56 protein-coding genes and 1 pseudogene (2 of these 57 running past the window's edge) are annotated in these 56,097 nt (G+C 63.4%); 33 read left to right on the forward strand and 24 right to left on the reverse strand.

The features are described 5' to 3' along the window. From CR105_RS03045 to CR105_RS29435, 9 genes are all read left to right on the forward strand, one after another. A protein-coding gene (locus tag CR105_RS03045) for a DEAD/DEAH box helicase (protein ID WP_218968648.1) crosses the window boundary here: on the forward strand, positions 1–1,225 show its 3' portion. The gene continues 407 nt to the left of window position 1, outside the view; 1,225 of the gene's 1,632 nt are visible here — the last part of the coding sequence; the start codon falls outside the window, past its left edge; its stop codon occupies positions 1,223–1,225. Continuing rightward, entirely contained in the window at positions 1,212–2,123 is a 912-nt protein-coding gene (locus tag CR105_RS03050; protein ID WP_180288072.1) for a DUF7146 domain-containing protein, read from the forward strand. Before CR105_RS03045 ends, CR105_RS03050 begins: the two co-directional genes overlap by 14 nt. A 297-nt stretch (positions 2,124–2,420) precedes the next feature. Next, positions 2,421–2,723 (forward strand): hypothetical protein, encoded by a 303-nt coding sequence (locus CR105_RS03055; protein ID WP_099786972.1) that lies wholly within the window; start codon positions 2,421–2,423, stop codon positions 2,721–2,723. Between the two features lie 23 nt (positions 2,724–2,746). Continuing rightward, positions 2,747–3,088 carry a hypothetical protein gene (locus tag CR105_RS03060; protein ID WP_099786973.1) on the forward strand — a complete coding sequence of 114 codons (342 nt, stop codon included), beginning with the start codon at positions 2,747–2,749 and terminating at the stop codon, positions 3,086–3,088. Between the two features lie 44 nt (positions 3,089–3,132). After that, a complete protein-coding gene (locus CR105_RS28180; RefSeq protein WP_099786974.1) occupies positions 3,133–5,208 on the forward strand; it encodes a hypothetical protein in 2,076 nt (691 codons plus the stop codon). Between the two features lie 9 nt (positions 5,209–5,217). Next, positions 5,218–6,771, forward strand: a complete 1,554-nt coding sequence (locus tag CR105_RS03070) for a hypothetical protein (RefSeq protein WP_099786975.1) — start codon at positions 5,218–5,220, stop codon at positions 6,769–6,771. Continuing rightward, on the forward strand, positions 6,771–8,876 hold the full coding sequence (locus CR105_RS03075) for a hypothetical protein (protein WP_099786976.1): 2,106 nt from the start codon (positions 6,771–6,773) through the stop codon (positions 8,874–8,876). The genes CR105_RS03070 and CR105_RS03075 overlap by 1 nt, the downstream gene beginning before the upstream one ends. Before the next feature lie 137 nt (positions 8,877–9,013). Further along, a complete protein-coding gene (locus CR105_RS27695; RefSeq protein ID WP_131021611.1) occupies positions 9,014–9,682 on the forward strand; it encodes a hypothetical protein in 669 nt (222 codons plus the stop codon). Positions 9,683–9,790: 108 nt separating this feature from the next. After that, positions 9,791–10,084 (forward strand): terminase small subunit, encoded by a 294-nt coding sequence (locus CR105_RS29435; RefSeq protein WP_099786979.1) that lies wholly within the window; start codon positions 9,791–9,793, stop codon positions 10,082–10,084. An 85-nt stretch (positions 10,085–10,169) separates the two neighbouring features. On the opposite strand, the gene CR105_RS03095 is transcribed toward CR105_RS29435, so the two are convergent. Both CR105_RS03095 and CR105_RS03100 read right to left on the reverse strand, forming a co-directional pair. After that, a complete protein-coding gene (locus tag CR105_RS03095; RefSeq protein WP_131021610.1) occupies positions 10,170–10,748 on the reverse strand; it encodes a hypothetical protein in 579 nt (192 codons plus the stop codon). Then, a complete protein-coding gene (locus CR105_RS03100) occupies positions 10,727–10,939 on the reverse strand; it encodes a helix-turn-helix transcriptional regulator (RefSeq protein ID WP_099786981.1) in 213 nt (70 codons plus the stop codon). The genes CR105_RS03095 and CR105_RS03100 overlap by 22 nt, the downstream gene beginning before the upstream one ends. Positions 10,940–11,284: 345 nt before the next feature. Here CR105_RS03100 and CR105_RS03105 point away from each other — a divergent pair, with 345 nt between their 5' ends. Genes CR105_RS03105 through CR105_RS03115 form a run of 3 tightly spaced genes read left to right on the forward strand, consistent with a single transcriptional unit; the run spans position 11,285 to position 12,266 of the window. After that, positions 11,285–11,617, forward strand: coding sequence for a hypothetical protein (locus CR105_RS03105; RefSeq protein ID WP_099786982.1), 333 nt, complete (start codon positions 11,285–11,287; stop codon positions 11,615–11,617). Further along, positions 11,614–12,006 carry a hypothetical protein gene (locus CR105_RS03110; protein ID WP_099786983.1) on the forward strand — a complete coding sequence of 131 codons (393 nt, stop codon included), beginning with the start codon at positions 11,614–11,616 and terminating at the stop codon, positions 12,004–12,006. Before CR105_RS03105 ends, CR105_RS03110 begins: the two co-directional genes overlap by 4 nt. Further along, entirely contained in the window at positions 12,003–12,266 is a 264-nt protein-coding gene (locus tag CR105_RS03115; protein ID WP_099786984.1) for a hypothetical protein, read from the forward strand. Before CR105_RS03110 ends, CR105_RS03115 begins: the two co-directional genes overlap by 4 nt. Before the next feature lie 660 nt (positions 12,267–12,926). Here the strand turns inward: CR105_RS03115 and CR105_RS03130 are convergent. Further along, positions 12,927–13,340, reverse strand: a complete 414-nt coding sequence (locus tag CR105_RS03130) for a hypothetical protein (protein ID WP_099786987.1) — start codon at positions 13,338–13,340, stop codon at positions 12,927–12,929. Between the two features lie 1,488 nt (positions 13,341–14,828). Here CR105_RS03130 and CR105_RS29625 point away from each other — a divergent pair. The 3 genes from CR105_RS29625 to CR105_RS03145 all read left to right on the forward strand — a co-directional run bounded on the left by CR105_RS29625 (position 14,829) and on the right by CR105_RS03145 (position 16,780). Beyond that, positions 14,829–15,002, forward strand: a complete 174-nt coding sequence (locus CR105_RS29625; protein WP_099786988.1) for a helix-turn-helix transcriptional regulator — start codon at positions 14,829–14,831, stop codon at positions 15,000–15,002. Between the two features lie 102 nt (positions 15,003–15,104). Beyond that, complete coding sequence (locus CR105_RS03140; protein WP_099786989.1) at positions 15,105–15,899, forward strand: HipA family kinase; 795 nt, start codon at positions 15,105–15,107, stop codon at positions 15,897–15,899. Then, positions 15,896–16,780 (forward strand): DUF3037 domain-containing protein, encoded by an 885-nt coding sequence (locus CR105_RS03145; protein ID WP_099786990.1) that lies wholly within the window; start codon positions 15,896–15,898, stop codon positions 16,778–16,780. The genes CR105_RS03140 and CR105_RS03145 overlap by 4 nt, the downstream gene beginning before the upstream one ends. Before the next feature lie 301 nt (positions 16,781–17,081). Here the strand turns inward: CR105_RS03145 and CR105_RS03150 are convergent, their stop codons facing one another. Both CR105_RS03150 and CR105_RS29440 read right to left on the reverse strand, forming a co-directional pair. Next, positions 17,082–17,480 carry an STY0301 family protein gene (locus CR105_RS03150; protein ID WP_099786991.1) on the reverse strand — a complete coding sequence of 133 codons (399 nt, stop codon included), beginning with the start codon at positions 17,478–17,480 and terminating at the stop codon, positions 17,082–17,084. Between the two features lie 5 nt (positions 17,481–17,485). Then, positions 17,486–17,680 (reverse strand): annotated as a pseudogene (locus tag CR105_RS29440) (BPSL0067 family protein); the annotation flags it as partial. Positions 17,681–18,124: 444 nt separating this feature from the next. Here CR105_RS29440 and CR105_RS27705 point away from each other — a divergent pair. Further along, positions 18,125–18,538 (forward strand): hypothetical protein, encoded by a 414-nt coding sequence (locus tag CR105_RS27705; protein WP_131021608.1) that lies wholly within the window; start codon positions 18,125–18,127, stop codon positions 18,536–18,538. A 197-nt stretch (positions 18,539–18,735) separates the two neighbouring features. Here the strand turns inward: CR105_RS27705 and CR105_RS03160 are convergent, their stop codons facing one another. Continuing rightward, positions 18,736–19,443: a hypothetical protein gene (locus CR105_RS03160; RefSeq protein WP_099786993.1), complete on the reverse strand. Its 708-nt coding sequence runs from the start codon at positions 19,441–19,443 to the stop codon at positions 18,736–18,738. Between the two features lie 174 nt (positions 19,444–19,617). Then, positions 19,618–20,685: a substrate-binding domain-containing protein gene (locus tag CR105_RS03165; RefSeq protein ID WP_099786994.1), complete on the reverse strand. Its 1,068-nt coding sequence runs from the start codon at positions 20,683–20,685 to the stop codon at positions 19,618–19,620. Positions 20,686–20,806: 121 nt separating this feature from the next. On the opposite strand from CR105_RS03165, the gene CR105_RS03170 reads away from it, so the two are divergent. The 6 genes from CR105_RS03170 (at position 20,807) to CR105_RS03195 (ending at position 29,289) form a co-directional block, all read left to right on the forward strand. Beyond that, a complete protein-coding gene (locus CR105_RS03170; protein ID WP_099786995.1) occupies positions 20,807–22,456 on the forward strand; it encodes an OFA family MFS transporter in 1,650 nt (549 codons plus the stop codon). A 107-nt stretch (positions 22,457–22,563) separates the two neighbouring features. Further along, entirely contained in the window at positions 22,564–24,267 is a 1,704-nt protein-coding gene (locus tag CR105_RS03175; RefSeq protein WP_099786996.1) for an NAD(P)H-dependent oxidoreductase subunit E, read from the forward strand. After that, a complete protein-coding gene (fdhF, locus tag CR105_RS03180; protein ID WP_099786997.1) occupies positions 24,264–27,083 on the forward strand; it encodes a formate dehydrogenase subunit alpha in 2,820 nt (939 codons plus the stop codon). Before CR105_RS03175 ends, fdhF begins: the two co-directional genes overlap by 4 nt. A gap of 22 nt (positions 27,084–27,105) precedes the next feature. Continuing rightward, positions 27,106–27,813, forward strand: a complete 708-nt coding sequence (locus CR105_RS03185) for an ABC transporter permease (RefSeq protein ID WP_099786998.1) — start codon at positions 27,106–27,108, stop codon at positions 27,811–27,813. Further along, positions 27,810–28,469: an energy-coupling factor ABC transporter ATP-binding protein gene (locus tag CR105_RS03190; RefSeq protein WP_099786999.1), complete on the forward strand. Its 660-nt coding sequence runs from the start codon at positions 27,810–27,812 to the stop codon at positions 28,467–28,469. Before CR105_RS03185 ends, CR105_RS03190 begins: the two co-directional genes overlap by 4 nt. A 10-nt stretch (positions 28,470–28,479) precedes the next feature. Next, positions 28,480–29,289 (forward strand): ABC transporter substrate-binding protein, encoded by an 810-nt coding sequence (locus CR105_RS03195; protein ID WP_099787000.1) that lies wholly within the window; start codon positions 28,480–28,482, stop codon positions 29,287–29,289. A 12-nt stretch (positions 29,290–29,301) separates the two neighbouring features. Here the strand turns inward: CR105_RS03195 and CR105_RS03200 are convergent, their stop codons facing one another. The 5 genes from CR105_RS03200 to hmpA all read right to left on the reverse strand — a co-directional run bounded on the left by CR105_RS03200 (position 29,302) and on the right by hmpA (position 35,171). Beyond that, positions 29,302–29,790: a pyridoxamine 5'-phosphate oxidase family protein gene (locus CR105_RS03200; RefSeq protein ID WP_099787001.1), complete on the reverse strand. Its 489-nt coding sequence runs from the start codon at positions 29,788–29,790 to the stop codon at positions 29,302–29,304. A gap of 21 nt (positions 29,791–29,811) precedes the next feature. Beyond that, positions 29,812–32,199: a phosphoketolase family protein gene (locus CR105_RS03205; RefSeq protein ID WP_099787002.1), complete on the reverse strand. Its 2,388-nt coding sequence runs from the start codon at positions 32,197–32,199 to the stop codon at positions 29,812–29,814. Then, entirely contained in the window at positions 32,192–33,421 is a 1,230-nt protein-coding gene (locus CR105_RS03210) for an acetate/propionate family kinase (RefSeq protein ID WP_099787003.1), read from the reverse strand. Before CR105_RS03210 ends, CR105_RS03205 begins: the two co-directional genes overlap by 8 nt. A gap of 167 nt (positions 33,422–33,588) precedes the next feature. After that, positions 33,589–33,957: a group III truncated hemoglobin gene (locus CR105_RS03215; protein WP_099787004.1), complete on the reverse strand. Its 369-nt coding sequence runs from the start codon at positions 33,955–33,957 to the stop codon at positions 33,589–33,591. Between the two features lie 14 nt (positions 33,958–33,971). After that, on the reverse strand, positions 33,972–35,171 hold the full coding sequence (gene hmpA / locus CR105_RS03220; RefSeq protein WP_099787005.1) for an NO-inducible flavohemoprotein: 1,200 nt from the start codon (positions 35,169–35,171) through the stop codon (positions 33,972–33,974). Between the two features lie 198 nt (positions 35,172–35,369). Between hmpA and CR105_RS03225 the strand changes: the two genes are divergently transcribed. Both CR105_RS03225 and CR105_RS03230 read left to right on the forward strand, forming a co-directional pair. Continuing rightward, a complete protein-coding gene (locus CR105_RS03225; protein WP_099787426.1) occupies positions 35,370–36,605 on the forward strand; it encodes a YbfB/YjiJ family MFS transporter in 1,236 nt (411 codons plus the stop codon). After that, positions 36,602–37,327 carry a hypothetical protein gene (locus CR105_RS03230; protein WP_099787006.1) on the forward strand — a complete coding sequence of 242 codons (726 nt, stop codon included), beginning with the start codon at positions 36,602–36,604 and terminating at the stop codon, positions 37,325–37,327. Before CR105_RS03225 ends, CR105_RS03230 begins: the two co-directional genes overlap by 4 nt. Here CR105_RS03230 and CR105_RS03235 read toward each other — a convergent pair whose 3' ends face one another. Beyond that, complete coding sequence (locus tag CR105_RS03235; protein ID WP_099787007.1) at positions 37,328–37,726, reverse strand: cupin domain-containing protein; 399 nt, start codon at positions 37,724–37,726, stop codon at positions 37,328–37,330. 46 nt (positions 37,727–37,772) lie between these two features. Continuing rightward, on the reverse strand, positions 37,773–38,195 hold the full coding sequence (locus CR105_RS03240) for a hypothetical protein (protein WP_099787008.1): 423 nt from the start codon (positions 38,193–38,195) through the stop codon (positions 37,773–37,775). Positions 38,196–38,285: 90 nt separating this feature from the next. On the opposite strand from CR105_RS03240, the gene CR105_RS03245 reads away from it, so the two are divergent. Beyond that, positions 38,286–38,636, forward strand: coding sequence for a MerR family transcriptional regulator (locus tag CR105_RS03245; RefSeq protein WP_099787009.1), 351 nt, complete (start codon positions 38,286–38,288; stop codon positions 38,634–38,636). A 31-nt stretch (positions 38,637–38,667) separates the two neighbouring features. Here the strand turns inward: CR105_RS03245 and CR105_RS03250 are convergent, their stop codons facing one another. The 5 genes from CR105_RS03250 to CR105_RS03270 are packed head-to-tail and all read right to left on the reverse strand — an operon-like array spanning position 38,668 to position 43,848. Continuing rightward, positions 38,668–39,948 carry a DUF445 domain-containing protein gene (locus tag CR105_RS03250; RefSeq protein WP_099787427.1) on the reverse strand — a complete coding sequence of 427 codons (1,281 nt, stop codon included), beginning with the start codon at positions 39,946–39,948 and terminating at the stop codon, positions 38,668–38,670. Between the two features lie 14 nt (positions 39,949–39,962). After that, entirely contained in the window at positions 39,963–40,292 is a 330-nt protein-coding gene (locus CR105_RS03255; protein ID WP_099787010.1) for a hypothetical protein, read from the reverse strand. Between the two features lie 56 nt (positions 40,293–40,348). Then, on the reverse strand, positions 40,349–41,500 hold the full coding sequence (locus CR105_RS03260; RefSeq protein ID WP_099787011.1) for a CaiB/BaiF CoA transferase family protein: 1,152 nt from the start codon (positions 41,498–41,500) through the stop codon (positions 40,349–40,351). 12 nt (positions 41,501–41,512) lie between these two features. Further along, positions 41,513–42,655 (reverse strand): acyl-CoA dehydrogenase family protein, encoded by a 1,143-nt coding sequence (locus CR105_RS03265; protein WP_229413600.1) that lies wholly within the window; start codon positions 42,653–42,655, stop codon positions 41,513–41,515. An 8-nt stretch (positions 42,656–42,663) separates the two neighbouring features. Continuing rightward, positions 42,664–43,848, reverse strand: coding sequence for a lipid-transfer protein (locus CR105_RS03270; protein ID WP_099787013.1), 1,185 nt, complete (start codon positions 43,846–43,848; stop codon positions 42,664–42,666). Positions 43,849–43,931: 83 nt separating this feature from the next. On the opposite strand from CR105_RS03270, the gene CR105_RS03275 reads away from it, so the two are divergent. Continuing rightward, positions 43,932–44,567 (forward strand): TetR/AcrR family transcriptional regulator, encoded by a 636-nt coding sequence (locus CR105_RS03275; RefSeq protein WP_099787014.1) that lies wholly within the window; start codon positions 43,932–43,934, stop codon positions 44,565–44,567. 76 nt (positions 44,568–44,643) lie between these two features. Here CR105_RS03275 and CR105_RS03280 read toward each other — a convergent pair whose 3' ends face one another. Further along, a complete protein-coding gene (locus tag CR105_RS03280) occupies positions 44,644–46,596 on the reverse strand; it encodes an AAA family ATPase (protein ID WP_099787015.1) in 1,953 nt (650 codons plus the stop codon). A gap of 493 nt (positions 46,597–47,089) precedes the next feature. Here CR105_RS03280 and CR105_RS03285 point away from each other — a divergent pair, with 493 nt between their 5' ends. Beyond that, on the forward strand, positions 47,090–47,374 hold the full coding sequence (locus tag CR105_RS03285; RefSeq protein ID WP_099787016.1) for a hypothetical protein: 285 nt from the start codon (positions 47,090–47,092) through the stop codon (positions 47,372–47,374). Positions 47,375–47,415: 41 nt separating this feature from the next. Here CR105_RS03285 and CR105_RS03290 read toward each other — a convergent pair whose 3' ends face one another. The 3 genes from CR105_RS03290 to CR105_RS03300 form a co-directional block, all read right to left on the reverse strand. Further along, positions 47,416–47,964 carry a DUF1697 domain-containing protein gene (locus CR105_RS03290; RefSeq protein WP_099787017.1) on the reverse strand — a complete coding sequence of 183 codons (549 nt, stop codon included), beginning with the start codon at positions 47,962–47,964 and terminating at the stop codon, positions 47,416–47,418. Positions 47,965–48,003: 39 nt separating this feature from the next. Further along, positions 48,004–48,612, reverse strand: a complete 609-nt coding sequence (gstA, locus tag CR105_RS03295; protein ID WP_099787018.1) for a glutathione transferase GstA — start codon at positions 48,610–48,612, stop codon at positions 48,004–48,006. A 134-nt stretch (positions 48,613–48,746) separates the two neighbouring features. After that, positions 48,747–50,339, reverse strand: a complete 1,593-nt coding sequence (locus CR105_RS03300) for a sensor histidine kinase (RefSeq protein WP_099787019.1) — start codon at positions 50,337–50,339, stop codon at positions 48,747–48,749. A 135-nt stretch (positions 50,340–50,474) separates the two neighbouring features. On the opposite strand from CR105_RS03300, the gene CR105_RS03305 reads away from it, so the two are divergent. Next, positions 50,475–50,813: a hypothetical protein gene (locus CR105_RS03305; RefSeq protein WP_099787020.1), complete on the forward strand. Its 339-nt coding sequence runs from the start codon at positions 50,475–50,477 to the stop codon at positions 50,811–50,813. Beyond that, positions 50,810–51,652, forward strand: a complete 843-nt coding sequence (locus CR105_RS03310; RefSeq protein ID WP_099787021.1) for an HDOD domain-containing protein — start codon at positions 50,810–50,812, stop codon at positions 51,650–51,652. Before CR105_RS03305 ends, CR105_RS03310 begins: the two co-directional genes overlap by 4 nt. A gap of 145 nt (positions 51,653–51,797) precedes the next feature. Here the strand turns inward: CR105_RS03310 and CR105_RS03315 are convergent, their stop codons facing one another. After that, the gene (locus CR105_RS03315) at positions 51,798–52,142 is read right to left on the reverse strand and encodes a hypothetical protein (protein ID WP_099787022.1); all 345 of its coding nucleotides are present in this window, start codon (positions 52,140–52,142) and stop codon (positions 51,798–51,800) included. Positions 52,143–52,766: 624 nt separating this feature from the next. Here CR105_RS03315 and miaB point away from each other — a divergent pair. From miaB to CR105_RS03335, 4 genes are all read left to right on the forward strand, one after another. Then, positions 52,767–54,143, forward strand: a complete 1,377-nt coding sequence (gene miaB, locus CR105_RS03320) for a tRNA (N6-isopentenyl adenosine(37)-C2)-methylthiotransferase MiaB (protein ID WP_099787023.1) — start codon at positions 52,767–52,769, stop codon at positions 54,141–54,143. Next, complete coding sequence (locus CR105_RS03325) at positions 54,140–55,186, forward strand: PhoH family protein (RefSeq protein WP_099787024.1); 1,047 nt, start codon at positions 54,140–54,142, stop codon at positions 55,184–55,186. The genes miaB and CR105_RS03325 overlap by 4 nt, the downstream gene beginning before the upstream one ends. Beyond that, positions 55,170–55,643, forward strand: a complete 474-nt coding sequence (ybeY, locus tag CR105_RS03330) for an rRNA maturation RNase YbeY (RefSeq protein ID WP_099787025.1) — start codon at positions 55,170–55,172, stop codon at positions 55,641–55,643. The genes CR105_RS03325 and ybeY overlap by 17 nt, the downstream gene beginning before the upstream one ends. 174 nt (positions 55,644–55,817) lie before the next feature. Next, on the forward strand, positions 55,818–56,097 hold the 5' portion of the coding sequence (locus CR105_RS03335) for an NAD(P)/FAD-dependent oxidoreductase (protein WP_229413602.1). Its footprint extends 956 nt past the window's final position; the window shows 280 of its 1,236 coding nt (coding positions 1–280); the start codon lies at positions 55,818–55,820; its stop codon lies off the right edge, out of view.

Below are 56,097 nucleotides of genomic sequence, written 5' to 3' on the forward strand. Positions count from 1 at the left end.
AAATGTGCTGGTGGCCAGTATCCAGACGGTCGCCAAACGCGGCTTGCCCGACGTCGACTTAATCATCATCGACGAGGCGCACACGGTCGCCGGGTCGCGCGAATACCGCGCCGTGATCGCCGCGGCCAAGGGTGTACCCGTGATCGGTCTGTCCGCCACCCCGTACGCAAAGGGACTGGGGAAGCACTACGACGACCTGGGCGGCGCCCTGTTCCAGCAAATGGTCATTGCAGCGTCGATCCCTGAACTGATCGCCGACGGCTACTTGGTCGACGCCGATGTCTACGCGCCATCCGAGCCGGATATGACCGGCATTAAGCAGAGCCGAAACGCATTTGGCGACATTGACTTCACGGATGCCGACGTCGGCCGCGCGACCGACAAGCCGGAGCTGGTCGGCGACATCGTCACCCACTGGCTCAAGCTCGCCAAGGACACGCCGACGGTCTGCTTCGCGTCGAATATCGCCCACAGCAAGCACATCGTCGAGCGGTTCCTGTCCGCGGGCGTCGCGGCAGAACACATCGACTGCTACACGGACGAAGCCGAACGGCAGGCGATCTTGCAGCGGATCGAAACGGGCGAAACGATGGTGATCTCGAACGTCGGCATCCTCGCCGAAGGCTGGGATTTTCCGGCTTGCCGCACATTGATCCTGGCGCGCCCGACACGTTCCCTGATTCGTTACATCCAGATGGCTGGCCGGGTGCTGCGCCCACATCATTCCAAGCTGCGCGCGCTGATCTTGGACCACTCGGGTTCAGTGTGCCGACTCGGGTTCCCCACTGATGAGTTCCCACTCAGCCTCGATGACGGCGCACCACGCGCTGCCGGCGCCATGCAGGAGCGAGAGGCGCCGCTACCGAAGCCGTGCACTTCCTGCAGCTACGTCAAGGTGACCCACAAGTGCCCTGTGTGCGGGTTCGCCGCGGAGCGGAAAGCCAATGTCGACGTGATCGACGGCGAGCTGGTGTTGCTGACGAAGGGAAAACCGAAAGCCACGAAGCTGGACAAGCAAGCTTTCTATTCCCAGTTGATCGCGATCGCCGAGAGCAAGGGTTACCGTGAAGGCTGGATCGCTCACAAGTACCGCGAATACTTTGCGGTATGGCCGCGCGGTCTGGAAGACGTCGCCGCGGAGCCAACCAAGGAGGTGCGGGACTTCCTCAAGCACCTGCAGATCCGCGAAGCGAAATCGAGGGGGGGCGACCGTGCAGCAGCTTAAGACGCGGACGACCGACGAGGCGATCGGGCGCTGGCCCGGCATCCTGCAAACGCTGGGAGTCGACCAGCGCTTCCTGATAAACCAGCACGGGCCATGCCCGTCCTGTGATGGGAAAGACCGGTATCGGTTTGACGACAAGGGCGGCCGCGGCACCTGGATTTGCTCGCACTGCGGTTCGGGCGACGGCTTCGGTCTGCTGCAGCGCCTTTTCGGCTGGGACTTCAAACATGCCGCCAAGGAGGTCGACCGGGTCGTCGGCACGGTCCAGGCCGGCGCTGTGGTGCAGGCGCGCACCGAGGAGAGCAAGGTTGAAGCGCTGCGCGCGGTATGGAGGGCAAGCAAGGCGGTCACGCACGGCGACCCTGTGTGGCTCTACCTGAACCGCCGCCTCGGCGTCGAACAGGTGCCGGCCGACCTGCGCTTCCACTCAAATCTGCGACACAGCGAGGGCCGCAGCTATCCGGCGATGCTGGCGATGATGCGATACCCGAATGGTGTGGGCGCCTCGATCCATCGAACCTATCTCACGGCGGACGGAGAAAAAGCCCCGGTCGACGATGCAAAGAAGTTCATGCAAGGAAAACCGCTGCAAACGGCCTCAGTTCGACTCGGTGAGGCGCGGACGACAATCGGCATTGCCGAGGGCATCGAAACGGCGCTGGCGGCCTCTCAGCGGTTCCTGATGCCGGTATGGGCTGCTACGAACGCCGCATTGCTGGAAGCGTGGGTGCCGCCAGCCGGTGTCGACAGAGTTCTGATCGCCGGCGACAACGACGCAAGCTACACCGGTCAGTCGGCTGCCTTCGTACTCGCACGCCGGCTAGTTCGGGATGGGTTCGCCGTCGAGATCCAGATCCCCGGCGCTGTTGGAAAGGACTGGGCAGATGAAGGTGTCTAGACAGTTCCTCCGAGACTTCGCTTATCTCGCGAATTTCTACGAATGGACGGCGGCCGACATCGAGGACGTCAAAACGCAGACTCGAGCGTCGGTTGATCTGCGCGACTACTGGACGAGACTCGCCTGCGCTCATCGCGCTGGGTACAAGCAGACCGAAAAAAACGGCTATATACGGCTTGGTGCGTGGCGACCCTCCACGGCGGACTCAGAAGCAACCAAGGCCGTGCAGAAGGCTCCGGAACAATATGCGCGCGCTTGGGGAGTGCGCCGTGGCCAGCCTCCAGAAAGAGGATCGCCATGAGCATCGCTGATGGTTTCACGACCTTGCTACAGGAATTGGAAGAGCTCGATCAACCAGACGACGCGAAAGCAGCTTTCCGGGAATTGGTCATAGCGCGAATGGAGGCAGCACTGACCGTGCCGGAGCAGCGCGTACTGTTTGCGCGCCATCTGCTTGACAGGAAGGAGCCCCGGCATCTCGTAAGCGAGCGCTTAAAGGCGCGCTACGGAATCGAGCACGCGCAAAGCCATCGAGACATTTCGAAGGCATTGCAATCGTATCTTCCGGATGATAGGCGGCTGCGGTTCAATGGAAGCTAGTAAAACGAATTAGGAGAAACCGCATGCAAGTTGTCTATTTTTCGCAAGAACTTCAAGCGCGGGCGCCAGGTGTCCTCGGATGCCTTTTCAACGAAGACACGAAAGGCTGGGTCAGCTTGATTGACGTGGCCGCAGCGATCGAGCGGCGTGAGAATGTCACCGTCCGGCCTGCGACCGAAACCGAGATGAAGCGCGCCGAAGCTGTCGCGGCCCTATTCGACATCGGGGTCCAACTCGGCCAGAAGGTTGAGGCGCTGCTCGACCAAGAAACGCCGGAAGTGGTCAGGGGGACCATCACAGCGATTCGCGAAGCGATGGAATCTGTGGAGGCCGGCCCTGCCGATCTACTCGATCGGAAAGCCTGACGATCGCTTTTTCATCAACGACACGGAGTATTTAAGGAGAACGTATGGCCGCCCTCACCCAAGGACAAATCGACGCGATGGCGCAATTGCTGCGTGCCAAAGGCATGACCGCCGCGGACTACACCGCCAACTCGCCGCAAAACATGGCGTACAGCGACTCTCAGCTGCAGCAGATGATGTCTTCGTCGGAGGGCGCTTACGACCCGGCACAGTTTAAGAAGATTTTCGATCAGCGCATGCAGGCGTCGAGCACGCCGGGCGGTATGGCGCAGCTCGCCGAGCAGGATCGAGCGGGTGGCATCACCGGCGCGCAGAATAGTGTCGACTGGTGGAACGAAAATCCGAACGGCGTTGAGAGCAATCTTGACAAGTTCATGGGCTTCGCCATCCCGGCAGTCGCCGGCGGCATCTTCGGGGGCGGCCTGCTGAACGCATTCGGCGGCGCCGGCGCAGCCGCTTCGAGCGCGGGATCGTCGGGCGCCGCGGCGGGGTACGGCAGCGCAGGCAATCTGTTGTCGGCCGCCGAACTCGGCAGTTTGTCGATTCCGTCAGCAATTGGTGAGCTGGGCTTTCTCGGCGGCGTGCAGAGTGGTGGCGCGCTGGCGGCAGCCGGTGCTGGCACTGCCGGACTGGCAGCAGCCTCTGGGGCGGGCGCAACGGGCGCAGGCACGGCTGGCGCGACTGCAGCGGGCGTTGGCGGCACCGGGGCTGCAGGTGCGACTGCAGGCGGTACGGCGGCAACCGGCGGCGGCCTTCTGAGCGGTCTTGGCACTGCCAAAAACATCGTCGGCATCGGCAGCGCAGTGGGTGGTTTGCTGGGCGCATCTGGCGCCGGCGGCAGCAGCAGCGCAGGCAACCAGACAATTACGACAAAAAGCGAGATGGACCCGCGCATCGCAGGCATGCTGTTCGGTGAAAACGGCCAGCAGGGCCTGCTGTCGCAATACCAAGCGCTCGGCCAACAGCCGCAGAACCCGTTGCTTAAGCAGTACGGCGATGCCAACCTGGGCTACCTGGGCAACGCCGGCGCCGACATGGGCGCAATGCGCAACGCAGCCACCGGCCTACTCGGCGGTCAGCAGGCACCACAAGCGCAGGCAGCGCAATCTCTCGGAGCGCAGGGCCAGGCCGCGCAGCAGTCGAGCATGGCCTACAACGTCGGCAACATGGTCAACGCCCCGTCGCAGAACGGCATGAACCTGTCCGGCAGCTATGACAAGTTCATCAACGGCGACGCCGGCGCCAATCCGTATCTGAACAAGGCGCTGCAGGGTTCGATGGACCAGTCGCGCAATGTGTTCAATCAGATGCAGGGCGATGCCCGATCAGGTCTTGACAGCGCGCTCGGCAGCATTCGAAGCAACTCGGTGCTATCGGGCCAGTACGGCGGCTCGCGTCAAGGCATCGCGGAAGGCAACGCAATCGGCGACTTCGCCAAGGCGCAGCAGCAGACAATCAACCAGTTCGGCCAGAACAATACGAACGCCGCTGTCGGCGCGCAGGCATCAGCATTCAACCAAGGGCAGGACCGCGCACTGGCGGCAACGCAGGGACTGGGCGCCCAGCAGTACGGCGTCGCTTCGCAGAACGCGGCCACCAAAAACGCGGCCGAGTTTGCCAACGTCGGCGCGACGAACAACATGTACGCGCAGAACACAGCGAACCAACAGCAGATGGGACTCGCCAACCTGGCCACGCAGCAGCAGACGAACCAGAACAACGCCGGTTTCCAGCAGCAGACCAATCTGGCGAATCTAGGCGCGACGCAGAACCAGAGCCAACTGAACATGTCCGGCATCAGTCAAGGCAGCGGCATCCTCGGCGGCTTGCTCGGCACCGCGGCCGGCGCAGGCCAGAATCAAGACAGCTACGCGCTTAACCAGGCCGGCAAGGTGAACGGCTTGCTCTCGCCGTATCTTGGCCAAGTGCCGGGATCTCGCACTGAGAGCTCGCCTCTCTACGAGAACAAGGCGGGGAACATTTTGGGCGGGATCGCCGGCGGCGCGGCGCTGGCCAAACAATTCGGCGGGCTGCTCGACAGCTGGAACAAGCCGGGCGGCAGTGCCGGCGGTGGCATGACTAGTGCACTGCAAGACAACCCGTTCGGCTACGGCACTTAAGGAGCAATTATGGCTGGATTACTCGATCAGTTTTCAAACCTCAGCGATGACCAGACGCAGGGGTTGCTCGCCGCGGCGGCGCATATGCTGCAGCAATCCGGGCCGTCGACGCGACCGAGCGGCCTCGGTCAGATCCTTGGCGGAGCACACACAGCCTATCAGGACAGCACGCTAGCGGCACGCAAGCGCAAGCTCGACGAGCAGCAGGCCAAGCAGATGGCTGAAATGCGCGGGCTGCAGATGCAGGAGATGCAGGGTGGGCTGGCTGACCGCGGCCGCGCGCGCGAGCAGGCGGATGGGTTGCGCCAGTTCTACGTCGACCAGCGCCTCAAGCAGGTTCCAACTACGCCCGGCGGCGCGCCACAGGCAGCATCCGCCATGCCGGGCGGCCCGATGTCGCCGAAGGTCGGCGGCCCTGATTGGATGCAGGCATTCCAAGCTGACCAGCCAGCGCCGGCCGCTCGCGCGCCGCAACAGGCCGCGCTGGGCGACCCGTACAGTCAGCGGATGGTGCTTGCCCAAGAGCTGCGCGGCGCCGGCCACCATGCCGAAGCTGACGCACAGGAAGCAGCGGCGCTTAAGTTCAAGCCGAAGTACGAAACTAAGCCGCAGGTCGTGCGCGGGCCAGACGGTAGCCCGATGTTGGTGCAGACGGCCGATGACGGCACCGTGCGCCCGATCAGCGGCGGCTACGGGGTGGCTGAGAAACTCGACTTCCGCGACATGGGTGGCACGGTGGATGGCCTCGATCCTTACAGCGGCAAGAGACTGCAGAGCTTCACCAAGACAAAGAGCTTTGCAGATCGCAACGCAGGCGCCCGCCTGCAATTCGACAAAGAGCAGGCGGTTGGCACCGGCCCCGACGCATCCGAGGCGATGATCGACGCCATCGGCATGGGCAAGATGGCGCCACCATCCGGCTACGCGCTGCGCAACCCGAAGATGCTGCAGATGATGGAGCGCGTCGCGCAGAAATACCCTGAGTTCGACGCGACCGAATACGACGGCAAGAAGCGAGCCATGCGGGATTTCACCACCGGCAGGCAGGGCGATTCGATCCGATCCTTCGCAGTGGCAACCGACCACCTCACGCAGTTGAAGGGGCTGATTGGCGCGCTCGACAACAAGGATATCCCGCTGGTCAATAAGTACGCCAACATCATTGCGCAGCAAACAGGCAGCACTGCGCCGACCAACTTCGACGCCGCGAAGGGCATCGTTGCCAAGGAGGTGCTGAAGTCGATCGTGGCCGGCGGCGGCGGCGTGGAGGAGCGGCAAGAGCTGGCGCACCTGCTCGACAACGCAAAGACCACAAAGCAGCTCAACGGTGTGGTCGACACCTATCTGCATTTGATGGGCGCGCAGAAGCAAGGCTTGGAGCGGCAATATGAATTGTCGACCGGGCGGAAGGATGCGGCAACGCGGTTTAACTACAAATCCGACGCCGATCCTCATCCGCCTACTGCAGCCCAGCACTCCATCGTCGCACCGAATGGGAAAACGTACAGCTTCCCCGACGCCAAGGCGCTGGCCAACTTCAAACTCTCCGCGGGGCTTAAATAATGCCTGATTACGACAAACTGGCTGCGCAATACGGGGCGTCCGACGACGACAAATACGACCGCCTGGCTGCGAAGTTTAGCGCCGCGCCGAAGACCAAGCCGTTCGGCCAGCAGCTCAACGACTCGATCGCCGACGTCCCGCGCCAGCTCGGCCTGACCGCACGCTACGGCCTGGAGGGCCTGGGCGACACGTTCGACGCCTTCGTCGGCAACCCGCTGCGCACGCTGGCCAGCCCGGTGCTGGGCAACAAACCGACCGCACGGACCGGCGCCGCGCTCGCCGACATAGCGGGCCTGCCGCAGCCGAGAACCGCCGGTGAGCGCGTCGTTGGTGACGCTGCCCGCATGGTGGCCGGTGGCGGCGGCATGCTGGGCGCCGCGTCGAAGGTGGCCGGCGCTACCACTGGCATGGCGCAAGGTGTCGGCCGCATGCTGGCATCGAACCCGGCGCAGCAGCTGACATCGGCCGGCGCCGCGGGCGCGGCCGGCGGCTACACGCGCGAGACTGGCGGCAACGACACTTCGCAGATGGTGGCGTCGCTGGCCGCTGGCGTGGCTACCCCGTTTGCCGTCAACGGTGCGATGCGCGCCGGGCAGTCGGCCGCCGGCGCCGCCCGCAACATGGTATCGCCGCGCGCGCCCTCCCCGGTGCAGATCGACATCACCATCAACAACGCGATCGAGCGCAGCGGCATGAACCTGTCGCAACTGCCGGCCGAAGTGGCGCAGGGCATCCGCGCCGACGTGTCCAAGGCTATGCAGATCGGCGACGACATTTCGCCTGCCGCCGTGAGCCGGCTGGTCGACTACCGGCTGACGGGCGCCACGCCGAACCGGGCAGGCCTGACGCTAGATCCGGCAGTCGTCACGCAGCAGCGCAACCTGGCCAAGCTGGGCATCAATAGCAAGGATGTCGCCGCGCAGCAGCTGGGCCAGATGCAGAACGCGAACGATCGCCAGCTGACGGCCGGCCTGAACACGTTGGGCGCCAATACCGCTGACCACGCGATCGCCGGCGGCGGTAAGGTGATGGACGCGCTCGGCCAGCGCAACGACCGCGCAAAGGACATCATCGGCAACCTGTACCAGCGCGCGCGCGACACTGGCGGCCGGAGTGCGGCACTCGATCCGCACGCATTCACCAACCGCGCCAACAACCTGCTCGACGACGCGCTGCTGGGCGGGAAGTTGCCGGCCGACGTGCGCAACCTGCTCAACAAGGCCGCCGCCGGCGAGATGCCGCTGACGGTCGACGTCGCCGAGCAGTTCAAGACGCGCATCGGCGACCTGCAGCGCTCGACCTTCGATATGGCTGAGCGCAAGGCGCTGGGCATGGTGCGCAGCGCGCTGGACGACGCCCCGCTGCTGCCAGGACAGGAGATGGGCCGCGAGTCGATCGCCGCCTTCAACAAGGCGCGCGGCATGAACCGGGCATGGATGGGCATCGTCGACAAGACGCCGGCCCTGCAGGCTGTCCGCGACGGCATCGAGCCAGACAAGTTCGTGCAGCAATTCATCGTCGGCGCCGGCGCCAAGTCCAACGTGATGGACGTCGCCATGCTGAAGAACTCCGTGAAGGGCAATCCGGAGGCAATGACCGCCATCAAGGGGCAGATCACCAGCCACCTGAAGGCGCGGGCGCTCAATGGCGCCGAGGATGAGGTGGGCAACTTCAGCCAGTCGGCATACAACAAGGCGCTGAACGCGATCGGTGACCGCAAGCTGGCCCTGTTTTTCGACAAGCCGGCCATCGACCAGATGAGGGCAATCGGGCGGGTGGCCAGCTACGAGCAGTTCCAGCCAGCTGGCAGCGCGGTCAACAACTCCAACACGGCCGGCACCGGCATGGCCGCCCTGCTCGACCGGATCGGCTCGAGCGCATTCCTGTCGAAGATTCCAGCCGGCAAGCTGCTGGCCGACCCGCTGCAGAACATCGCCATCGGCATGCAGGCCAAGCAATCGCTAAATGTGCCGCGCGCGCTGACCGATGGCACTCGGATGCCGCAGCCGGTGCCGCGTGGGCTGGCGATGTCGCCGGCGGCGCTGATGGGAACTGAGGGCGAAGAGGAGCGCAAGCGGCGCGAGGCCGGCTTACTTTTTCCGTGACCAGTACCAGGCGTTAAATATCCATGCTAGGGCGGCGCCGAGTTGAATAGGGTCGTAGTGCATACGTTCCTCGAAGTGGTTGCCAATTATATACCTCACCAAAGCCTGCAGGACGCAGGCGTTTTGAAGACTGGATCATGACAAAAAAAGTTAAACCGGCCGCCCCACCAGTCGATAGCAGCACTGCACTCCAGGTGCGCGTCGCGCTCGGAGAGTCCGCGGTTGAAGCACACGCGCGCACAATGATGAGCCCCGTTTCCAATGCCGCGGTCAGCGCCTACAATTTCCACCCGATCAGAACGGGCTGCGACATCAACGGCTTAGTGGGCGAAATAGCCAAGCAAACGAAACGCGTTCAGGACGGGGACATGTCCGGGCCAGAGGCAATGCTCGTCTCGCAAGCGCACGCGCTGGACGTCCTCTTCAGCTCCCTGGCTCAGAAGGCAGCAAGCAACATGGGCGCCGGCTATCTGCAAGCGACCGAGGCTTATTTGCGCCTGGCGTTGAAAGCGCAGTCTCAATGCCGCACAACGATCGAGGCGCTGGGCGAACTTAAGCATCCCCGCACCGCTACCTTCATCAAGCAGGCGAACATCGCCAGCCAGCAGCAGGTGAACAACGCCGATACTCGGAACAGTACGCACACAGGCGCGCAGGCGGGCGCACGGGAAAAAGACATCACACCGACGAACGAACAATTAACCGAGGACCTAAATGCGCCAATGGACACCCGAGCAGCGAGCGCGTCAATCTGCGCTCATCCGGACATGGAAACCGTGGGAACGGTCGACCGGGCCAAGCACTGAGGCCGGCAAAGCAATCGCAGCGGGCAACTCGCTCAAGCACGGCATGCGCTCGTCCGCCTGGATCGCAGAGCGAAACGGCGTCAACGAGATTTTGCTACAGTTGGCGCACTGCCCGAGCGAAAGCAGCAGCGCTTCGTCGCTGAGTACCTGATCGACCTGAACGCGACCGCCGCATACAAGCGCGCTGGCTATGAGGGCAAGGGGAAGTCTGCCGAGAACGCCGCATCGCGCATGTTGGGGAATGTTGGGGTGCAACTCGCCGTGACCGCAGCCATGCAACAGCGCGGCGAGCGGACTGGCATCACCGCCGATCAAGTCATCCGCGAGATCGAGCGCATGGCCGTCACGCGCGAGGCTATATGCATTGGAGTCTTGCTCTTTCGCTATTTTCCGAGCCCATAAAAGAAGCGTCAGACCGCAAGCGTTGTCTTTTTGGTATTTATCGTGTCCATAAAAAGGCGAGCCTGCGCGCCCAGCTTGCCGCAAACTATCCCGCTTGCCGCTCGGCCCAGGCGATCACCTCGCGCGCCTTGTACAGCGCTTGCGATCGCCCGGGCACCGGCAAGCGGATCGGCCGCGGGAAGGTCGGCAGACACACGATGTCGCTGCGTACGCGATTGATGGAGCGCTTCAGGTATGTGCCGATGGCCGCTGTATCCCAAAGATCTACCGATATTGGCAAAACCGGTCTCGTAGAGGCAATCACAGCTGCGACGATCTCTTTGACGAGGGCGGCCTCAACAGTGTCGATATTGGCCTTCGTGCCATGCTGGCCGCTGGAAGCGACGTCGGCACCGCTTGGCACTGGCGCAGCGCAGGAGGCGACCCAGTATTCGACCGCGACCAAGTTAATCCACAAGTCGCCGTCGATCTCCTTGCAGTGGAGACCATCAACCCAGTGACCGCCGAGTCGGCGAGCCTTTACCGCTTTCTCTGTGTCCGCCGTGAGCTCCACGTACTTCCCGACTGTGACCCAGGTAATTGGATATAACATCGCCGCCTCAATTTGGAAGTGCACCTTTTTGCGTTCCCCCGATGTGGCTGCTACCCGACTGTCGCCATCCACGCACGCACATCCTCAACGCGCCAGGCGGTGACGTTCTCCGACAGCTTGACCGGCGCCGGGAACGTCTTGGCTGCCACCTTGCGCCACAGCGTGGCCGCCGAGAACGGGATGATAGTGATAAGTTGTCGCTGCCGAACATAGCCGACCTCTGGCAGGGTGTAGCGCGATCCGTCTTCATTCGAGGCGCCCATTGATACCTCCTGAAACAGGATGAGAATGCCATGGGGGCGTCCAATGCAGCGCGCGGCAGCCCCAGATTTCTACAAATCAACTTGACGGCCGCCGTTCTCGTGGGCTATTCTGAACTGTCGCGAAAAAAGAAGCGACCGGGTTTGACAGCTCGAATTGCATGCGGCGGACAACCGCCAACCGGCGGTATTTTTTCGTCCGTACCACTTGCGTCTCCTATGAGCGGCGGTGGTGGGGAGGCTTCGGCCTGCCGGTATCCGTATGCACCGGTCTGTCAACCCTGCCATTCGCTGCTCTCCCCATTTGACAGTGGGGCGTGCAGTTCACCACCTGCATACGGAGGCATCATGCCAAACACCACCACCCCAGATACTACTGCCGCCCCTTCAACGGTCGCACTCCATCGACCGTTCTCCTGGTTGCACAGCTCGCTCGACGACAATGCAAACGCCCAGCTAATTGCTCGTACCCTCGACGTTTGCAACGGCGTAGCGCTCTGCCTTGACCTGGTTCAGATGAGCGATGTCGATCGCGCTACCTGCGCTCAGCCTGTCCTCAGCGTCTGCGACTCTTCGTACCTCATGCTCTTGGCGACAGCGTCAGTAAAAATGTTGGCCGACAGCGCCGCGGGCGAAATCGAGTCCATGAACAGCCGCGCGCAGAAAGGCGGTGCAGCATGAACGCTCGCGCGCCGATCGAATGCCAGTCAATCGTACTGCGCACGCCGTACGGGTCAATGCACATCGATCCAGCGGAAGCCGACGACCATGCCATCATGCGCGTCAGACAATTATCAGGATTGCTCGCATTGATGAGTGACTCCGATAGTACCGACGACATGCTTCGTTTGGCCGCGAAACTCAGTGCTGAGATGGGTAACGTGGTCAGCCAAATCCGTTCCATCGAGGGTTCGGTCGAACTCGGCCAGCTTGCGCGGCAGACCGCCCAGATTCTCTTGGCATTCCAGCCAACCGAAGGCCCTTCTCACATGCTCTGGCTCGCCCAGCAACTTGCCGACGAGCTTGTCGGAACCATCGCCGGTGCGCCCGCATGTGGAGTTGCATCATGATCGCCGGGAAATTTGGCCTCGAGTGCGACAGCACAAGCATAATGCGCCGTAAGGGGCGGGCGCGGCCCACGTCGACCGCGTCGGTTGTTGAGGATGCGCCGCCGCCGCTAACCCCGGCCGAACTGCGCCTGCTCAAGTCGTTCCGCGCCGTGGACGATCGCAGCCGCGATTTTATGGAGCGAGTTGCGGCAGCACAGGCGGCGCGGCGCTCGCTTCATAAACAGCCAACCTTACACCTGGTGACGGGAGGCTTCCAATGACCGACCTCGAACGATTGACCGCTGCTTTCCACGCCATGAACCCATGGGCGCAACGCCTCCTCAGCGACTTGGCGGAAAAGTATGCGGTAGGCTTTCCGGCTCCGAGGCCCAAAACGCATCTCCGACTAGTCGCCGTCGGGCGTCAGCGACCGCCGCGCGGCAAGAAGCAACCGGCTGAGTGCCAGGCCGCAGAGGTACGCGTCGCGGCGCTCTTGACTGACTTCAGCCCCTAATTCACAACGGAGCAGTATCGCGTTCCGGAGTGCGACGCGGTTATACTGGATGAATGTACAGTCATATCAAGCGCCTTCGAGTGAGGGGCGAGCGAAGGCCAGATCGGGAAATTTCCGCCGATCCGGGCGCCGTCGGAAACCTTACGGTATTCCGACAGGGCGCGGAGATCGTCGCCGCGTTCCACGCTGGCGGGGGCACTGGGCAGCCAGGGGAGCTGTTGCCTGCGTTGTTCCGCGCTCGGCTCGTCACAATGCATGGTCAAGGGATGTTGTTCCAAGGATGGGAGCGGCCGCTAGGTCATGACCAAAAAGATACGGAGAGCAATAAGCAGGAATGGTCGGTTCGCCTGATGGCAGCCCCTCCTGAGGTCGCGCCGCCATCCCAGCGCTTGGGGTAACTGCCGGCGAAAATCTAGCTTCCCAGTCGCTAGGAGCCCGCTTTCAATCGATTGACAAAAGGCAAGCGCATTCGATACTTTGGGCAGTTCCCCGGCGTTATATCGTCGATGTACCCGACCTCTTCCAGATACGCGATTGCGCCCATGATGTTGCTGTGGACGTCAGTGTGATATTCCAAGTGAGGCCTATCCGAATTGACTGTCGACCCACTACTTTTTACAAAGAAATCTCGCACTCCCGCAAGCCGCGGATTTCGAACGTCCGCTTGCATCTCTCTCATCACTTCCGGGAACATGTCGAAGGCCTCCCTCCACAGCGCATTGGCCGCTGCAGCCTCCGCTTGATCACGCCTCTGATCTGTGTATTTGTCGGCGAGATATGTGCCGGCCGCGCCCGTGAATGATCCAACCACAAAGCCTACTGCTGTTGAGAACCAATCCATATTTGCCCTTTCGGCTTCGATAGTGTTATGACATCGAAACGCAGTGTCGCAGTGAACACTGCAATGCGCAAGGGCAAGGTTCGGCGGGCTCGTTGGACGTCGGCCGATCAGGAGAGCCGCATCATCACGCGAGCCAGGGATGACCTAAAGGTTCGCCCGTCGACATCCGTGCCCCGCTTAACCGCCCACTACAACAGCGACTGGCTGATCACCGCCGGCGATCGTCAACCACGCTCATATAAATTGAGGGCAGTTGAGCGCCCCCGCGAAGTTAAGCTAAACCTCTTCGGCGCCGGGCACCCGCTTTCACGGCTCCGGAACTACCGAGGAACACAGAGTGTTGAAGAAAGCCCGCCAAATAAGGGCGTATGGCCGTTTAAGAACACAGATTTATCACAGATTCGAAGTTCCTCGCCTCGATCGCGCAGCGCAGCCCGCTTAAAAGTGCCACCGGCAAGCCCTGCAGAAGCCACCCGGACTACCATCGGGCGCCACAAATGATTTCGACATTGCTGCACTCACATCCGCGATTCAACCTGCAGAGTGGCCAACTCTTTAGTTGACACACGGCAACCAATTTAGTACTATCGGAGCGTCACCATGTGGCATAGTTTCAGAACCACTACTTTTCACTCCCCCTCGGAATCGAAAAGCACATTTTCAAAACCGCTCATGCGGCACGTATTCTGACCAGGTCATAAGGCTTGGCACCACCACTTCAATCCGGTCCTATCTGTAGCCTTCGGCCTAGCTGCGCCATTTTTCTGGCGCCGCTCAGGAAGTCGAGAGGAACGCGGACGTCGACAAGATCCTGGCTACACCCACAGCCAGATGGCATTTAGAAACTCGCTTTTCATACAGGCGCGCCCCTTTCCCCATCGTTGAGCGACGGGACTGAAGGGACTACGCCCTATCCAAAGCAGATCGACAGCAGCTGCGCCCATGGTCCAGGTCTGGGCCACATCAATCTCAAGAGACGAAGACAGGCGGATATCGGGATGCTCCCCGACGCAGGTATCGCTGGCCCCGTGGCCAGCGCCAATGCAGCCTCCGCGACACCTAAGGGTGTGAGTAATACCAACTGGTGATAGCGCCACCAAAGACCTGCCCCTGAGGGCCGGAAGCGCTACGCGAGAAACCGCGTGAGAGTTCAGGGCCTGGCAGCAGCAAGTCAGGCGATCGGCAACCGAAAGGTGCCGGCGTATCGTCCCAAGCCAATGAAGGGCGGCGATGCGAAATCAGTTTTCTTAAGTTCGGGTCCTTCTCCCCGGCATCGTTTTTTTCGTTGGGCCGCGCGACGCTGCAGAAGCGTCGCGCGGCCGCGAGCGCCCATTGCCGCATTATCGATTTCACAGGTGATAAATGAATGAGCAACAGAATTACCCCGGACAGCATGAACAAAAGACTCACCCGCTCGAGTGCAAGCGACGAACGCCGGCGGTGAGGGGGACCGAGAGAGACCTAGCCTCTTCCCTGCCAACCGTAGGGATGTGCCGATGGGATACCCTGAGCCGCTTCGTGCCGATCAGCCGCGAGACCTGGCGCAAGCTCGTGAAGGCGGGGAAGGCTCCGAAGCCAGTGAAACTGTCCGAACGATGTACGATGTACTCAAATGCCGAGGTGCACAGGTGGATGAGCGATCCAACTGCATACCGTTCGTGAGCAGGCTTTGGAAGCTACCGAACTAACATGGCAATCTTCGGAAAATTAGGTAAAGTGGATCAATGATAGAATGATTGCTCAGAAAATTTACTTTTGGGCAATATGCTGCGCACCGTCACCGCGACTCGGTTTATCAAGCGTATGGGCAACGGCCGAACCTGGCCATGCCTGATCGAGTGTGAAGACGAGGAAGGAAATAAGTTTGAGCTAGTCGTAAAATACTCTGAAAAGTTATTCGAACGCGAGAAAAATTTAGCGTTCGAAGCAATTGCTGCAATGTTAGCTGCCGATCTTTGCCTCCCTGTCCCGGAGCCGTTCGTTGTTCAAATAGAAGAAGACTTCATCGAGATCGTGCCGGACCGCGAAGTAAAAGCTGCCCTGCAATCGAGTTGTCGCACTGCTTTTGGGTCACGTCTAGTGACCGGTTTCTCAGCGTGGCAGAATGGGCAGACCATCCCAAGGTCCATGGTCACAGCGGCAACCGAAATCTGCGTCTTTGATCAAATTATTGAGAACAGCGACCGTATCCCGAAGAACCCGAACTGCCAGTTTTTGGCTAACGATTTTTTAATCTACGATCATGAGCTCGCATTTACGCGTGTGCTTTTTTGGCGTGAACCGTGGGCGGAAGGTGGGCTCGACTCAATTGCGCGTAGGGATGAGCACATTTTTTCGAAACCTCATCTTAGCGAGGCGCCAGGCAACTTAGACCGTTTCATAGGGTGCTGGGAGGATCTTCAAGAAGATCGATTTGAACAATATAGGAACGCCATCCCACCAGAATGGCTTCAGAAACGGGAACATGCTGAGCAAGTCGATCGAATCTTCGCCTACCTTTCAGAAGCAAAAGCGAACATTCGTAAAATTGCCGAAAACGCATTAGAGGTGCTGAAATGAAAAAGCGTAATCACTACTCGTATTCGATTTTGAAATACGTTCACGACACTGCAACGGCGGAGTTTGTAAATGTAGGAGTGGCTGTTTATTCGGCAAAAGACAATTTTTTCCAAGTGTCTTGCAGATCGACTGTCGGCCGACTTTCGGAGATGTTTCCGGACATGCAAGCGAGCTCATTCCGCGCGCTCATGCGTGGCCTGTCGAAGCGGTTTAATGAGCTTAGCGATGCGGTTTCTTCGCCGCTCGATCTCGAGGCCCAAAGCACTAATATCGAGCGCCTATTGGCATCGGTACTGCCTAAAGATGACAGTGCGTTAGTTTGGTCCGAGCCGTCGTTTGGGATGACGCACGACCCGCGAAAAACTTTGACAGACTTATTTTCCCGTTATGTGACCAAATACGACCACTCTTCGTCACCACACAAACGCACAGATGAAGATATGTGGAAAGACTTCAAGAAGGAACTGGAGAATAGGCACATCTCTGCATATTTCGAAGAAAAAATTATCGAAGGCAAAGACGACGAAATAACGTTCAAATCCGCATGGAAAAATGGTTACTGGCATTGTGTTGAGCCTGTGTCTTTCGACCTAAGTGTTGCTGAGACGATCAGGGAGAAGGCACACAGAGTACTGGGTCAGATCACCAGCGTCTCAGACACGCCAGAGCGGTTCAAAGTTTACCTTTTGGTTGGCAAGCCTGGACGCGGGGCGCTGACGCCGGCTCTGGAGAAAGCGCTGGGCATTTTAGATAAACTCCCAGTTGAAAAGGAAATTTTCATGGAGGATGAGCGCGATCTGCTACTGGATAGATTGGCTGCAGAGATAAGTACACATAACCAGGAGAACGAGCGCCCTTCAATACTCTTGGACGCGGGCTGACATCTCTTCACGGGTAAGCTGAGCATTTGTTTTTGCATCCATGTTTGCATCCATGAGCTGGCAAGGAAAATGCTAAAGCCATGATTCATGCGGCTTTCAAGCCACAATTATGCTCCACCTATCACCACCAAGAATATGCTTCAAGAAGTCGATTTACGTACTCTGCCCCGCGCTTTCCCTGTGAGAGCTTCGGGGCATTGTTCGTTTACGTGATGTTGCAGGCATGCGCTGACTACATCGACACCGTGCGCAGCGGCTAAGTATCCCAGTGAACTTCGGCATCGCCGCCCAGGAACGCCTCCTACCGGCCCACCACCACTGCAGAAAGGCTGTTCTCCGGCGTTTTCGTCTTGGTCGTGATGGTGCAGCTGGTAGCCTTGTCATCCAGCCGCTTTGCCAGTTGCATCCCGCCGTAGCCACACCACAGCCACCGCCGGCCGTCATCCTTAGCGAACACAAACATCTGCGTACCCTTCGCCTGTTTGTCTGGTATTCGGTAGCCTTCCCGCTCTGGTGGACCTTCCAACATCCCCGCCCCCGCCAAATGCTGCTGACTCGGCATCGTCACCCATCCAGCCACCTGACGCCCCGGCTTAAGCACGTCCTCCGTGAGTACCACCGGACACGATGCCGCCATATCCCCGGCAACCGCCGCAGAGGTACAAGCGACAGCCAGCAGAGCACAGGAAAGTAGACGCATCTCAATCACCTTTCAATCACAGAGAACGCCCATGGGTTCCGACTCCGATTCGGCCACGTCCCATCCTCGCTTTGGGCATGTTGACGCGGGACTTCCATCAGCCGGTACCGCACCACCAGCGAAGCTTTGTACTGCTCGACTACGTAGAACCCAGCCCCACCGTGGGCCACGAAGATGGCGGCATGTTGCCCGGTGTCCGCAGTCGGATACCTCCTTCAAGTTTCTGGGAGTCCCATCTTGATTGCGATGCCAATGTGCAACCTTGCGCCCAGACAAATTTGGGGGCCTGTGCTGCCTGCCATGCTTCGAGGACCGTCGCTGGGGAGTTAGGCGAGATCTCATGGCCATCAGCATGGCTTCACGGCGAGGGAGGTTGACATTCGTTATCCAGTCCGGCTAGCGTAGCTTATTAAAGAAAGCTTTAATAAAGGAAGGGATCATTGAAGAAAGCTTTAATTGACGCGCTTCCGACGCCGACAGCCATGTTCGATCAGTGCCCAACGTTACGGCTTACAGATTGAAACTATTCTTACGGTGCATCGACAGCTTTTGACAACTATTGCTGCCACAATGTGAACATGCGTACCGATCAGGCCGAGGCCGCGCGATAGCATCTAATCACTAATCTAAATCTGGAGACATATATGAAACTCGCTACCCAACACATCATGCGCATCGCCACGGTTCTCGCCTTGACTGCCGCGTCTGCATCCGCGTTCGCCCAAAGCGATGAGTATCGCCGTGGATACGCCGAGGGTTATGCCGCTGGCCAGCGCGCCGGCAACGGCGGCGGCAATGGCGACGGCCCAGGCTGGGGACGTGTCCGCGTGGAAGAAGCTGACTACGGCGTGCGCGGCGCTATGTGCGACGCACGCCGCGCCGTGCGTAATGAAGTCGAGCGCAATAATGGTAACGTCCGCGCCAGCAACGAGCTGTGCGGCGATCCGGCCCGTAACCAAGAGAAGCGCCTCCGCATCGTCTACCGTTGCGGGAATAGCGAGCCGGTACGGGTTTTCCTTCGTGAAAACGAATCGACGCGCTTGACCTGCCGCCGCTGATCGCAGCAGCGCGAGGTAAGAATAATGAGCCGCGCACTGTGAAGTGAGCGGCTTTTTCAAAGGTGTGGTCGTTCCTTGTTCGGCTTGGTTAATTCACAAGCGCTGGAAGTCCTCCCGCCGCCTATGGACGGGAATTGGCAGCACGCAAAGCTATAGTTGCGCGAAATTATTTGGTCACCGCAGTACTCCGATCACCGTTACGGAGCCAGGTCGACCGAAACTTTTATCGACTTGTAAAAGATTGCGCTTTTCGCTTCAAAGCCAGAGTCGATTCCGAAGAACGTCCAAATTTCACCATTCGCGTCGCTCTTGACGGACAGGGGTAGCGTGCTCTTGAGTACCTTCGTCTGATACACCTGAGGCCCGCAGTTCGTGACCGCGTTTGCGACGTTGCCGAGCACTTGGGATGCTGGACCTGGCGTGGCTTGATTGCCGCGGTCCAGGTTAAGTTTGTACTCACCGTCAGTCAAAACGGTTTTCGGTTCGGTCGGCGACGCGCCCGCAACCACATAGACGCCCTCGCCTGGCGCACCGCCGACACCGAAGCAGCCCGAGGATTGATTGCTTGCAATCTCTATTTCAAAGCTCAGCTTGTACAACGTCGAAGGCGCGTACCCGCTGAATTTCTTCTTGCTGTAAATAAAAAGATCGTCGCTGCGGTTTGTGCCGCCAGTGTAGTAAGCGCTGCCCGACAGCGGGGACGGCAAGGCACGCGACGCCCAGACAACGTCAGTCGGTTCGGTTTCAGCGTGATAGTCCGAGTAACCACCTTGCCAGCCATCTGCGCTGGTCGTGAACGTGCTGGCTATCTGAGGCGGCAGCGGGGTCGTGTCGTCGCCGCCACATGCGGCCAGGATGCAGGCGGACGCAATAATGCCTGCGATTTTTAATTTTTGAATAGCCATCGGATTTCCTGTGTGGTAATGCGAAAACCTGAGGATATGTGGGCGATTAGACTACCGGTAGGCAAGATTTGTCAGGGAATTGTCGCGCAATTGTAGGTTGTCGACCGCGCCGGCTCTGCCGTCCGATGTGAGTTTGCTCGGCATCCCGACAAGAAAAGAATTCGCGCGCGGCAGCTACCCGAACGCCTCCTCCAGCGACAGGATCTTCCCCGTATCGGCCGCATCGTATCCGGTCAGCTCGTTGACCCGCAGGTGATACTCGGGCAGCTGCAAGATGGTGATGAACTGGCGGATCAGCGGATCATCCACCGCATCCTGGCGCACCGCGAAAAAATACCGTTCGCGCACCAGCGGAATGAAATCGAGGTTGAACCGCTGCGCCGCCGTGCGCACGCCGATGCCGACGTCGGCCATGCCGCTGGCGATGTACGCGGCCACTGCCGAATGGGTGAACTCGGCGCTGTTGACGCCATTGATGTCGTGCACGTTGATGTCGCCGTCGTCGAGCATCAGCTCGAGCAGCTTGCGCGTGCCCGACCCGATCTGCCGGTTGACGAAACGAATATCGGTGCGCACCAGGTCTTCCAGCCCGCGGATCTTCAAGGGATTGCCGGGCGCGACGAACAGCCCCTGGTGGCGCACCGCCAAATGGATCAGGCAATGCTCGGCAGGATCGAGCCAGCGCGTGTACCAGTCCATCGCCGCCGGCTGGAAGTGGCCGGTCGGCACGTGGAAGCCGGCCAGGTCGCATTCGCGCCGCGACAGCGCCGCCACCGCATCGGTACTGTTGCGATAACGCAACTCCACCGGCATCTCCACCTTGTTCAGATGGACCATCAGCGCCGCCACCGCGAAGCCGTGGCTGGCGTCCATGCGGATCATGCGCAGCCGGTCCGGCGCCATCTTGCCCAGTTCAACTTCCAGTTCCGACGCCAGGCTCTCGAGCGTGGGCGACAGCCGCGCGGCGATGCGGCGGTCGGCCCAGACCAGCTTTTGCGCCAGCGGCGTCAAGGTGGTGCCGCGCCCGCGGCCGGTCTGCAGCAGGCTGGCGCCGAACAACTGTTCAGCATCGCGCAACAAGCCCCAGGCGTAGCGGTAGGACAGCTTGACCGACTTGGCCGCCTGCGCGATCGAGCCGGTGTCCTGGACCGCCAGCAGCAGTCCGAGCAGTGCGGCGGTGTCGAGCGGCGCCGAGGCGCCGAAGCGAATTTCCCAGTGCGGGCGGATTTGAACTTTGAACATATGTTTAAAATAGCCTATTTCGAACCAAATTGCATCGTGATACTCTGCAAAAATAATAAAAGTGGTCGGGAAAATATGCTTAAAAAAGCATATTCATAAAACGTAAAAAATGGAGTGAGACATGGCTTTATTGGATGTACTAGACAAGGAACGCACCATTGCGGCTCCGAGTTTTAACCGTTGGCTGGTGCCGCCCGCGGCGCTGGCCATTCACCTGTGCATCGGTATGGCGTATGGCTTCTCCGTGTTCTGGCTGCCGCTGTCGCGCGCGATCGGCATCAAGGATCCGGTCGTTTGCGCCAAGGAAATGAGCCTGCTGGCCGAACTGTTCACCACCACCTGCGACTGGAAAATCTCGTCGCTCGGCTGGATGTACACGCTGTTCTTCGTCTTCCTCGGCTCGTCCGCTGCACTGTTCGGCGGCTGGCTCGAACGCGCCGGCCCACGCAAGGCCGGTGTCGTGTCGGCGCTGTGCTGGTGCGGCGGCCTGATCATCTCGGCGATCGGCATCTACAAGCACCAGATGTGGATGATGTGGCTCGGCTCCGGCGTGATCGGCGGCATTGGCCTCGGCCTCGGCTACATCTCGCCCGTCTCGACCCTGATCAAATGGTTCCCGGACCGCCGCGGCATGGCGACCGGCATGGCCATCATGGGCTTCGGCGGCGGCGCCGTCATCGGCGCGCCGATGGCTGCCGAACTGATGAAACACTTCGCCACCCCGACCTCCGTCGGCGTGTGGGAAACCTTCGTCGTCATGGCCGTCATCTACTTCGTCTTCATGATGGCCGGCGCCCTGTCGTACCGCGTGCCGGCCTCGGGCTGGAAGCCGGCCGGCTGGACGCCGCCGGTCAACGCCAAGACCAACACCATGATTACGCAGCGCCACGTGCACGTCAAACGCGTCTGGGGCATTCCGCAGTTCTGGCTGATCTGGTGGGTACTGTGCCTGAACGTGACCGCCGGCATCGGCATCCTGGGCATGGCGTCGCCACTGCTGCAGGAAATCTTCGGCGGCAAGCTGATCGGCGTCGACCTGGCGTTCAACGACCTGTCGGTCGCGCAGAAAGCGTCGATCGCGGCGGTCGGCGCCAGTTTCGCCGGCCTGCTGTCGCTGTTTAACATCGGTGGTCGCTTCGTCTGGGCATCGTGTTCGGATTACCTCGGCCGCAAGCCGACCTACTCGATCTTCCTGGTGCTCGGCTTCATCCTGTACATGTCGATTCCAAGTTCGGCCCACGCCAACAACCTGTTCCTGTTCGTCGCCGCGTTCTGCATCATCCTGTCGATGTACGGCGGCGGTTTCGCCACCGTGCCGGCCTACCTGGCCGACCTGTTCGGCACCCAGATGGTGGGGGCGATCCACGGCCGCCTGCTGACGGCATGGTCGGCGGCCGGCGTGTTCGGTCCGGTGCTGGTCAACTACATCCGCGAATACCAGATCGCCAATGGTGTGCCGAAGGCGCAGGCGTATGATGTAACGATGTATGTGCTGGCCGGGATGATTGCGCTGGGCCTGCTGTGCAACCTGATGGTGCGTCCGATCGCCGACAAGTACTTCATGACCGACGACGAACTCGCTGTCGAGAAGAAGCTGGCGCACGACCGCGATGTCAGCGTCAACGCCGGCATGGCCGGCAAGGGCGGCGGCGGCGTGGTGGCAATCAACCGCAACCCGGCTGTCACGGCCTTTGCCTGGGCCGCAGTGGGCATCCCGCTGTCGATCGGCATCTGGCTGACCTTGCAAAAAGCAGCCGTGTTCTTTAAGTAAGCTCACATCGAGCGTCAATGAGTCATTGACACTGCAACAAACCTTCGCCAGGGCGAGCCGTCGCGCCTGCCCTGGCGCTCGTTCCTCTCGTTCTACCGGACAAAGCAATGAACCACCCAATCATTCCCATCGCCATCGTAGGCGCATCGCGTGAGCGCAAGCGCCAGGCGCCGAAAGGCCGCCGCGTTGATCCGCAAGCGCTCGCCGACGTGCAGGCCCTGCTGGGCATTGAATCGCGCCAGGCCGACCTGCTGATCGAACACCTGCACAAGATCCAGGATCGCTACGGCAGCCTGTCTGCCCAGCACCTCGCCGCGCTGGCGGCGGAAATGAAAATGGCGCAAGCCGAAGTGTATGAAGTGGCGACGTTCTACCACCACTTCGACGTCGTCAAGGAAGGCGAAGACGCCCCCGCCGCGCTGACGGTGCGCGTGTGCGACGGCCTGTCGTGCGAGATGGCCGGCGCCAAGGACCTGCTGGCGCGCTTGCCCGGCATCCTCGGCACGGACGTACGCGTGCTGCCGGCGCCGTGCATCGGCCGCTGCGAACAGGCGCCTGCCGCCGTCGTCGGCCAGCACCCGGTGCCAAACGCCACCGTTGAAACCATCGTCGCCAAGGTCGCCGCCGGCGAAACGACCCATACGCCGCAAGGCTTCATCGACCTCGACGCCTACCGCGCCGCCGGCGGCTACGCGCTGCTGCGCGACTGCACCGACGGCAAGCACGACGTCGAATCGGTCATCCAGAAAATGGAAAGCTCGGGCTTGCGGGGCCTCGGCGGCGCAGGTTTCCCGGCCGGGCGCAAATGGCGCATCGTGCGCGGCGAACCGGGCCCGCGCCTGATGGCCATCAACCTCGACGAAGGCGAGCCGGGCACCTTCAAGGACCGCTACTACCTCGAGCGCGACCCGCACCGCTTTCTCGAAGGCGCGCTGATCGCCGCCTGGGTCACCGACGTCGAAACCATCTTCATCTACCTGCGCGACGAATACCACGGCTGCCGCACCATGCTCGAAGCTGAACTCGAGAAGCTGCGCATCGACCCGCCGATGGCGCGCATGCCCAAACTCGTGCTGCGGCGCGGCGCCGGCGCCTACATCTGCGGCGAAGAGTCAGCCATGATCGAATCGATCGAAGGCAAGCGCGGCATGCCGCGCCTGCGCCCGCCGTACGTCGCCCAGGTCGGCGTGTTCGGCCTGCCGACCTTGCAGCACAACTTCGAAACGCTGCACTGGGTGCGCGACATCCTCGAAAAAGGCCCCGAGTGGTTCGGCAGCCATGGCCGCCACGGCCGCAAAGGATTGCGTTCGTTCTCGGTATCGGGCCGCGTCAAGGAGCCGGGCGTGAAGGTGGCGCCGGCCGGCATCACGATCCAGGAGCTGCTCGACGAATACTGCGGCGGCATGCTCGAGGGCCAGACCTTCTACGGCTACCTGCCGGGCGGCGCCTCGGGCGGCATCTTGCCGGCGTCGATGAACGACATTCCGCTCGACTTCGATACGCTGCAGCCGTACGGCTGCTTCATCGGCTCGGCGGCGGTCGTGGTACTGTCGAACCTGGACACGGCGGCAGCGGCGGCGCGCAACACGCTGAAGTTCTTCAAGGACGAATCGTGCGGCCAGTGCACGCCGTGCCGCGTCGGCACCGCCAAGGCATTGACCCTGATCGAACAGCCCGTGTGGGACCTGGTGCTGCTGGACGAGCTGTCGCAGGTGATGCGCGACGCCTCGATCTGCGGCCTGGGCCAGGCCGCGCCGAATCCGATCGACTGCGTCGTCAAATATTTCCCGAACGAGTTGGTGAAACCATGAATGCGATATCCAGATTGAACCGCGTGGCCCTGCAAGGCGTGGCCGTCACTTTCGACATCAACGGCCGCACGGTCGAAGCGCTGTCGACCGAAACGCTGATCGAAGTGGCCGACCGCGAGGGGATCGAGATCCCGCGCCTGTGCTACCGCGAAGGCATGGAAGTGGTCGGCAACTGCCGCTCCTGCATGGTCGAGATCAACGGCGAACGCGTGCTCGCGCCCTCGTGCTGCCGCTACCCGACCGAAGGCATGAAGGTCGTCACCGACAGCCCGCGGGCGGTGGCGTCGCAAAAGATGGTGCTCGAGCTGCTGCTGTCGGACATGCCGGAAACCGAATACACGCGCCACAACGAAGTGGACTTCTGGGCGCGCAAGCTCGCCGTCGGCAAGCCGCGCTTTGCCGCGCGCCGCCAGCCGCGGCAAGACGCGTCGCACGCGGCCATCACCGTCAACCTCGACGCCTGCATCCAGTGCACCCGCTGCGTGCGCGCCTGCCGCGACGAACAGGTCAACGACGTCATCGGCCTGGCGTTTCGCGGCGACCACGCCAAGATCGTGTTCGACATGGACGACCCGATGGGCAACTCCACCTGCGTGGCCTGCGGCGAATGCGTGCAGGCCTGCCCGACCGGCGCCCTGATGCCGGCGCGCGAAGTGGCGCTGACGGTGCCCGACAAGAAGGTCGATTCGGTCTGCCCTTACTGCGGCGTTGGCTGCCAGCTGACCTACAACGTCAAGGACAACAAGATCCTGTTCGTCGAGGGCCGCGACGGCCCGGCCAACCACGAGCGCCTGTGCGTCAAGGGCCGCTACGGCTTCGACTACGCGCACCATCCGCACCGCCTGACGGTGCCGCTGATCCGCCGCGCCGACGCGCCGAAGTCGGGCGACTTCGTGATGGACCCCGACCGCGTGATGGACGTGTTCCGCGAAGCGACCTGGGAAGAAGCGCTGGCGCTGGCCGGCGGCACCCTGTCGAACATCCGCGACACCCACGGCAAGAAATCGCTGGCCGGCTTCGGTTCGGCCAAGGGCAGCAACGAGGAAGCCTACCTGTTCCAGAAGCTGGTGCGCACCGGATTTGGCAGCAACAACGTCGACCACTGCACCCGCCTGTGCCACGCCTCGTCGGTGGCGGCGCTGCTGGAAGGCATCGGATCGGGCGCGGTGTCGAACCCGGTGATGGACGTGACGAAAGCCGAAGTGGTGATCGTCATCGGCGCCAACCCGACCGTCAACCACCCGGTGGCCGCCACCTGGATCAAGAACGCCGTCAAGAACGGCACCAAGCTGGTGGTGTGCGATCCGCGCCGCTCGGACCTGGCGCGCATGTCGCACCGCTACCTGCAGTTCAAGCCCGACACCGACGTCGCCATGCTCAACGCGATGATGCACGTGATCGTCCACGAGAACCTGGTCGACGCCGACTTCATCGCCAGCCGCACCATCGGCTACGATGAACTGAAGCAGAATGTCGAAGGCTACAGCCCCGAGCTGATGGCGCCGATCTGCGGCATCGACGCCGACACGCTGCGCTACGTGGCGCGCCTGTACGCCACCTCGAAGGGCTCGATGATCCTGTGGGGGATGGGCATTTCGCAGCACATCCACGGCACCGACAACGCGCGCTGCCTGATCGCGCTGGCCTTGATGACGGGCCAGATCGGCCGTCCCGGCACCGGCCTGCATCCACTGCGCGGCCAGAACAACGTGCAGGGCGCCTCCGACGCCGGCCTGATCCCGATGATGTTCCCGGACTACCAGCGGGTCGACAATCCGGCCGTGCGCGCCAAGTTCGAAGCGGCCTGGAACACGCCGCTCGACGGCACGCCTGGCCTGACCGTCGTCGAGATCATGCACGCCATCAAGGCGGGACAGATCCGCGGCATGTACATCATGGGCGAGAACCCGGCCATGTCGGACCCCGACGCCAACCACGCGCGCGAGTCGCTCGCCGCGCTCGAGCACCTGGTGGTGCAGGACATCTTCCTGACCGAGACCTGCTACCTGGCCGACGTCATCCTGCCAGCTTCCGCGTTCCCGGAAAAGACCGGCAGCTTCACCAACACCGATCGCACGGTGCAGATGGGCCGCCAGGCGATCGACCCGCCGGGCCAGGCCAAGCAGGACCTGTGGATCTTGCAGGAGTTGGCCAGGCGCCTCGGCCTGGACTGGAACTACCAGCACGTGTCGGAAGTGTTCGACGAGATGCGCCACACCATGCCCAGCATCGGCGGCATCACGTGGGATCGCCTCGAGCGCGAACACTCCGTCACCTACCCGTGCGTGGCCGAAGGCGACCCGGGCGACCCGGTGGTGTTTATCGAGACGTTCCCGCGCGACTCCGGCCGCGCGCGCTTCGTCCCGGCCGACATCATCCCGGCCGACGAGCGGCCCGACACGGCCTACCCGCTGGTCCTGATCACCGGGCGCCAGCTGGAGCACTGGCACACCGGCAGCATGACGCGCCGCACCGCGGTGCTCGACGCCCTCGAGCCCGATCCGGTGGCGCTGGTGCACCCGCTCGACCTGGCCGGCATGGGCGGCAAGCCGGGCGACGTCATCACCATCGAGTCGCGCCGCGGCAAGGTAACGCTGTACGCGCGGGCCGACGACAGTTCGCCGCGCGGCGCCATCTTCGTGCCGTTCTGCTACTACGAGGCAGCCATCAACAAGCTGACCAACGCCGCGCTCGACCCGTTCGGCAAGATCCCCGAGTTCAAGTACTGCGCGATCCGCGTGGCGCTGGGCGGCGAGGTCGAAGCGCAGAGCAGCTACGGCGGCGGCCAGGTATTGCGGAGGTTGACACCGGCGTGACGATCGATCCACAGGGCGCCTGATGCCCATCCTCGACGCCATCCGCGCGGCCTTCGCCCTGCTGCTGTCGGGCGACGCCGCCCTGTGGACCATCGTCTGGATTTCGCTCAAGACGAGCGTCGTCGGCCTGCTGCTGGCCGCGCCGGTCGCCATCGTGCTCGGCTACGCGATCGCCAGCTTCCGCTTTGGCGGGCGGCGCCTGGTGATCTGGCTGGTGCAGGCGTCGCTGTCGATGCCGACCGTGCTCATTGGCCTGCTGCTGTACCTGATGCTGTCGCGCCAGGGGCCGATGGGCGGCCTGCAATGGCTGTTTTCGCAAAGCGGCATCATCGCCGGCCAGTGCCTGATCGCGCTGCCGGTGCTGCTGGCGTATACGCTGGCGGCGGTGCAGGCGGCCGATCCGCGCTACGCCGAAACGGCGATCACCCTCGGCGCCGGCCGCTGGCGCGTGATGGCGACGGTGCTGTTCGAGGCGCGCTTTGGCGTCATGGCCGCCGTCATCAGCGGCTTTGGGCGAGTGATTTCGGAAGTCGGCTGCGCCCTCATGGTGGGCGGGAACATCGCCGGCGAAACGCGCACCATCACCACCGCCATCGCGCTCGAAACGAGCAAGGGCGAGTTCGCCCAGGGCATTGCGCTGGGCATTGTGCTGATCGTCGTCGCGCTGGCGATGAACGGCGCGCTGATGCTGGCGCAGGGTGACGCCCACGCCGCGCGGGGGCGGCTATGAGCAGCCTGATGATGGTCGGCCGGCTGCGCCGCCAGCACGGCGAACGGGTCGTCTTCGACATCGCCGACTTCTCGCTCGATGTGGCCACCGCCTACGTCCTGACCGGCATCAACGGCGCCGGCAAGACCACCTTGCTGCGCATGCTCGGCGGGCTCGACAAGAGTGAGCCGTCGTCGCTGCTGTGGTGCGGCCAGCTGCTGCAGCTTGCGCCCTACCCGCCCGAGCTGCGCGCCGGCGTCGTCTACGTGCACCAGGACCCGATCATGTTCTCCACCAGCGTCGCCCACAACATCGGCTACGGCCTGGCCGCGCGAGGCGTGGTCGGCGCACGCCTGGCGCAAACGGTGGAAGCGGCGATGGTGTGGGCAGGGGTCACGCACCTGCGCGACGCCAACCCGGCCAGCCTGTCGGGCGGCGAGAAGCAGCGCATCGCGCTGGCGCGCGCCAAGGTGCTCGCGCCGAAGCTGCTGCTGCTCGACGAGCCGACCGCCAACCTCGATGGCGCCGCGCGCGAGCAGGTCATCGCGCTGATTCCGGCGCTGCTCGAAGCCGGCACCACCGTCGTCATCGCCTGCCACGACCGCGACCTGATCGGCCTGCCCGGCGTGCGCCGCCTGAAGCTGCGCGACGGCGACCTGATTTATCGATTCAGCTAAAAGGACCACCATGAAAGCCGTTCAGCTCATCGCCGCCATCGCCCTCGCCTGCAGCCCGCTCCTGGTTCAGGCGCAGGCGCAGGTGCTGCGCATGTCCACCACCACGAGCACCGAAAACTCCGGCCTGCTGGCGTGGCTGCTGCCGGCCTTCGAGGCGCGCGCCGGCATCAAGGTGCAGGTCATCTCGGTCGGCACCGGCAAGGCGCTGGAGCTGGCGAAGAACGGCGACGTCGACGTCACCCTGGTGCACGCGCGCGCGGCCGAAGACAAGTTCGTCGCCGACGGCTACGGCATCGACCGGCGCGATGTGATGTACAACGACTTCGTCATCGCCGGGCCGGTATCCGACCCGGCCGGCATCAAGGGCAGCAAGGATGTCACTGGCGCGATGGGCAGGATCGCCGCCGGCGGCGCCAAGTTCATCTCGCGCGGCGACGCCTCCGGCACCGACGTGATGGAAAAGAGCTACTGGAAACTGGCCGGCACGCTGCCGGCCGGCAGCCGCTACATCTCGGCGGGACTGGGCATGGGCGAAGTGCTGACGATGGCGGCCGAACTGCAGGCCTACACGCTGACCGACCGCGCCACCTACAGCACCTACAAGGCCAAGACCGGCCTGGATATCATGGTCGAAGGCGACCCGAAGATGTACAACCCGTACGGCATCATCACCGTCAACCCGGCGCGCCATCCGGGTGTCAATGCCAAGGGCGCGCGCGCGCTGACCGACTGGATCACGTCCAGCGAAGGCCAGCAGAAGATCGCAACGTTCCGCCCGGCCGGCCAGCAGCTGTTCTTCCCGTCGGCCAAGGCGCGCTGACCTGAGGCAGCTTTAGACGGCGTGCACCGCTTCGTGCAGGTCGAACGTGTCGGTGTGGCCGAAGCCGCGCGTGTAGTCGAGCAGCGCCAGCCGCTGCGGTGTGATGCGGATGAACAGCATCCCCGGCCACGGCAAGACTTGTGGCTCGGTGATGATGCGCGCGTAGTCGGGCAGCTTGTGCAGCAGCAGCGCGCCGGCAAAACTGAGCTCGGCCGGCTCGGTGATGAAGGCGGCGCGGCCGTCGATCGACATGCCCTGGATCTCGCTCCAGGTGTCGTAGGGCGCGTTGACGGTCAGCGCCACCCGCGCATCGCGGCCCAGGTCGTGCGCCTTGCCGCCGTCGATCGAGATGGCCGCGTAGATGATCAGATCCTCGCAGGCGAAATTGACCGTCGACGCGTGCGGCGAGCCGTCGGCGCGCACGGTGGCCAGCGTCAGCTCGCGGGCGGCGCCGAGAATCTTCGCTGCCAGTTCAAGGGTAGTGGAATCGAGTTGCTGCATGGTGTGCCTCCGATAAGTCGTTCAATGCGCGTTGTTGGGCGCGCCGGTGTTCCAGGTCCAGTCGAGAATGGACGGCATGTCGATGCCGTGTTCGCGGATATATGCGCTGTGCGCAGCAAGGCTGTCCTGGGCGAACTGCAGCGCCGCCTGGCGCACAGGCTGCAGCTTGGGCACGCGCTCGACGGCGGCGGCGAACAGGTGGAAGCGGTCGACCTGGTTGAGCACCACCATGTCGAACGGCGTCGTGGTGGTGCCCTCCTCGCGGAAACCGTGCACGTGGATGTTGGCGTGGTTGGCGCGCCGGTACGTGAGCCGGTGGATCAGCGACGGGTAGCCGTGGTAGGCGAAGATGACCGGCTTGTCGGTGGTAAACATGGTGTCGAACTGCGCCTCGTCCAGGCCGTGCGGGTGCACGTGGGCCGGCTGCAAGGTCATCAGGTCGACGACGTTGACGAGGCGCACGCTGAGCGTCGGAAAATGTTCGCGCAGCATCTGCACCGCAGCCAGCGCTTCCAGCGTCGGCACGTCGCCGGCGCACGCGAGCACGACGTCGACATCGTCGTCGCGGTCGTTGCTGGCCCATTCCCACACGCCGATGCCGGCGCGGCAATGGGCGATGGCAGCGTCGATATCGAGCCACTGCGCTTCCGGATGCTTGCCGGCGACGATGACGTTGATCTTGTCGCGGCTGCGCAGGCAGTGATCGGTGACGGCGAGCAGCGTGTTGGCGTCCGGCGGCAGATAGACGCGCACGATCTCGGCCTTCTTGTTGAGCACATGGTCGATGAAGCCCGGGTCCTGGTGGCTGGCGCCATTGTGGTCCTGGCGCCAGACGTGCGACGACAGCAGATAGTTGAGCGAGGCGATCGGCGCGCGCCAGGCGATGTCGTTGGCCGACTTGAGCCACTTGGCGTGCTGGTTGAACATCGAATCGACGATGTGGATGAACGCCTCGTAGCAGGAAAACATGCCGTGGCGGCCGGTCAGCAGATAGCCCTCGAGCCAGCCTTCGCATTGATGCTCGCTGAGCATTTCCATTACGCGGCCGTCGGCGGCGACATCTTCGTCGCCGGGCAGGATCTCGGCGGTCGAACAGCGAGCACTGGCCTCGAACACGGCGGCCCAGCGGTTCGACGCCGTTTCGTCCGGGCTGAAGATGCGGAAGTTGCTCATGTTTTGCTGCATCACGGCGCGCAGGTACTCGCCCTGCACGCGGGTCGATTCGGCCAGCGTGGCGCCAGGCGCCGCCACGTCGACGGCGAATTCATGCACGTCGGGCAGCACCAGGTCGCGCAGCAGCGCGCCGCCGTTGGCCACCGGATTGGCGCTCATGCGGCGCGCGCCGGCCGGCGCCAGTGCGCGCAGCGGCGCGATCAGCTTGCCGTCCGCATCGAACAGTTCATCGGGGGCATAGCTGTGCATCCATTGTTCCAGCAGCGCCAGGTGGCCTGGCTTGTGCATGTCGGCGATCGGCACCTGGTGCGCGCGGAAGGTGCCTTCGCTCGGCTTGCCGTCGACGGTCCGCGGACCGGTCCAGCCCTTGGGCGAGCGCAGCACGATCATCGGCCAGCGCGGCCGCTCGGTGAAACCGTTGGCGCGGGCGTCGCGCTGGATGGCGCCGATGCGCTGCACCACCAGGTCGAGCGTATCGGCCATCAGCCGGTGCATGGCGTCCGGATCGTCGCCTTCGACGAAGAACGGCTCGTAGCCGTAGCCGGTCATCAAGGCGGCCAGCTCGGCGCGCGGGATGCGCGCCAGCACAGTCGGCCCGGCAATCTTGTAGCCGTTCAGGTGCAGGATCGGCAGCACGGCGCCGTCGTGGACCGGATTGAGGAACTTGTTCGAGTGCCAGCTCGTTGCCAGCGCGCCGGTCTCGGCTTCGCCGTCGCCGACCACGCAGGCGACGATCAGGTCGGGATTGTCGAAGGCGGCGCCGAAGGCGTGCGACAGGGAGTAGCCGAGTTCGCCGCCTTCGTGGATCGAGCCCGGCGTCTCGGCCGACACGTGGCTCGGGATCCCGCCGGGAAAGGAGAATTGCTTGAACAGGCGCCGCACGCCTTCCGCGTCTTGCGCGATGTCGGGATACACCTCGCTGTAGGTGTCTTCCAGGTAGGCATTGGCGACCAGGCCCGGGCCGCCATGGCCGGGACCGGTGACGTACAGCACCGACAGGTCATGCGCCAGGATGACCCGGTTCAGGTGCACGTAGATGAAGTTGAGCCCGGGCGTCGTGCCCCAGTGGCCCAGCAGGCGCGGCTTGACGTGCGCCTGCGTCAGCGGCTGGCGCAGCATCGGGTTGTCGAGCAAATAGATTTGCCCAACCGACAGGTAGTTGGCAGCGCGCCAGTACGCGTGCATGTTGCGCAGCGTTTCGGCGCTGGCGGCGGCCGGCACGGTCATGTCATCCATGGACTTCCCTTCCGGCATCGCTGCCGTTGTCTTGACGCAGCAGCATGCGCGCCTCTTCGGCGATCATCCATTGCTCGTCGGTGTCAATGATGCGCACGCTGACGAGGCTGTCGTCGGCCGAAATGAGCGCGGCATTGGCGGCGTTGCGCGCCGGATCGAGGCGCACGCCGATGTGGGCCAGGCCCTCGCAGATGCGCTCGCGCGCCTCGGCCGAGTTGGCGCCGACCCCGGCGGTAAACACCAGCGTGGTCACGCCCTTGATGGCGGCGGCCATCGCGCCGATCGCCTTGCGTGCCTGGTAGCAGAACAGCTCGACGGCCTGGGCGGCGCGCGGGTCGGTGTGCTGGCGCGCCATCAGCTCGCGCAGGTCGCCGCTGCTGCCGGACACGCCCAGCAGGCCCGATTCGTGGTTGAGCATGTGGTTGAAGCGGGCCGGCTCCATGGCCTCGTTGCGGAAGCAGTGCCAGGCCAGGCCGGGATCGATGTCGCCGGAGCGGTTGCCCATGGCGATGCCGCCGGCGGGCGAGAAACCCATCGTGGTGTCGCGGCTTTGGCCGCCCTGTACGGCAGTGACGCTGGCGCCGCCGCCGAGGTGGGCGAGGATGACCTTGCCGGCGGCGGCGTCCGGCCCGATGATGCTGCCCAGCTGGCGCATCAGGTAGGCGCACGACAGGCCGTGGTAGCCGAAGCGCCTGACGCCGGCGTCGTAATAGCGGTGCGGAATGGCCATCATGCTGGCCACCGCCGGCATGCCGGCGTGGAAGGCGCTGTCGAAGCAGGCGATGTGGGTGACGTCCGGATAGCGGCGGCGCAGCATTTCGATCAGGTGCAATTCTTGCGGCAAATGCTCGGGGTCGGCGGTGGCGCAGTCGTACAGCGCGCCGAGCAAGGCGCCGTCGATTTTTTCGCATGCGGCGACATGCACGCCGCCATGGACGACGCGGTGCGCAATGGCCGCCAGCGACGCCGGCTCGAGCCGCGCGGCCAGCCAGTCGACCAGTACATTGACGGCGGTGACGCGGTCCGGAACGGCAAACGTGCGCTGCAGCGTATCGCCGCTGTCGGCGCCACGCACACTAAAGCAGCTACCGGAATGGCCGATGCCGCTGATTTCGCCCTCGAATATCGCGGTCACGATCGGCGCGGTACTGAACAGGGCAAACTTGATGCTCGACGATCCGGCGTTGATCACCAATAGTTGTGGCTTGGCGGGAATGTTCATGAGTTTCCTCGTGGATGAATTGCAGCGCCTATGGGATGGGACGGAATATCGACCAGGCGATGGGCAAGCAGCGAAGAGCGCGCCCGTGGACACTCTGAGTGACGAGGTGATCAGTTAACAGTAACACACTAGTTCGCGCCGGCCGGTTCGCCATGCCGGCCGCGCCATCACACGTGGATTTCGCCGAAAAAGCCCAGCTGCAGGCTGCCGGCGATCCGCTCGGCGACCTGGATCGCCGCGGCGGACTGCTCGATGCCGAACACCTCGATCGCCGTCATCCTGAACAGCGCCAGCCAGCGGACGAAGTGCTGCTTGCCGATGCCGTTGAGCGCCATGTGCTTGGCGAAGACATTGCCCTCGAACTCGCCGGTGCCCAGCAGCACCTTGGTCCAGAACGCATACATGCGCGGCATGTGCTGGTCCCACTTGCCTTCGAGCTTGCTGGCAAACACCGGCCCCAGCACGGCGTCGTCGCGCACGCGCGCGTAAAACGCGTCGACCATCACCGGTATCGATGCTGCCGTAATCGAGGTCATTGCTTGCCTTTCATTTAGTCGACGTAATTGAGCAGCTCGGGGCCGAACACTTCGCGGTGCAGGCGGCTTGCCGGCACGCCGGCTTCGATCAGCGAGCGCCACTGCGCCTGCATGAAGGCGACCGGGCCGCACAGGTAGACGTCGGCATCCCGGTAGGCCCATGCCGGCACCTTGCTCACGTCCATCATACCCGCGCAGATCGACGCGTCGTCCTCGGGCGAGCACGTTTCGTAAAAGGTGGCCACCGCCAGGTTCGGCATCGACTGCTTCGCCACGGCGACGTCGGCGCGGTGCGCGTGATGGCGCCCGGCGCGGGCGGCGTGGGCGAACGTGACGTGCCGCTGCGGATTGGTGCGGGCGATGCGGTTCAGTACCGAGATCATCGGCGTGATGCCGACCCCGGCCGACATCAGCACGATTGGCGCCGCGCCTTCGGTGTCGGCGGTGAAGTCACCGAACGGATGGGTCACTTTCAGGATGCTGCCCGTGACCACATGCTGGTGCAGCCAGTTCGATACGCGGCCGGCCGGCGTGGCGTCGCCCTCGCGCTCGCGCTTGACCGAGATGCGCAGCGACTGGCCGTTCGGCGCGTCCGACAGGCTGTACTGGCGCAGCTGCGTGGCGCCGTCGTCGAACGTCACGGACACGCTCAGGTACTGGCCCGGCTTGAAGGCGGGCGCCGCTTCCGCACCGGCCGGTGCGAGCACGAACGCGGTGATGTCGTCGCTTTCATTGATGACGTCGATGACCCGCATGTCGCTCAGCTGGCCGGGCGCTATGCCGGCTTGCGCGTACAGCGCGTTCTCGGCGGCGATCAGCGCGGCGGCCAGTTCGGAATAGGCTTCATCCCAGGCGGCGATCAGCGCCGGCGTGGCGGCCTCGCCGAGCACTTCCTGGATGGCGCCGAGCAGGTAGCGGCCGACGATCGGATAGTGCTGCGCGGTGATGCCGAGCGAGGCGTGCTTGTGCACGATGCGGCTGACGACCGGCGCCAGCACGGCGGCGTTGTCGATGTTGGCCGCGTAGGCAAATACGGCGGAGGCGAGCGACTGCTGCTGGCTGCCATTGGCCTGGTTGCCCATGTTGAACAGGTTGGTCAGCTCAGGGTGGGCGGCAAACATGTTGCGATAGAAAATCGTGGTGATGGCGAGGCCATGTTCGCGCAACACGGGAACACTGGCGTCGATGTAGGGGCGGGCAACTGCGGAAACCATTTGATTCTCCAAAATGCATGAGTGCATCAACAACTACAAAAAATGCTCACGTTGTGTGAGTCGTGCTCGTCAGCGGCACCATTCTATCAAAGATGCATTTCATTTGCATCTTATCGCTCATTTTCGCGCTTTTACCCGCGGCGCCCGCTCGGCTTATGATGTGCATTGGTCACGCCGCTGAACTGCGCGAAAGAGGAAATGAAGAGTACGTTGAAAGCACCTGTCGATTCACTGGCGAGCGCGCCGTCCCTGGCGGCGCGGCGGCCGTTCCTGACCGCGCTTGCCTTGTCGCTGGGCGCTGCCGTGTCGCTTGGCCTGACGCGCTTTTCCTACGCGCTGTTGCTGCCGCCGATGCGCGACGACCTGGGCTGGAGCTACCTGTTGTCCGGCTCGATGAATACCGGCAATGCGCTCGGCTACTTGATCGGCGCGCTGATCACGCCGGCCATCATGCGGCGCTTCGGCGCCCAGGCCGCGCTGGTCGGCGGCGCCGTGCTGGCCGGCATCTTCATGATGCTGTCCGGCCTGGTGGTAAACGCCGAACTGCTGATCCTGCAGCGCGTGCTGGCCGGCATTGCCAGCGCCGCCATCTTCATCGCCGGCGGCGTGCTGGCGGCGCGGCTGAGTTTGCTGCATCCGGACCGCGCCGGCCTGCTGATCGGCATCTACTACGGCGGCACCGGCATCGGCATCGTGATCTCGGCGCTGCTGGTGCCGCTCGCGCTGGCGGCGGCAGGCGCGCACGGCGCCGCGCACGCGTGGCAGTGGGCGTGGGTGGCGCTGGGCGCCGTCTGCCTGCTGGCGACGGTGGCGATGGCGCTGCCGGCGCGCCACATCGACGGCGCCGCCTCGCCGGCCAGCGCGCACGGCAACTTCCGCCTGCGGCCGTTTGCGTTCGGGCTGCTCGGCTACCTGATGTTCGGCGTCGGCTACATCGGCTACATGACCTTCGTCATCGCCGTGCTCAAGGAGCAAGGCATGGGCGCCGGCACCATCACGCTGTTCTATTCGATGCTCGGGGTGGCGGTGATCGCCTCGTCGCGCATCTGGGCGCGCATGCTCGACCGCTTCAAGGGCGGCCAGTCGATGGCGGTACTCAATGGACTGCTCGGCGTGGCGACCATCATGCCGGCGTTGACGGCGGCGCCGGTGCTGGTGTTTGTCCCGGGTCTGATGTTCGGCGCGATTTTCCTGTCGGTGGTGGCCTCCACGACCGCGCTGGTACGCCATAATTTGCCGCAGCACGCCTGGTCGTCGGGCATCAGCGCGTTCACGACGGTGTTCGCTCTTGGGCAGATCGTCGGGCCGTCGATGATCGGCTGGATCGCCGACGGGCCGGGCGGCTTGCAGCGCGGGCTGATATATTCCGCCGTGGCGCTGTTTGCCGGCGCCGTGCTGGCGTCGCGCCAGCGCGCACTCGAAGGAAGCAAATGAATAAATTGATCGCCGAATTGACCAGGTTATACCTGTCGCCTGGCGCCATGTCGGCGCCGGCGCTCGAACAGCAGCTGCGCGGCCAGGCGACGCATGCCATCAGCCTGACCGACGGCGAGGGACTGGCGCGCGCCATGGTCATCGCGTTCAACAAGACCGACACCGAGGGCGAACATTGGGCCTTGCTGTGCGAGGTGGCCAACGCCTTGCAGGCGGAGCTTGGCCTGCCGGCGCCGGCGGTCAGCATTTCGGGCGCGGATGGCTATGGGCTGTGGCTGTCGCTGGAAAACGCGGTGCCTGCCGCCATGGTCCAGCAGTTCCTTGGCCTGCTGCGCAAGGCGTATTTCCCGCGCATGGAACTGGGCGCGGACGCACTGGTCGAGCTGCCGCCGTGCCTGCACCAGCCCAGCGGGAAGTGGGCGGCGTTTATCAATCCGGGGCTGGGCGCGTCGTTCGCCGACGAAGCCGGGCTGGAGATGGCGCCGCCGTTCGCCGGTCAGGCGGCGCTGCTCGAGAGCGTGCAGAGCATCAGCGCGGCGCAGTTCCAGCGGGCGACGACGATGCTGCAGCAGGCGCATGGCGTGGCGGCGCCGGCCAGCGAGCCGGCGCCTTCAACTGCTCAGGGCTTGCTGCTGAAAGACGCGACGCTGGAAGACATCGTGCGCCATCTGCACGCGAACAATATCGAGCCGACTTTCCGGCACCTGATGCCGCAGCGTTGATTACTTCGCCGGTGTCGCCAGCGGCTTGCTCTTGTCGACGACATACACGCCGAGGAAGCGCAGCGGCGCGCTGCCCGGATTGTGGGCGCCGTGCACTTTTCCAGCCGGGACCACAAAGGCTTCGCCGGCCTTGACGAGGCGCGGTGGCTCGCCATCGATCAGCAGTTCGACTTCGCCTTCCAGCACGTAGCTGATCTCGTCGCCCGGATGGGTGTGGCGCGGCGCGGACACGCCGCCGTCGATTTCGCCGCGCACCACCACCGCGTGCTGGCCTGGCGCGGCGACGTCCGCGGTCAGCACCGGCGTGCGCTTGATCTGCGCCGAGGCGCCCGCCGTGGCCAGCAGGGCAACGACGAGCAAGGATGCGGCGATTGCGGTGGAAGGCTTCTGTACGATCATGACGTTCCTTTCGGGGGCAAATGGGCGCCGGATGCGCTGAGCCATATTACGCCGGCTTGGCGATGACATGAGCTTTCTTTTCGCCCGTGACCGGCAAACTCTGGATCACCCCGAACACGATTTCGAACAAGGTGAAGCCGAGGATCAGCGCGCTGGCGCCGTGCGCGACCGCGTAAATCTGCCAGGCCGCAAACAGGAATCTCGCCATGGCGTCGTAGCGGCCGAACTGCAATTGCGGATCGCGTATGCGCAAGACCGCCCACACCACCACGATCGAGCCGAGCAGGTTCGCCATCAGCATGTGCGCCGGCTCGAAAGGCGGGAGCGAGCCGGGCAGCCCCTGCGCTGCAATTGCCAGCATCGCATGCATCGCCGCGAACGTCCACGGTGTGGCAAAGCCTATCGTGGCCACCAGGTCGTACCAGGCGCTTACGCGGACGATGCGGCAATATTGGGCGGGATGAATCATTGGCTGCTCCTTGATATTTCAAGTATTGAAGCGCCAAGCGTAAGGTATTGAGTACACTCCAGGGTCAAGCAGAATCGGCGGAAAGATCATATGCATATCGGGACGTTGGCGGAAATGACTGGCCTCAGCCGGGATACCCTGCGCTTTTACGAGCAGCGCGGATTGATCAGGTCGAGCCGGTCCGCCAACGGCTACCGCCTGTACGCGGTCGAAACGGTACACCTGCTCGGTTATATCCGCATCGCGCAGCGGCTCGGATTTACCCTGGGGCAGATCGGCGAGAGCCTGCCGGCGCTGTGGGATTCCGCCATGCCGCAGCTGGAGGTCAATGCGCTGCTGGCGGAGAAAGTGGCCGCGATCGACCGCAAGATCGACGAGCTGTCCGGCCTGAAAAAAGAGCTGCTTGAAATGATGGGGCAGGTTTGCCCGAATCAGAGCTAGGGGTCAGACCTGGTCTGACCCCTGTATTCCCTTAGCGGGCGGCGATGCCAAGCAACGCCGGCAGGGTCGACACCAGGTACAGCACCACGCCGATCAAGCCGCCGACCACGGTGCCGTTGATGCGGATGTACTGCAGGTCCTTGCCGATATTGAGCTCGATCTGCTGCGACATCTCCTTGCTGTCCCAGTTCTTCACGGTGTCGGCGATGTGGCGGGTCAGGAACTGGGCGAACTCCGGCGCCGCGCTGCGCACCGCCGCCTCCAGATGGTCGTTGAGCGACTGGCGCAGCCGCACGTCTTCGGCCAGCGTGCGGCCGATCCAGCTGCCGGTGGCTACCACGCGCTGGTGCAGCACCGACTGCTCGCTGTGCAGGTCCTTTTTGAGCCACGCCTTCAGGTCGTCCCACAAGGACTTCAGATAGGTGTTGAGGGTGTCGTCGCCGAGCAGGTACTGCTTGATCTCCTCGCCCTTCTGATGGAACTCTGGATCGCTTTTCAGTCGCTCGACGAAGTCGTGGGTGAAGCGGTCGAAGTTGCGGCGCAGCTCGTGATCCGGGTCGCCATTGACCTTGGCGAGGATGCCTGCCGCCAGCCGCACCGCGATGTCGGCGCCCTTGCGGCCGATCATCTCGGACGGCAGCACCTTTTCGAACACCGCGTACTCTTCCTTGAGCCAGTCGACGATGCCCTGCGCGATGAACGCCTGCGTCTCTTCGTTGTGCAGCAGCGTGGCAAGCTGGTTGATGCCTTCGTCGAGCAGCTGCTGGTGGCGCCCGTTCCTCGTCATCGATTCGATGATCACGCCGGCCGACTGCGACAGGTCGACGCTGTTGACCAGCGAGTGCACAGCCTTGCGGATGAAGTTCTGCACCGGCGCGTCCTCGATGAAATCGAGTACGCCGGCGGCCAGCTTGACCAGGTAGTCGCCCAGCACCTTGGCGTTGTCGGGCCGGACCAGCCAGTCGGCCACCTTCTGCGCCGGGTCGTGGCGCCGGATCAGGCTCACCACCGATTCGGTATCGAGGAATTTGTCGCGCACGAACACGGCCAGGTTGTCGGCGATCTTCTCCTTGTTCTTGGGGATGATGGCGGTATGGCGCGACACGAACGGAATCGGCACGCGCTTGAACAGGGCGACGACGGCGAACCAGTCGGCCAGCGCGCCGATCATCGCCGCCTCGGCAAACGCTTTCAAAAGACCGACCCACCACGACGGCGGCAGGAACAGCGTCACGGCGAACAGGACGCCGGCGCCGACAAAGAACATCAGCGCCAGCCGCTTGGAGGCGCGCAGTTCGCCTTCCTTATCCAGCGGTACGGCGGTGCTCAATCGGGCTCGCCCACGTCGGTGTTTTCGTCGAGCTGGTAGTCGCCGCGCTCGTAGGCGGCGAGGATTTCTTCGGCCTGCTGCAGGTATTCGGCGGGCGCCAGGATGCGCACGCCGCCGAGCGCCGGCGCGATCAGCAGGTCGGCCTGCACGTGGTTGGCGTCGGCCACCACCGCCGGCACGCCGCCCGCCACCAGGCAGCCCTGCAGTACGTAGGCATCGGTCGGCACCAGGCATTTGGCGACGACGAACAGGTCGCGGCCAGGCAGCGCTTCGGCTTCCATGCCGGCGCTGACAATGCGGCCCTGGTCACCCAGCGTGTTTTCCATCGCAACTCCTCGGCGGTTTCAAGGTGCCATCTTACTACCGCGGCCGTTTGCACGCCTCAGATCACGTGTGCGGACTGGAGCACCTCGATGTCGGTGTCGGCCCAGCCCCAGCCGGCCAGGATGGCGGCGCTGTCGGCGCCCGGCGCGCAAGGCGCAGCGCCCACCACCGGCGCCGTGCGCGAAAAGCGCGGCGCCGGCGCCGGCTGCGTCACGCCGTCGATGTCGATGAAGGTGCCGCGGGCGACGTTGTGCGGATGGGCCGGCGCTTCGGCCATGTCGAGCACCGGGGCAAAGCAGACGTCGGTGCCTTCCAGCAGAGCGCACCAGTCGGCGCGCGCGCGCGTGGCAAACAGCGCGGCGAAGCGCTGTTTCATCTGCGGCCAGCTGGTGGCGTCCATCTGGGCGCTGAAGGCCGGGTCCGAGGTGCCGGTCAGCTTGAGCAGCAAGGCGTAGAACTGCGGCTCGATCGAGCCGATCGTGATAAATTTGCCGTCAAGGCAGACGTAGCTGTCGTAGAACGGGGCGCCGCCGTCGAGCAGGTTCGAGGCGCGCTGGTCGTTCCATGCGCCGAACGCGCGAAAACCGTACATCATCGCGCCCAGCAGCGCGGCGCCGTCGGTCATGGCGGCGTCGACCACCTGGCCCTTGCCGGAGGTGCGCGCTTCGAGCACCGCGCAAACGACGCCGAACGCGAGCATCATGGCGCCGCCGCCGAAGTCGCCCACCAGATTCAAGGGCGGCGCCGGCGGCGTGTCGGCGCGGCCCATCGCGTGCAGCATGCCGGTCAGGGCGATGTAGTTGAGGTCATGGCCGGCCGCCTGCGCCAGCGGACCATGCTGGCCCCAGCCGGTCACGCGGCCGTACACCAGCTTCGGGTTGCGCGCGTGGCAGACGTCGGGGCCGAAGCCGAGCCGCTCCATCACGCCGGGACGAAAGCCTTCCAGCACCATGTCGGCCTGGTCGAGCAGGCGCAGCACCACCTTCTTTGCCGCCGGCAGCTTCAGGTCGAGCGCCAGCGAGCGGCGCCCGCGCGCCATCACGTCGTACTTCGTCCCAAGCATCGGGAACGGATTGTCGGCGCCGGGCGGCGCCTTGCGGTCGATGCGGATCACTTCCGCCCCCATGTCGGCCAACATCATGGCGGCGAAAGGACACGGCCCGAGGCCAACCATTTCGACTACGCGAATTCCTGCCAGCGGTCCTGCCATGCGAACTTTCCCTTACAGTGAACGGGCGATGATTTCTTTCATGATCTCGTTGGCGCCGCCGTAGATGCGCTGCACCCGCGCGTCGACGTACATCTGGGCGATCGGGTATTCGAGCATGTAGCCGTAGCCGCCGAACAGCTGCACGCACTGGTCGATGACCTTGCACTGCAGGTCCGAGATCCAGTACTTCGCCATCGACGCCTGCACCGCATCCATGCGCCCGGCGATCATGTCGTCGATGCAGCGGTCGATGAAGATGCGCGCGATGGTCGCTTCGGTCTTGATCTCGGCCAGCACGAAGCGGGTGTTCTGCATCTCGATCAGGGCCTGGCCGAATGCCTTGCGCTCGCGCGTGTGCTCGACCGTCAGCTTCAGGGCGCGCTCGATCGCCGCCACGCCGGATACGCCCAGGATGGTGCGCTCGTACGGCAGCTCGGTCATCAGCTGCGCGAAGCCGCGCCCTTCGACGCCGCCCAATACACCGTCACTCGCCACATGGGCGTCGTCGAAGAACAGCTCGCACGTGTCCTGGCCCTTCTGGCCGACTTTTTCGAGGATGCGGCCGACCCGGAAGCCCGGATTGTTCTTCGTCTCGAGCAGCAGCAGCGACACGCCGCGCGCGCCGGCTTCCGGATCGGTCTTGACGACGACCAGCACCAGGTCGGCCAGGAAGCCATTGGAGATGAAGGTCTTGGAGCCGTTGACGCGGTAGCCATCGGGGCCTGCCACTGCGGTGCTGCGGATGCCCTTCAGGTCGGAGCCGGCGCCCGGTTCCGACATGGCGATGGCGCCGACCATCTCGCCGCTGGCCAATAGCGGCAGGTACTTCTGCTTCTGTTCTTCGGTGCCCTGGTTGAGGATGTAGTGGGCGACGATGGCGTGCACGTGGATGCCGAACGCCATGTCGCCGGCGTAGCCGAGCTCCTCGAACACCACGCACTGGTGGGCGAAGCTGCCGCCCGAGCCGCCGTAATGTTCCGGGATATCGGCCAGCAGCATGCCCATCTCGCCGCCCTTGTTCCACAGTGCGCGGTCGACGTGCTGCTGGTCCCTGAAGCGCTGCTGGTGCGGCGCTACTTCGCTGTCGACGAAGCGGCGCACGGCGTCGCGAAAGCCTTCCAGCTCGGGATTCATCGACGGAGAAGTGAGGTCCATGGCAGCTCCTACGACGCGCGGTACATGGTGACGACGCAGGCGCCGCCGAGACCGAGATTGTGCTGCAGCGCGACCTTTGCGCCCTTGACCTGGCGCGCGGCGGCGTCGCCGCGCAGCTGGTGGGTCAGCTCGTAGCACTGGGCCAGGCCGGTGGCGCCGAGCGGATGGCCTTTCGACAGCAGGCCGCCGGATGGATTGGTCACCACCTTGCCGCCGTAGGTGTTGTCGCCGTCGCTGATGAATTTGTCGGCGCCGCCTTCCGGGCACAGGCCGAGCGCCTCGTAGGTGATCAACTCGTTCTGTGCGAAGCAGTCGTGCAGCTCGACGACGTCGAGGTCTTCCGGGCCGATGCCGGCCTGCGCGTAGACCTTGGCGGCGGCCTCGCGGCTGATGTCGTAGCCGACCAGGCGCATCATGTCGTTCGAATCGAAGGTGCCGGGACGGTCGGTCGTCATGGCCTGGCCGGCGATGTAGACGTCGGTCTTGAGGCCGTGCTTGCGGGCGAATTCTTCCGATACCAGCACCGCGGCGGCGGCGCCGCAGGTTGGCGCGCACGCCATCAGGCGCGTCATCACGCCGGGCCAGATCATCGGCGCATCGAGCACGTCCTGGGTGCTCACTTCCTTGCGAAACAGCGCCAGCGGATTGTTGACGGCGTGGCGGCTGGCCTTGGCGCGGATCTTGGCAAAAGCGTCGAACGGGGTGCCGTATTTTTCCATGTGCGCGAGACCGGCGCCGCCGAAGTAGCGCAGCGCCAGCGGAATCTCCGGCTTGCCGACCAGCCGGTCGGTGACGGCGTCGAACGGATCGAAGGGGCTGGGACGGTCGTTGAACACGTTGCCGAGCGCGCCCGGGCTCATTTGCTCGAAGCCGAGCACCAGCACGCACTCGGCGGCGCCGCTGGCCACCGCCTGGCGCGCCAGGAACAGCGCGGTCGAACCGGTCGAGCAGTTGTTGTTGACGTTGACGATCGGGATACCGGACAGGCCGACCTGGTACAGCGCCTTCTGGCCGCTGGTCGAGTCGCCGTAGACGTAGCCGGCATAGGCCTGCTCGACGTCGTCGTAGCCGATGCCGGCGTCTTCCAGCGCCTGGCGGGTGGCCATCGCGCCCATCTGGTCGTACGGCGCGCTGGCGCCTGGCTTGGCGAACGGGATCATGCCCACGCCGGTGACGAATACTTTGCGGCTCATTGCGCGCTCCTGGAGGATTTGATGACCCGATTATAGGTCAACCGTACTATTTAAGCATAGCTGCCTCGTGCGATAATTACATCATGCCACCGTCCCTCGCCAGCGTCCCGAAAAACAAGTCCTCGGTCACAACCGAGAAGGGACTCGGCCGCGCCAAGGATATCCTGCAGGCGGCGCGCGAGCTGCTCGCCGCCGACGGCTATGCCGGGCTGTCGATGCGGCGCGTGGCGGCTGAAGTGGGGATGAGCCTGTCGAACGTGCAGCACTACTACCAGAGCAAGGATTCGCTGGTCGAAGCGCTGCTGCTGTACACGATGGACGTGTTCCAGGCGAAGATGGATTCGATCCGGGCGGAGATGAGCGGCGCCTCGCGCAGCGAGCAGTTCCTGTCGACGGTCGACATGTTCATGGACGAGATCACCGATCCGGTCACGCACGCGATTTTTTTCGAGATCTGGGCGCTGGCGTCGCGCAACGCGTTTGCGTCGTCGCTGATGGCCAGGATGCTGGGGCGCGAACGCAAGGCGATCTACCTGCTGATCCGCGGCCTCAATCCGGCGATACCGGACAGCGAGTACATGCAGCGAGCGATCCTGATGGTGGCGCAGATGGAAGGCCTGATGCTGTTCAGGCTCGACAAGCACAAGCGGCGGGAAGAATTTCTGGCGGTGCGCGATTCGGTGCGCAAGGCGCTGCTGATGCTGGCGACGGTGCCTTAAGGGTCTGACCTTGGTCGGCCGGCGCCAACACTATCGGGGTCAGACCCCCTGAAAGCAAAGTCGGGTCTGCCCCCTATCAGACGGCGGCGCCTTCGCACAGCTTCAGGTGCGGACCGGAGATGTGCGCCATCAGCAGTTCGCGGCGCTCTTCCAGCAGCGCGAAGATCGCATCTTTCGACAGCACGTACTGGTCGAGCAGCGTGTCCTTGATCGACTCGATCATGGCTTTGTAGTCGTGGATCGCGCCCAGCGTGTAGCTGTAGAGTTCATCGGACTTCGCTTCGACCTGGCGGATCGACTGTTCGCCGCTGCTGTCCCGGCCAAGCTGGGTGTAGTCGATCTTCGAGCGCGAATACATCGACAGGCGGTTGACCATCAGGTTCAGCATCTTGGTGGCCTTTTCGATGTCGTTCTGGCTGCCGACCGAAATGCCGCGCGCGCCGTAGAACAGCTCCTCGGCGGCAACGCCGCCGTACAGCTGAATGACGTCCTGCTCGAGTTCTTCGAGCGTGCGCAGCGACACGTCGTCGCCCGAATTGAGCACGTAACCGAGGGCGCCGATCTTCGACACCGACTCGGTGCTGATCTTGAGCAGGTGCGACTTCTCCTTCACCTGTTCGAGCGACATCCCCTGGCGCAGGTACGGATCGATCTGCATGAAGAAGTGTCCCAGCTCGTGCAGCGCAACGCGCTCGCGCTGCTTGTGCTTTTCGGCCGTCGTCGCACGGTCGGTCAGGCCCAGCGTGGCGCGCTCGAAAGCGCGGAACATCAGGTCGGTGTTGATGATCGTCTTTTCCTGGATCGAGATCATGCTGGCGCGTTCGACCACGGTTTCGAGCAGCGCGGGACTGAGGTTGGCGGTCATCTCGGCGACCTGGCCGAGGTCGAGGTCATTCCAGTCGACCAGGCCTTCCTTCTTGTGCGACAGGAAGCTCTTGAGCAGTGCACCGCGCTCGGCCTTGTTCGGCAGGCGGAAATTGATCTTCACCGAGAAGCGGCGCAGCATCGCCTCGTCCATCTCGGACGAGGCATCGTCGAAGTTCGACGCCACCACCCAGATCACGCCGGCGCCCTTGTCGCTCTTGACGCCGTCGAGCAGGCCAAGCAAGGTGTTGGCGGTGTCGTCCTCCCACTTCTTTTCGCCGCGGCCGCGCGGCATGAACAGGGTCTGCGCTTCATCGAGGAAGATGATGCAGCTGCCCTTGGCGCAGGCCTTGCGGTACAGCGCATTGAGCGCCTTCGAACCGCCGCCGACGAAGCCCGATTCGAGCGCCGAGCCGGATGCCTGGATCAGCGGCACGTTGAGTTTCTTGGCGAGGTAGCCAACCAGCTTGGTCTTGCCGGTGCCGGCCGGGCCGGTCAGCATCACGTTGAACGGCTTGTCGATGTTGTGCGACTTGTATTCGGCGCGGTTGCGGATCATGTCTTCCAGATGCAGCACTTCCTGCTTGATATCTTCCATGCCGATCAGGTCGTCCATGCTGCCTTTGAGCTTGTCGGGCGTGATGACGGAGGTGTTCATGCCCATCCCGGGAATGCCGAACTTGAGTGCGTAGATGATCAGGGCGATGAGCAGGATGTCGAACGCGTGGCGCTTCAGGAACGCGGTGGTCTGTGCGGCGGCGCTGTTTTCGCCTTCGTCGAGCAGGACCGCCTTGTGCGAAGCGAGGTAGTCGTCCTTGGCGATCGAATACGGAATGGCGTTCTTGAGCAGCACTTCGCGCTCCAGGCTCAGGTGCGAGGTGCTCGGCACCTTGACGACGTGCAGCTCGGACGCTCCCTTGAACTTGAAGATGTAGCGCGGCGACTCGGACAAGGGCTTGGCCACCATCAGGTAGTCGAGCTGGTCCTTCTTCGCGGCCAGCGCGGTGATCTCGGAGATGTTCTGCGACAGCACGATCGGGCTGGTGTCCTGGGCGACGTCGCCGCGGAAGAACGCCATCCACACGATCAGGGCCAGCAGCATTACGGCGCCGACGCGCACATAAGTATTCTTGAAGGCGATCTGAAGTTTGGCTAAGTTGGGCATAGGTACTCTTTGATTTGATTGGTGCGCGTGGTGCGGACTGCGAACAGCCGTGGTTGCCGCGAAGGTGGGGCGCGGCAGTCGAGAAGTCAGGATGGCCGGAGGGCCGCACAATGACCATTTGCCATCACTTTGATGCTCGGAGGCAATAAGGATATGGAGACTATACCGCCAATAAAAAGCCAGGTACAAACAAATTTATGTAAAACTTCGTGCAGCGCAACAGATGTGATCACAGCGGTAATTGAACCCGTTATCGTCCTGATAAACTTGCTTATCGAGTTGATAAAAACGTGCCGATTACCACCTTCTTTGTTGGCTTTTTGAACATCTGTAAAATCGCACGCCGCCTTTAGTGGCGGGCTCTACAGTGCATCGATCTGTTTGTTGTTTGTCAGTCGAATCGGACGCCCCGTCAATACAAAACCCGGTATGCTGGGATTGTGGATCGAATCCGATTTTCCATTGGCGGCAGGGCCAAACAAAGGAAGATGCCGTGAAAACAATCGCACTTGCAGCAAGCCTGGCGCTGATCATGTTCGGCAGCGCGCAGGCCAGCGTGGCGCAGACCGTGGCCGGGCGCGAACCCGCCAGTTTGCCACCCACTTTGCCGGTCGTCGTCGCGGCCGCCCTTCCCGCCACGGCAGGCGCGGGGGGCGTGGTTGTGCTGCAGTCGGCCACGTCGGAGCTGGCCGAACCGGAAATGTTCGCCATGATGCTGCTGGGGCTCGTGCTGATCGGCTACCGCGCAACGCGCGACAGCAGCGAAAAATTCAGCTAGCCGGAAAAGCAGGGCATGTGCAGGGCACGTGCAGGGCACGTTTACCCGCGCGCCGTACATAGCGCGTGCAGCTTGGTGACGGTGTTCCAGTTGCGCGCCGTGGTGGAGTCGCCCAGCACCTTGCTGACGGCCGCAGCCGCTTGGCTGTCGAGCACGCCGTCGGGACACCAGACATACACAGCATCCTTGCCCACGGCCAGCGCGCCAGGCGCCCAATCCTGCCCGGCCAGCGGCGCGACCAGTTGTGCGTGGCTGGCATCGGACAAAATAAAGGTGACGAGGCGCGCATGGTCGGTGGACTGCGGCACCAGCGGATTGGCGGCGACGATGGCGCCGAGTTGTTCGCCGCTGAGCACCGTCACGCGCGCCGCGACGCCGAGCCGGCGCACCATCGCCTCCTCGATGGCGGCGGCGGCAGGCGCCGGCGCATGCACCGGACTGCCGAACACGACGTTGCCACTATTGAGGACGGTGCGCACGTCCGTGAAGCCGAGTTCTTCGAACAAGGTACGCAAGTCGGCCATGGCGACACGTTTGGCGCGGCCGACATTGATGCCGCGCAGGAGGGCAATTCCACAGTGGAAGGTCATGCCCTCGATTCTACTCCAGAGCGCCACCCTGGTCGCCGGTCAGCCCAGCAAGCCTTCGTCGCGCATCGCCTGCTGCACCGCAGGGCGGGCGGCGATGCGGGCGTGAAACGACTGCAGTACGGGGTATGGCGCCAAGTCGAACTGGACGACGGCAGCCCAGTTGAGGACGGTAAACAGATAAGCATCGGCCACCGAGAAGCGCTCGCCGATGAGGTAGTCGCGGCCTTCGAGGCGCTGGGCAACAAAGGCCAGGCGCCTGGTCAGCGCCGCGCGCGCGCCGGCCTTGACCTCGTCGCTGCTGGCGGGATTAAACAGCGGGCTGAAGTTCTTGTGGATTTCGGTGCCGATGAAATGGAGCCACTCGAGCAGTTGGTAGTGCTCGGCGGTGCCGCGGGCCGGCGTCAGCTGTTTGTCGGGCGCCTGGTCGGCGATGTATTGCGTGATCGCCACGCCTTCGGTGAGGATGGTGCCATTGTCCAGTTCCAGTGCGGGGACATATCCTTTCGGATTGATGGCCATGAAGTCGGCGCCGCTCTCGGTGAGCCGCTTGCGGATGTTGACCTTAACGGTGGTGAACGGCAGTCCTGCTTCGAGCAGGGCAATGTGGGGGGACAGCGAGCAGGCGCCGGGACTGAAGTACAGTTTCATGAGAATCCTTTGCGTGGCGTTGGCGCGACAGTCGATCGCGCAGCGGGCCCGGCCGCCGTTGTTCCGGAGGCGCGCGGCATGGCGAGAATACAACAAACCCAGCGGTCCAGCTTGGCCCGGCGCAAGCGCCGCAGCTAATGCGGCGGTGCGCCGGCGCTTTCCACCGCATCGATGTCGACGGCGCCGTCGCGCGGCGTCACGCGCGGGATACGCAAGGTAAATTCGGTGCCGACGCCGACCGTGCTGCGCGCCTTGATGGTGCCGCAAAACTGTTTGACGACGAGGTTGTAGACGATGTTCAGGCCCAGTCCGGTGCCGCCCTGCCCGCGCCGGGTCGTGAAGAAAGGATCGAAGATGCGGTCGAGCGCCTCCGGTGGGATGCCTTTGCCGTTATCGGTGAGCAGCAGTTCGACCATGTCGCCCACTACCCGCGCGTGAATGTCGATCGTGCCGGGATGGTCCGGCGAGAACGCATGCTCGGCGCAATTGAGCATCAGGTTGGTGATGACCTGGGCAAACGCGCCGGGGTAACTGTCGAGCACGATGTCGTCGTCGCCCTCGAGCTTGAGCTCGATGGCGATGTTCTTCAGCTTCGGCCGCAGGCTGGTGACGATTTCGTCGATATACGCCATCAGCGCGAACCGGCGCCGCGCCTCGCTGGTCTGGTCGACCGCGATCTGCTTGAAACTGTGGATCAGGTGGGCTGCGCGGTAGGCGTTGTTGATGATCAGGCGGGTGCTTTCGGCGGCCGTTTCAAGGTAGCGCAGCACCACCGATTTTTTCAGCCCGTCGGCGGCGACGGCTGCCTGCAGCTGGTCGGTGGCATCCTTCAGCACCGACGCGCTGGTCAGGGCGATGCCGACCGGCGTATTGATTTCGTGCGCCACGCCGGCGACCAGGCTGCCCAGCGAGGCCAGCCGCTCGGCCTGCAGCAGCGACTCCTGGGTGCGGCGCAGATCCGTCATCGCCTGCTCGGTCTGCTGCGCCGAGCGCAGCGCGGCGTCCTCGGCCTCGCGGATGCGCAGGATGGTCGACTTCAGGCGGCGCTGGATCTGGTTGAAGCCGCGGATGACGTCGCCGAGCTCGTCGCGTCGGTTTTCCGGCAACTCCTCGACTTCGCCGGTGCTGCGCGTGGCCAGCTCGAACAGGCCGTCGCTGAGCCGGCGCAGCGGGCGGAACACGACGCGCAGCGACAACGACAGCGCCAGCACCAGGATGACGTCGAGCAGCAGCACCTCGACGACCTTGCGCATCAGTTCGGACGACAGCGCGGCGTCGATCTGCGCGCGGCTGAAATACACGACGACCTTGCCCACCGCTACCGGCTGCATGCTGGTGCTGGCCGAACCGGCGTCGCGGAACACGAGTTCGGCGGCGACCGGGGTGGCGCCGGCCGGCGGCTGGCGGCCGGCCGCGACGAGGCCGCCGTCGGCGCCGCGCGCCTTGCCTGCGAACAGGCCCACCGCGCTGTCATAGACGCGGATCGAGACCACTTCCGGCGGCAGCATTTCAGCTTCCAGGATCGTCTCGACCTTGGCCTTGTCGAGGTCCCACAGCGCCGACGGCAGGCTGATCCCGAGGCGGGTCAGGACGCCGTCGCGCAGGCGCTGGTTGCTGCTCTCGAGTTCCTTGCCGAGCGAGTACTGGGCATAGCTGCCGGAAATGGTCAGCACCAGCGTGACGATCAGCACGAACAGCAGTTGCAAGCGGCTTTGAATACTGAACATTCGACCCTTTCAAGGACGCTGTCCCCCAATGTAAGGGAAGCCCTGCCGCTTGGCAAGCGAGCGACAGTCGGTCAGATTTACAGTCATCCGCGTCGCGCGCCGATGGTACTATAGAGAAATAAATTGGAGGATGGCATGAGTTCAGCTTATCAGCACCTGGCGCTGGCCGATGTACGGCCCGGGATGGTGCTCTCGGATGTGTTGCTAGACCAGCAGGGGCAGGTGCTGTTGCCGCAAGGCGCCGTGCTGACCATGGCGATCATCGCCCTGCTACCGCGCCATGGCATCGAGATGCTGGCGATCCTGTGCGGCGGCGCCGCCGCCGCCGCGCCGGCAGTCGACTGCGCCGCGGTGCAGGCGCGCCTGGCCCACCTGTTCCGCGGCCACGACGCCGGCGACGACAACGATGGCGCCACCGCCGCGCTGTACCGCTACATGACGGACTATCGGCTCGAGCGGGAGATCACGCAATGACCCCGCTCAGCCTCGACGACGTGGTCGGCAAACTGGAAGACCTGCCGTCGCTGCCTGCGGTAGTGATGGAACTGCTCACCAGCATCGACCAGGAAGACGTCGACATCTCCGTGCTGGCCAAGAAAGTCTCGCACGACCAGGCGCTGACGGCCAAGACGCTGCGGCTGGCCAACGCGTCGGTGTACGGCCTGCAGGTGAAGGTCACGACGATTCAGCAGGCGATCACGTTTCTCGGCTTTCAGACGACGCGCAACATCATCACCGCCGCCGCCGTCACCGGTTGCTTCGCGGCCGGCAAGTGCGCCGGCTTTGACGACAAGGCATTCTGGCGCCATTCGATCGGCACCGCCGCCTGTGCGCGCGTGTTGGCACGGCGCATGCGCTTCAACCAGGACTACGCTTTCACCGCCGGCCTGCTGCACGACATTGGCCGCCTGGTACTGGTGAGCTCCTACCCGGAGCGCTACGCCGAAGCGATCGCTTACCGCGCCGCGCACGACATCGACATGCTCGACGCGGAACGGGCGGTGCTTGGCGTCGACCATGTAATGGCGGGCGTCGCGCTGGCGGAACACTGGGGGTTTTCGGACACGATGCGCTTGGCGATTGCCAACCACCACAGCCCGGAGCACCCGGGCGCTGGATTCCTCGCCACCATCATTCATGTGGCCAATGCCATCGTTCACGCGCTGGATCTCGCGCGTGAGTCCGACGAGCTGGTGCCCCGCGTTTCGCCGGTCGCCTGGACCGCGCTGGGCCTCACTGAGGAAAGCTACCTGCATGTCTTCCGTGAAACGGAACTGCAGTTTCAAGAAATTGCTACCGTCCTGATGGGCTGACGCCCAGGCGCACGGCGTGCGGAGGAGACGGTGCCCGGCGCCGCGATTCAACCGAATCGATGGCGCCGATCACGTCCTTCGCGTACTGCGTGTTGCTACTCTACCCGCCGCTGGCATGACAGCCGCTGCCGCCACGCCGGCCGAATCAATGGGCATAGTTGCCGGTGGTGGTCGACGCTGCGGCCTCGGCGGCTGCCTTGTCTTCCGCCTTTGGACGGCCCTGGGCGTCGGACAGACGATACTTGGTGCGCCGATCGCCCATCAGGTCGCGCAGGTCGCGGATGCTCATGCCGGTCACTTCGTGCATGCGGATCAGCAGTGACGCGCCGACCGGCAGGCGATGGTGGCGAATCTTGCTGATCACCGGCGGGGCCACCTCGAGCATGCGCGACAAGGCAGCGTCGTTCTTGAGCTGCATTTTGCCGAGCAGGATGTCGAGCAGGTGGTTCGGGTTGTAACTTTCTTGTGATGCCAAAGCATGGTGTGCCATGATTTACCTCGTGTATGTGGTTGAAATAGTTCCGTTACGAACTTTGTTAAAGACTATCTTTCGTCAAATAAGTTCCCGGAAAACGACGTGTGATGATCAAACTGTCAAACCACCGATCAATCACGTGCACCGTTGCCGGATCGTTTGCGCCTGCGCGCTACTCGCCTTCCCACCGCACTTGTTTATCAAACAAATTATCAGACTCATACGCCATCAGTACATCCGACCTTCGCTTCGCCTACATTGTTTGAAATCAAGCTATCGTGCGGAAAGCTTGTCACAACGGCATTTCAACACATGGGGATAATTTGTGGCGCACGCAAGAGTTTTCTTGAATTCAGTTTGTGCTTAACGATTCCAGCGGAAGCCCTTGATTTACAAGAGGAAATACTCCTGGGCAATTTAACGGATGTGAAAGTTATCGGCAGGAAACGGCCAGTATAATTTGCGCAAAGCAATACCAATAGTCGTCGGCGCGGCGACGCGTTTAACATATTCGTTGACATTTTAATACTTTAGCCGGCGGCACGCGCTGCCGGACCGAATCCGCCCAAGTTACCGATTTACGGTAAACTGCCACCTCGCATTGTCACAGCGTCAGCACACCACAAGTAAGAACATTCCATGCAGAAAAAAGTATTTATCAAGACCTTCGGCTGCCAGATGAACGAGTACGATTCCGACAAGATGGCGGACGTGCTCGGCGCCTCGGACGGCATGGTGCGTACCGATACGCCGGAAGACGCCGACGTCATCCTGCTCAACACCTGCTCGGTGCGCGAAAAGGCGCAGGAGAAGGTGTTTTCGGACCTGGGCCGCCTGCGCGAGCTGAAGCTGGCCAGGCCCGACCTGCTGATCGGCGTCGGCGGCTGCGTCGCCTCGCAGGAAGGCGACGCCATCGTCAAGCGCGCGCCGTATGTCGACATGGTGTTCGGCCCGCAGACCTTGCACCGGCTGCCGCAGATGATGCGCGAACGGCGCAGCAGCGGCGCCGCGCAGGTCGACATTAGCTTCCCCGAAATCGAAAAGTTCGACCACCTGCCGCCAGCGCGCACCGACGGCGCCTCGGCGTTCGTGTCGATCATGGAAGGCTGCAGCAAGTACTGCAGCTACTGCGTGGTGCCGTACACCCGCGGCGAAGAAGTGTCGCGCCGGTTCGAGGACGTGCTCGCCGAAGTGGCCGGTCTGGCCGCGCAGGGCGTGCGCGAGATCACGCTGCTGGGGCAGAACGTCAACGCCTTCCGCGGCATCATGGAGGGCGGTGAAGGGAGTGCCGAAACCGCCGACTTCGCGCTGCTGCTCGAATACGTCGCCGCCATCCCCGGCGTCGAGCGCATTCGCTTCGTCACCAGCCACCCGAAGGAATTCACCCAGCGCCTGATCGACGCCTACGCCACCATCCCGCAGCTGGTCGACCACTTGTACCTGCCGGCCCAGCATGGCTCGGACCGCGTGCTCGGCGCCATGAAGCGCGGCTACACGGCGCTCGAGTACAAGTCGATCATCCGCCGCATCAAGGCGGTGCGCCCGAACATGTCGATTTCGTCGGACTTCATCGTCGGCTTCCCGGGCGAGACCGAGGCCGACTTCGAAGCGATGATGAAGCTGATCGCTGACGTCGGCTTCGACACCAGCTACAGCTTCATCTTCAGCAAGCGCCCCGGCACGCCGGCGGCCAACCTGGAAGACGACACGCCGCACGAGGTCAAGCTGGCGCGCTTGCAGCGCCTGCAGGCGGCGATCGACGCCAACACGCGCAAGTTCAGCGCGGCCATGGTCGGCACGGTGCAGCGCATCCTGGTCGAAGGCCCGTCCAAGAAAGACGCCGGCGAACTTGCCGGTCGCACCGAGAACAACCGCGTCGTCAACTTTGCCGCCGGCGGCGCGCAGTTTGCCGCGCTGGTGGGCAGCATGGCCGACGTGAGGATCACCGAGAGTTTTAACTACACCTTGCGCGGCGAACTAGTCGCCAGCGCCGACCTGATAGCGAAAGCCAGTTGAAAACCAAGACCCCTACCCAGCCCTCGTACTTCGTCCCCGAGCCGCTCGACAACACCCGGCTGGCCCACCTGTGCGGCCCGCTCGACGAAAACCTGCGCCAGATTTCGGCCGCCCTCGACGTCACCATTTTCCGCCGCGGCGAAAAATTCATCGTCAGCGGCAGCAACGCCGATGTCGCCGTCGAGATCCTCGAGCGCTTCTATGCAGTCGCCAACAAGATCGTGCCGATCGAGGAAGTGCAGCTGGCGCTGGTCGAACAGCGCTCGGGCCTCGCGCCGACCATCGCGCCGGAAGCGCCGGGCGAAGAGCATCCGGACATGTCCGAGATCACCACGCCGGTGCTCAAGACGCGCCGCGCCGACCTGCGCGGACGCACGCCGCACCAGATCCAGTACCTGCGCGCGATCCTCGAGCACGACATCGCCTTCGGCGTCGGCCCGGCCGGCACCGGCAAGACCTACCTGGCGGTGGCGTGCGCGGTCGACGCGCTCGAACGCGACGCCGTCAAGCGCATCGTCCTCACGCGCCCGGCGGTGGAAGCGGGCGAGCGCCTCGGTTTCCTGCCCGGCGACATGGCCTCGAAGGTCGACCCGTACCTGCGGCCTTTGTACGACGCGCTGTACGACCTGCTCGGCTTCGACCGCACCCAGAAGATGTTCGAGAAACAGGTTATCGAGATCGCGCCGCTGGCCTACATGCGCGGGCGCACGCTGAACCACGCGTTCGTCATCCTCGACGAAGCGCAGAACACGACGGTCGAACAGATGAAGATGTTCCTGACCCGGATCGGCTTCGGCAGCAAGGCCGTGGTGACCGGCGACGTCACCCAGGTCGACCTGCACAAGACCCAGAAGAGCGGCTTGATCGACGCGGTGCACGTCCTCAAGGACGTGCGCGGCATCGCCTTCACCCAGTTCTCCAGCGCCGACGTGGTGCGCCATCCGCTGGTGGGCCGTATCGTCGACGCCTACGAGTCGGCCGCATCGATCCAGGAGCTGATCGCCCTGCCCAAACCGGCTGCTAAAAATGTCCGCAAAAAATAAGCTCGCGCTGTCGGTGCAGTATCCCGATGCGCGCCTGCTGGCGACCGTGTCGCGCCAGAAGGTGCGGCGCTGGGTGCAGGCGGCCCTGCTCGGGCCGGCCGAGCTGGCCATCCGCTTCGTCGCCGAGGAAGAGGGGCGCGCGCTCAACCGTGATTACCGCGCCAAGGACTACGCCACCAACGTGCTCACGTTCGCCTACAACGAAGGCGAGGAACTGGCCGCCGACGAGCCGACCCGCGCCGACATCATCCTCTGCACCGACGTGCTGGAACGCGAAGCGGCCGAACAGAAGAAGACGGTCGAAGAGCACACCGCCCACCTGGTGGTGCACGGCGTGCTGCACGCCCAGGGCTACGACCACGAACACGAGGAAGAAGCCGGCGAAATGGAGCAGCTCGAGCGCGACATCATCGAAGCGCTCGGCTATCCCGATCCGTACGCCGACGCGCACAGCTAGCGAGCGCCGCGCAGATTTCCTAGTAGTATTTTGCCCACTGGAAAACGCGGCGCCCTCCTACAGCCTAAACTCCTCCGCTCCGCCCCGCTCTGTTAGCGATCGTACCGTTGTCGATTGAACAATCCTGTCTACTGGAACCTTACACAAAGGAACTACAGACAGGAGAGCCTGCCTATGCAAGCACCACAACATCCGAACACCTCAATCTGGCTCGATAGCGCCAGCATGCCTGCCTTTCCCGCCCTCGACGGCGACACTACCGCCGACGTCTGCGTGATCGGCGCCGGCATCGCCGGCCTGACCACTGCCTACATGCTGCTGCGCGAAGGTAAAACGGTGCTCGTCATCGACAGCGCCGGCATCGGCGCCGGCGAAACCGGCCGCAGCACGGCCCACATGTTCCCGCCCGACGAGCGCTTCTCCGAACTCGAACGCGGCTTCGGCACCGTCAAGG

The sequence above is a fragment of the Massilia eurypsychrophila genome, assembly GCF_002760655.1.
In the GTDB taxonomy this organism is placed as follows: domain Bacteria; phylum Pseudomonadota; class Gammaproteobacteria; order Burkholderiales; family Burkholderiaceae_D; genus JAFCUW01.

Bases quoted from the DNA above. Each gene is read 5' to 3' on its own strand.
- CR105_RS03055 (WP_099786972.1), top strand. From the start codon at position 2,421: ATGAGCATCGCTGATGGTTTCACGACCTTGCTACAGGAATTGGAAGAG.
- CR105_RS03060 (WP_099786973.1), top strand. From the start codon at position 2,747: ATGCAAGTTGTCTATTTTTCGCAAGAACTTCAAGCGCGGGCGCCAGGT.
- CR105_RS28180 (WP_099786974.1), top strand. From the start codon at position 3,133: ATGGCCGCCCTCACCCAAGGACAAATCGACGCGATGGCGCAATTGCTG.
- CR105_RS03070 (WP_099786975.1), top strand. From the start codon at position 5,218: ATGGCTGGATTACTCGATCAGTTTTCAAACCTCAGCGATGACCAGACG.
- CR105_RS03075 (WP_099786976.1), top strand. From the start codon at position 6,771: ATGCCTGATTACGACAAACTGGCTGCGCAATACGGGGCGTCCGACGAC.
- CR105_RS27695 (WP_131021611.1), top strand. From the start codon at position 9,014: ATGACAAAAAAAGTTAAACCGGCCGCCCCACCAGTCGATAGCAGCACT.
- CR105_RS03100 (WP_099786981.1), bottom strand. From the start codon at position 10,939: ATGGGCGCCTCGAATGAAGACGGATCGCGCTACACCCTGCCAGAGGTC.
- CR105_RS03105 (WP_099786982.1), top strand. From the start codon at position 11,285: ATGCCAAACACCACCACCCCAGATACTACTGCCGCCCCTTCAACGGTC.
- CR105_RS03110 (WP_099786983.1), top strand. From the start codon at position 11,614: ATGAACGCTCGCGCGCCGATCGAATGCCAGTCAATCGTACTGCGCACG.
- CR105_RS03115 (WP_099786984.1), top strand. From the start codon at position 12,003: ATGATCGCCGGGAAATTTGGCCTCGAGTGCGACAGCACAAGCATAATG.
- CR105_RS03130 (WP_099786987.1), bottom strand. From the start codon at position 13,340: ATGGATTGGTTCTCAACAGCAGTAGGCTTTGTGGTTGGATCATTCACG.
- CR105_RS29625 (WP_099786988.1), top strand. From the start codon at position 14,829: ATGTGCCGATGGGATACCCTGAGCCGCTTCGTGCCGATCAGCCGCGAG.
- CR105_RS03140 (WP_099786989.1), top strand. From the start codon at position 15,105: ATGCTGCGCACCGTCACCGCGACTCGGTTTATCAAGCGTATGGGCAAC.
- CR105_RS03145 (WP_099786990.1), top strand. From the start codon at position 15,896: ATGAAAAAGCGTAATCACTACTCGTATTCGATTTTGAAATACGTTCAC.
- CR105_RS03150 (WP_099786991.1), bottom strand. From the start codon at position 17,480: ATGCGTCTACTTTCCTGTGCTCTGCTGGCTGTCGCTTGTACCTCTGCG.
- CR105_RS27705 (WP_131021608.1), top strand. From the start codon at position 18,125: ATGAAACTCGCTACCCAACACATCATGCGCATCGCCACGGTTCTCGCC.
- CR105_RS03160 (WP_099786993.1), bottom strand. From the start codon at position 19,443: ATGGCTATTCAAAAATTAAAAATCGCAGGCATTATTGCGTCCGCCTGC.
- CR105_RS03165 (WP_099786994.1), bottom strand. From the start codon at position 20,685: ATGTTCAAAGTTCAAATCCGCCCGCACTGGGAAATTCGCTTCGGCGCC.
- CR105_RS03170 (WP_099786995.1), top strand. From the start codon at position 20,807: ATGGCTTTATTGGATGTACTAGACAAGGAACGCACCATTGCGGCTCCG.
- CR105_RS03175 (WP_099786996.1), top strand. From the start codon at position 22,564: ATGAACCACCCAATCATTCCCATCGCCATCGTAGGCGCATCGCGTGAG.
- fdhF (WP_099786997.1), top strand. From the start codon at position 24,264: ATGAATGCGATATCCAGATTGAACCGCGTGGCCCTGCAAGGCGTGGCC.
- CR105_RS03185 (WP_099786998.1), top strand. From the start codon at position 27,106: ATGCCCATCCTCGACGCCATCCGCGCGGCCTTCGCCCTGCTGCTGTCG.
- CR105_RS03190 (WP_099786999.1), top strand. From the start codon at position 27,810: ATGAGCAGCCTGATGATGGTCGGCCGGCTGCGCCGCCAGCACGGCGAA.
- CR105_RS03195 (WP_099787000.1), top strand. From the start codon at position 28,480: ATGAAAGCCGTTCAGCTCATCGCCGCCATCGCCCTCGCCTGCAGCCCG.
- CR105_RS03200 (WP_099787001.1), bottom strand. From the start codon at position 29,790: ATGCAGCAACTCGATTCCACTACCCTTGAACTGGCAGCGAAGATTCTC.
- CR105_RS03205 (WP_099787002.1), bottom strand. From the start codon at position 32,199: ATGGATGACATGACCGTGCCGGCCGCCGCCAGCGCCGAAACGCTGCGC.
- CR105_RS03210 (WP_099787003.1), bottom strand. From the start codon at position 33,421: ATGAACATTCCCGCCAAGCCACAACTATTGGTGATCAACGCCGGATCG.
- CR105_RS03215 (WP_099787004.1), bottom strand. From the start codon at position 33,957: ATGACCTCGATTACGGCAGCATCGATACCGGTGATGGTCGACGCGTTT.
- hmpA (WP_099787005.1), bottom strand. From the start codon at position 35,171: ATGGTTTCCGCAGTTGCCCGCCCCTACATCGACGCCAGTGTTCCCGTG.
- CR105_RS03225 (WP_099787426.1), top strand. From the start codon at position 35,370: ATGAAGAGTACGTTGAAAGCACCTGTCGATTCACTGGCGAGCGCGCCG.
- CR105_RS03230 (WP_099787006.1), top strand. From the start codon at position 36,602: ATGAATAAATTGATCGCCGAATTGACCAGGTTATACCTGTCGCCTGGC.
- CR105_RS03235 (WP_099787007.1), bottom strand. From the start codon at position 37,726: ATGATCGTACAGAAGCCTTCCACCGCAATCGCCGCATCCTTGCTCGTC.
- CR105_RS03240 (WP_099787008.1), bottom strand. From the start codon at position 38,195: ATGATTCATCCCGCCCAATATTGCCGCATCGTCCGCGTAAGCGCCTGG.
- CR105_RS03245 (WP_099787009.1), top strand. From the start codon at position 38,286: ATGCATATCGGGACGTTGGCGGAAATGACTGGCCTCAGCCGGGATACC.
- CR105_RS03255 (WP_099787010.1), bottom strand. From the start codon at position 40,292: ATGGAAAACACGCTGGGTGACCAGGGCCGCATTGTCAGCGCCGGCATG.
- CR105_RS03260 (WP_099787011.1), bottom strand. From the start codon at position 41,500: ATGGCAGGACCGCTGGCAGGAATTCGCGTAGTCGAAATGGTTGGCCTC.
- CR105_RS03265 (WP_229413600.1), bottom strand. From the start codon at position 42,655: ATGGACCTCACTTCTCCGTCGATGAATCCCGAGCTGGAAGGCTTTCGC.
- CR105_RS03270 (WP_099787013.1), bottom strand. From the start codon at position 43,848: ATGAGCCGCAAAGTATTCGTCACCGGCGTGGGCATGATCCCGTTCGCC.
- CR105_RS03275 (WP_099787014.1), top strand. From the start codon at position 43,932: ATGCCACCGTCCCTCGCCAGCGTCCCGAAAAACAAGTCCTCGGTCACA.
- CR105_RS03280 (WP_099787015.1), bottom strand. From the start codon at position 46,596: ATGCCCAACTTAGCCAAACTTCAGATCGCCTTCAAGAATACTTATGTG.
- CR105_RS03290 (WP_099787017.1), bottom strand. From the start codon at position 47,964: ATGACCTTCCACTGTGGAATTGCCCTCCTGCGCGGCATCAATGTCGGC.
- gstA (WP_099787018.1), bottom strand. From the start codon at position 48,612: ATGAAACTGTACTTCAGTCCCGGCGCCTGCTCGCTGTCCCCCCACATT.
- CR105_RS03300 (WP_099787019.1), bottom strand. From the start codon at position 50,339: ATGTTCAGTATTCAAAGCCGCTTGCAACTGCTGTTCGTGCTGATCGTC.
- CR105_RS03305 (WP_099787020.1), top strand. From the start codon at position 50,475: ATGAGTTCAGCTTATCAGCACCTGGCGCTGGCCGATGTACGGCCCGGG.
- CR105_RS03310 (WP_099787021.1), top strand. From the start codon at position 50,810: ATGACCCCGCTCAGCCTCGACGACGTGGTCGGCAAACTGGAAGACCTG.
- CR105_RS03315 (WP_099787022.1), bottom strand. From the start codon at position 52,142: ATGGCACACCATGCTTTGGCATCACAAGAAAGTTACAACCCGAACCAC.
- miaB (WP_099787023.1), top strand. From the start codon at position 52,767: ATGCAGAAAAAAGTATTTATCAAGACCTTCGGCTGCCAGATGAACGAG.
- ybeY (WP_099787025.1), top strand. From the start codon at position 55,170: ATGTCCGCAAAAAATAAGCTCGCGCTGTCGGTGCAGTATCCCGATGCG.